The organism is Pseudomonas sp. FEMGT703P (assembly GCF_002786345.1).
GTDB classification, from domain to species: domain Bacteria; phylum Pseudomonadota; class Gammaproteobacteria; order Pseudomonadales; family Pseudomonadaceae; genus Aquipseudomonas; species Aquipseudomonas peli.
In genome coordinates this window covers 56,122-112,027 of sequence record NZ_PGCM01000011.1, presented here as the reverse complement: position 1 = coordinate 112,027, position 55,906 = coordinate 56,122, and the positions used below count along the sequence as shown (strand labels likewise).

The following is a 55,906-nucleotide window of genomic DNA, read 5'->3' as shown; positions in this document are numbered from 1 at the left end:
CGCTAAACCTTTCGTAAAAATGGGGGCGCTATTCCATGAAATCCGTGGCGAACTCGACCGTCATGGCATTATGACTTTCAGCAGCAACTACGCACTCTATGGCGACATGAGCGAGCGAGTGATGAGCATCATAGAAGCGCGCCTGCCGGCCGTTGAGGTTTACAGCATTGATGAGGCCTTTACCGACCTTTCCGGGATCACGGAGTCCCTAGAGCATCTATCCAGAGCACTCCAAAACGAAATCAGACAGAAAACGGGCATCCCTGTCGGTATCGGTATCGCTGAAACCAAAACCCTGGCGAAACTGGCCAACCATGCTGCCAAACGCTGGCAAAAACAGACCGGCGGAGTCGTCGACTTACGAGATCCTATCCGTCGCGAAAAGCTACTCAATATCGTGCACGTAGGAGAAGTCTGGGGAATCGGCGCACACATGCAAACTCATCTAAACGCACTGGGCATCAAAACCGCCTGGGATTTGGCTAGACATGATGCTCGAGAACTGCGCAAGCGCTTCAATGTGGTGATCGAGAAAACCGCACGCGAACTGCGCGGTACTGCCTGTTTAGCGCTCGAAGAAACTGAGCCAGCCAAACAGGAAATCTGCTGCAGTCGCTCGTTCGGCAAACGCCTGAAAACCATCGAACCGATCCAGGAAGCCGTTACTGCATACGCCACCCGAGCGGCTGAAAAACTGCGTCAACAAGGCTCACTGTGTCGGCAGATTCGCATCAGCCTGCGTACCGGTATGTTCAACCCTGCAGAGGCTAAATATGCCAATGGTCTGATTTGCCAGCTACCCTACCCGACCGACGACACACGCCTGATCATTTCAGCAGCGCGTGAGGGAATATGCCGGCTTTATCGTAATGGGTTTAGCTATGCCAAAGCTCAGGTACTGCTGCTAGATCTGTGCCGACGTGACGAATACACAAAAGACCTATTTACACCCGAACAACCCCCGAGGACCGAACACCTGATGAAAACACTGGACGCCATCAACGGACGATGGGGACGCGGGACATTGAAGCCGGCACGAATCACCAAACACACAGAGTGGAGCATGCGCCGGGAGCTGCTATCACCGGCTTACACGACTCGGTGGCAAGACCTATTTAAGGTTAAAGCACAATAGATTTTTAACTCATTAGAGCCCACCACACGCCCCCCCACTCCATGGTCACCAGAAGCCATTATATCTCAGGCTTAAATAACTGCTATCACACCAGTGATTCAAACCAGACTCGCCTTTGAACATTCAACCTCGGGAACTTTGCTAGTCGCCAAAGACGCCTTATAAATAAGCCGCTATCGACCTCAACTCGCAGATGACGGACACCCTGTGGAGCAAGTCGCCACTGACTGATCGTTAAGCCGATGTATCACGCAGCCACCTCCATATAAAACGAATGTCAACCCGATAGCTATATCAGCGACAAGCAGTTCAGAAAGGGGATACGTGGGGCCTCACTTACGCATTGGAAAATAGTCGCCCACAAAAAAGCCTAATCAGCATCAGATGATTAGGCTTTTTTGTAAATATATGGTCGGGACGGAGTGATTCGAACACTCGACCCCTAGCACCCCATGCTAGTGCGCTACCGGACTGCGCTACGCCCCGACTAGGCGTGAATCAGTTTTCTTATACCAGAAAACGTCGGGCACTATACATTAAGCTCCTGAAATGTGGAAACTTTTTTGAATAGGGCGACTATTTTCTAAGCACCAACAACACGTCTTCAAGCTCGGTAATCATTTGCTTGATTAGCTGCTTATACTGGGTGCTGTCATCTTTAGCTTCATCACCCGAAAGACGCTGACGCGCTCCGCCGATGGTAAAACCTTGGTCGTACAAGAGCGCTCGAATCTGCCGAATCATCAACACATCTTGGCGCTGATAATAGCGTCGATTACCACGCCGCTTAACCGGGTTGAGTTGTGGAAACTCCTGCTCCCAGTAACGCAACACGTGCGGTTTTACAGCACAGAGTTCGCTAACTTCACCGATGGTGAAGTAGCGCTTGCCGGGTATGACGGGCAGTTCATCGTTATGACTTGGTTCCAGCATACGCCTCGACCCTGGCTTTAAGTTTTTGGCCTGGACGGAAGGTCACGACACGGCGAGCCGTAATCGGAATTTCCTCTCCTGTTTTTGGATTGCGACCGGGGCGCTGACGCTTATCGCGCAGATCAAAGTTACCGAACCCCGAGAGCTTGACCTGTTCGTTGAGCTCCAGCGCTTGGCGGATCTCCTCAAAGAACAGCTCCACCAACTCCTTGGCTTCCCGTTTATTCAGGCCCAGCTCTTCATACAGACGTTCCGCCATCTCAGCTTTCGTCAGAGCCCCCATACGCTACTTCCTTAACGTGGCGTTGAACCTTTGTTCCAGGGAGGTGAGAATATTTTGCATTGTGGTACTCACCTCATCGTCATTAAGAGTGCGCGATGGATGCTGCCAGGTCAAGCCAACGGCAAGGCTTTTTCTATGAGGATCAATACCTTTACCGTGATACACGTCAAATAGCTTGAGGTCAGTCATCCATTCGCCTGCAGCCTCACGAATTGCACCGAGCAAATCCTGTGCAGGCACGTCACGGTCAACCAGCACAGCCAAGTCACGCCGCACTTCGGGGAACTTAGACAACTCCTGAAACTTTGGCATAACGCCTTGAGTGATCTCAGCCAGCACCAACTCAAACATAAAGACGGTTTGATCTAGGCCGAGTGCTTTCGAAAGCTCGGGATGCATCGCACCCAGAAAACCGACTACTCGCCCTTCACGCTCGATACACGCTGTTTGCCCTGGGTGCAGCGCAGCATGTTCACCTGGCACGAAGGTGAAGCTATCGCCCGCTCCCGCACTGGCCAGCAAGGCTTCGACATCAGCTTTCACATCATAGAAGTCGACATCATCTCGACCATGCGCCCAACCCTCAGCCAGACGACCGCCACAAATTACGCCCGCTAGCATCGGCTCTTGCTTCAAACCTTCGAGCTGTCCAACAAAACGCAAGCCACTTTCGAACAGGCGCACACGCGACTGTTGACGATTCAAGTTGTGTTCAAGTGCCTTGATCAGACCAGGCCACAAGGAAGAGCGCATTGCCGCCATATCGGCAGAAATCGGGTTCGCCAACATCAGCGGCGCAACACTTGGATTGAACAGCTCGAACAACTTGGGATCAATGAAGCTGTAGGTAATGGCTTCCTGATAACCACGAGCAACCAACAAACGACGCAGCGCAGGCAGGTCGACAGCAGCCTCGGCTTTAGCTTGCGGAGCCAGACGCGCCTGCGGATAGCGAACCGGCAAACGGTTATATCCATACAAACGACCCAACTCTTCAATCAAATCGACTTCAAGACTGATGTCGAAGCGATGACTCGGCACATCGACTAGCCACTCACCAGCGCCTTGGGCGGTCACACCGAGCCCCAACGCTGTGAGCAGACGCTCAACTTCAGCGCCCTCCATGTCCATACCCAACATTTGGCTGATGCGTTCGGCTCGCAAGGTAATTGGCGCAATATTGGGCAAGTCGGTGGCACTCGCCACTTCAATGACAGGACCAGCTTCACCACCGACGATATCCAACAGCAGTGCGGTTGCACGCTCCATGGCATGGCGCGCCAGCTGCGAGTCAACACCGCGCTCGAACCGATGCGATGAATCAGTGTGCAGTCCATAGGAACGGGCTTTGCCAGCTACCGCAATGGTGTCGAAGAAAGCACTTTCCAAGAACAGATCACGCGTTTTAGCGCTTACACCGCTATGTTCACCGCCCATCACACCGGCAATAGCCAAAGCGCGATTATGGTCAGCAATCACCAGAGTGTCTGCTCGCAGGCTGACTTCTTGCCCATCCAGCAGAACTAGCTTTTCACCCTCTTCTGCCATACGCACGCGGATACCACCGTTGATCTCAGCAAGATCAAAAGCATGCATAGGCTGGCCGAGCTCAAGCATTACGTAGTTGGTGATGTCAACGGCAGCATCAATGCTACGGATGTCGGAGCGACGCAGACGCTCGACCATCCACAGCGGCGTAGGCTGGGACAAGTCGACGTTGCGCACAACCCGCCCCAAGTAGCGCGGGCATGCTTGAGGGACCAAGACATCAACCGAGCGTACTTCGTCATGGGAAGCCGCAACCGGAGCGACAGACACAGGTGCCACAGTCGCGCCGTAGATCGCGCCCACTTCACGAGCCAAGCCAGCCAGCGACAGACAATCACCACGATTTGGGGTCAACCCGATTTCGATGCTGGCATCGTCCAAGCCCAGATAAATGCGTATGTCCTGACCAACAGGTGCATCCGCCGCCAGCTCCATGAGCCCACTGTTGTCATCACTGACCTGCAACTCGGAAGCCGAACAGAGCATCCCCTGAGACTCCACGCCACGCAACTTGGCCTGTTTGATCTTGAAATCACCAGGCAACTCAGCACCGATCATGGCGAAGGGAATCTTGATACCGGCGCGAGCATTTGGCGCACCGCAAACGACTTGGAATGTTTCACGGCCGTTACTGACTTGGCAGACACGCAGCTTGTCAGCATCAGGGTGCTGTTCCGCGCTAAGAATCTCGCCCACCACAACGCCACTGAACTGACCTGCCACAGGCGTTACCGCATCGACTTCCAGACCGACCATCGACAGGCGGGCCACCAACTCATCGCGCGCAACATCCGGATTTACCCAGCTACGCAGCCATTGTTCACTGAATTTCATACTGTCTGTTCTCCTGAACCAATTCGATTACGGAATGCGAGGGCGCTAGCGAAATTGCGCCAGGAACCGCAGGTCGTTATCAAAGAACAGCCGTAGATCGTTAACGCCGTAACGCAGCATGGCCAGACGCTCAACCCCCATGCCGAAGGCGAAGCCGGAATATTTCTCTGGATCAATGCCAGACATGCGCAGCACATTCGGGTGCACCATGCCGCAGCCCATGACTTCCAGCCAACCGGTCTGCTTGCAAACGCGGCAGCCTTTACCGCTGCACATCACGCACTGCATATCGACTTCGGCCGATGGCTCGGTGAACGGGAAGAACGAGGGACGGAAACGTACACCCAGCGGCTTCTCGAAGAACACTCGAAGGAACTCTTCGATGGTGCCCTTGAGGTCAGCAAAGCTCACACCCTCATCGACCAGCAGGCCTTCTACCTGATGGAACATCGGCGAGTGGGTGATATCGGAATCGCAGCGATAAACACGGCCGGGGCAAACGATGCGGATCGGCGGCTGCTGCGATTCCATGGTGCGCACCTGGACCGGAGAGGTGTGGGTGCGCAACAACATATTCGCGTTGAAATAAAAGGTGTCATGCATCGCCCGAGCCGGGTGATGGCCTGGAATATTGAGCGCTTCAAAGTTGTGATAGTCGTTTTCCACTTCCGGGCCTTCGGCAATGCCGTAGCCAATACGGGTGAAAAACTGCTCAACGCGTTCCAGCGTCCGGGTGACTGGATGCAGACCACCAGAGGTCTGACCACGACCCGGAAGAGTCACGTCGATTTTTTCGGCGGCGAGCTTGGCGCTCAGCGCGGCCTGTTCCAGAGTTGCCTTACGGCTGTTCAGCGCATCCTGAACCTGATCCTTGGCGGCATTGATCAACGCACCAGCTTGTGGACGTTCTTCTGCCGACAGATTGCCCAGGGTCTTCATCACCTGAGTCAATTCGCCTTTCTTGCCCAGATAGTGAACCCGCAATTGCTCCAGGGCATTCACATCGTCGGTGTGGCTAACGGCCTCAAGCGCTTGCGAGACCAGCACATCCAGATTTTCCATTTACAGACTCCAGATACGAAATAGGGGAAGAGCTTAAAGGCTCTTCCCCTATTGGTGACGTTTAGCACCGGGCGAGCCCGGTGATTGTCGGGGACTTAAGCCAGTACGGCTTTCGCTTTCTCGACAATCGCAGCAAACGCCGCTTTTTCGTTCACTGCCAGATCAGCCAGAACCTTACGGTCGATCTCGATGGACGCTTTTTTCAGACCAGCAATGAAACGGCTGTAGGACAGGCCGTTAACACGAGCACCAGCGTTGATACGAGCGATCCACAGAGCGCGGAACTGACGTTTTTTCTGGCGACGGTCACGGTAGGCGTACTGGCCTGCCTTGATCACCGCTTGCTTGGCAACGCGGAATACGCGTGAGCGTGCGCCGTAGTAGCCTTTAGCGAGTTTCAGAATTTTTTTGTGACGCTTGCGAGCGATAACGCCGCGCTTAACACGAGCCATGAGTAATTTCCTCTATCTTGACCGATTAACGAACGCGCAGCATGCGCGCCACTTTTGCTACGTCAGACGGATGCACCATGGTGCTACCGCGCAGTTGACGCTTACGCTTAGTGGACATCTTGGTCAGGATGTGGCTCTTGAAAGCGTGCTTGTGCTTGAAGCCGTTAGCGGTTTTGAGAAAACGCTTGGCTGCACCACTCTTAGTTTTCATCTTTGGCATGTTCGGATACTCCGCATTCAGTTGATAAACATAACCGCAAGGCCTGCCGTGCCCTGGTGGTTATTTCTTCTTTTTGGGGGCGATGACCATTATCAGCTGGCGTCCTTCCATCTTTGGATGCTGTTCAACGGTGCCGTATTCAGCAAGGTCACCTTCAACCCGCTTCAACAACTCCATGCCCAGCTCCTGATGCGCCATCTCACGACCGCGGAATCGAAGCGATACCTTGGCCCTGTCCCCATCACTAAGGAAACGTACCAGGTTGCGTAGTTTTACCTGGTAATCCCCTTCCTCCGTCCCTGGACGAAACTTGATTTCTTTAACCTGAATCTGCTTCTGGTTTTTCTTTGCAGCAGCAATCTGCTTCTTCTTTTCGAAGATCGATTTGCCGTAGTCCATCAGCTTGCAAACAGGTGGCACTGCATCGGCAGAAATCTCTACCAGATCCAGCTTGGCCTCTTCGGCCTTAAGAAGCGCGTCTTCAATTGACACAATCCCAAGCTGCTCACCTTCAGCGCCAATTAACCGAACCTCGCGTGCCGAGATATTCTCGTTGATCGGGGCCTTCGGTGCAGCTCGTTTATCTTGTCTCATTTCACGCTTAATAATGATTACTCCAAATCTTGGCGACCACGCCGGGAAACCGCCTGCGCAAGAAATTCAGCGAATTGAGTGACGGGCATTGAGCCCAGATCAGCACCTTCACGGGTACGCACGGCGACAGTTTTCGTCTCAACCTCCCGATCTCCGATAACCAAGAGATAAGGAACCTTGAGCAAAGTATGCTCGCGGATTTTAAAGCCTATCTTCTCGTTCCTCAAGTCAGACTTGGCACGAAATCCGCTTTGATTGAGCGTTTTTTCTACTTCGAGGGCAAAATCGGCCTGTTTATCCGTGATATTCATCACCACGGCCTGAGTCGGCGCCAACCACGCCGGGAACGCCCCTTCGTAGTGCTCGATCAAAATCCCGATGAATCGCTCGAACGAACCGAGAATCGCCCGGTGCAACATAACCGGCACTTTACGGCTGTTGTCTTCGGAAACGTAGCTCGCTTCCAGGCGCTGCGGCATGTTCGGATCGTACTGCAGCGTACCGCACTGCCAGGCGCGACCCAGGCAATCAAGCAGTGTGAACTCGATCTTCGGACCGTAGAAGGCACCCTCGCCCGGCAGGTACTCCCAAGGCAGGCCGGCTTCATTCAGCGCATTGGCCAGCGCCTCTTCGGCGCGATCCCAGAACGCATCATCACCCACACGCTTGGCTGGGCGAGTGGAGAGCTTCATCTTGACGTCGCTGAAACCGAAGTCAGCGTAAACCTGCAAGGTCAGCTTGATGAAATCCGCCGCCTCTTTCTTGACCTGCTCTTCTGTACAGAAGATATGCGCGTCATCCTGCGTGAAGCCACGCACGCGCATGATGCCATGCAGGGCGCCAGAGGCTTCATTACGGTGACAGGAGCCAAACTCAGCCAGACGCAGCGGCAGCTCACGGTAGCTCTTGAGCCCCTGATTGAATATCTGTACGTGACACGGGCAGTTCATCGGCTTAATTGCGTAATCGCGACTTTCCGACTGAGTGGTGAACATGTTGTCAGCGTAATTGCCCCAGTGCCCGGATTTCTCCCACAGCACACGATCAACCACCTGCGGCGTACGCACTTCCTGGTAACCGTTGTCGCGCTGAACGCCACGCATGTACTGCTCAAGCACCTGATAGATGGTCCAGCCATTGGGGTGCCAGAACACCATACCCGGCGCTTCTTCCTGGGTATGGAACAGATCGAGGCGCTTACCGATCTTGCGATGGTCGCGCTTCTCGGCCTCTTCGATACGCTGGATATAAGCCGCCAACTGCTTCTTATCAGCCCAAGCAGTGCCATACACGCGCTGTAACTGCTCGTTCTTGGCATCGCCGCGCCAGTAGGCACCGGACAATTTGGTCAGCTTGAACGCTTTGAGGAAGCGCGTATTCGGCACGTGCGGACCGCGGCACATGTCGACGTATTCTTCGTGGTAGTACAGACCCATAGCCTGTTCATCCGGCATGTCTTCAACCAGACGCAGCTTGTACTCTTCACCACGAGCGGTGAAGACATCAATAACTTCAGCACGTGGCGTCACTTTCTTAATGACGTCGTAGTCCTTCTCGATCAGCTGCTGCATGCGCTGCTCGATTGCTGCCACATCATCTAGAGTAAAAGGACGCTCAGAGGCGATGTCGTAGTAGAAACCTTCGTCAATGACCGGACCGATCACCATCTTGGCAGCAGGAAACAGCTGCTTGACCGCATGACCAATCAAATGCGCACAGGAGTGGCGAATGATTTCCAGGCCTTCCTGATCTTTTGGCGTAATGATTTGCAGAGTTGCGTCGCTATCAATCAGATCACAGGCATCAACCAACTTGCCATTGACCTTGCCAGCTACCGTGGCCTTAGCCAGGCCAGCACCAATAGATTGCGCCACCTCGAGTACGGATACCGGGTGATCGAACGAACGCTGACTGCCGTCGGGAAGAGTAATGATGGGCATGGCGCCTCCTCTCCTAGTGGTGACCTCTACCAAAGGCCACATGGGTTGGGATGAGCCAGTAAGCGATGCGGCGGTAAACCTGCCTTACAATGGCAGGAGCTTTTCAGCCAACCAAAACCGAACCGGGGTCACTGGAGGTTTGAAACAACGATTAACCGCACGGATGCTTGCAGAAAGCCGGGCTTGCTGGCAAGAACCCAATAAAAAAGGGCCGCCTAAGCGACCCTTATTCTACCAAATTTGGTAGGCACGATTGGACTCGAACCAACGACCCCCACCATGTCAAGGTGGTGCTCTAACCAACTGAGCTACGTGCCTACGATGGGTGCGCATTCTACGGCCGCGCAAAAAACTGTCAACCTATTTTTTACGCTAACTGTCTGAATAACTGAATTTTTTACTGTTCTACAGCGCGTTTAATATTTCGCACAGGCCACTAGCCGGGCATTTTCAACTCAGGTAGCATCTGCCCATTCGTAAAAAATAAAGAACAGAGGTGGCAAAATGGCGCACACAGCTTATCCACAATCCTATTACGCGGCCTCCGCCAATCCGGTACCGGAGCGCCCAGAATTGAATGGTGAAGTCGAGACTGACGTGTGCATCGTCGGCGCGGGCTACACCGGTCTATCCACCGCCATCGCCCTGCTTGAGAGTGGCTTCAAGGTCAGCATCGTCGAGGCGGCCAAAGTTGGTTTTGGCGCATCGGGTCGTAATGGCGGACAGATCGTTAACAGCTACAGCCGCGATATCGACGTGATCGAACGCAGTGTCGGCCCCAAGCAGGCGAAACTGCTGGGCGATATGGCGTTCGAAGGCGGCCGCATCATTCGCGAACGCATCGCCAAGTACAACATCCAGTGCGACCTCAAGGACGGTGGCGTCTTCGCTGCTAACACCCCAAAGCACATGAAACACCTCGAATCGCAGAAAAAGCTTTGGGAACGCTACGGCCATACTCAGTTGGAACTGATGGACGCCAAGCGCATTCGTGAAGTGGTGGACAGCGACGCCTATGTCGGCGGCATGCTCGACATGAGTGGCGGCCACATACACCCGCTCAATCTGGCCCTGGGCGAAGCGGCTGCCGTTGAGTCGCTGGGCGGCGTGATCTATGAACAATCCCCCGCTATCCGCATTGACCGCGGAGCCAACCCTGTTGTGCACACGCCCAACGGCCGGATCAAAGCCAAATTCGTGGTCGTCGCCGGTAACGCCTATCTGGGCAACCTGATTCCGGAGCTGTCGGCCAAGTCGATGCCGTGCGGCACCCAGGTGATCACCACCGAACCCCTGTCCGCTGAGCTGGCGAAAAGCTTGCTACCGCAGGATTACTGCGTCGAAGATTGCAACTACCTGCTCGACTACTACCGCCTGACCAGCGACAAGCGCCTGATCTTCGGCGGCGGCGTGGTCTACGGCGCACGCGATCCGGCGAACATCGAGGCGATTATTCGCCCGAAAATGCTTAAAGCCTTCCCACAGCTGAAGGATGTGAAGATCGACTACGCCTGGACCGGCAACTTCCTGCTGACCTTGTCGCGCCTGCCGCAGGTCGGCCGCCTGGGCGACAACATCTACTACTCGCAGGGCTGCAGCGGCCACGGCGTGACCTACACCCACTTAGCCGGCAAAGTGCTGGCTGAAGCCATGCGCGGCCAAGCAGAACGCTTCGACGCCTTCGCCGATCTGCCGCATTACCCCTTCCCCGGCGGCCGCCTGTTCCAAGTGCCATTCAGCGCTCTGGGTGCCTGGTACTACACCCTGCGTGACAAGCTGGGCGTCTAAAGCACGACCCGCAAACAGAAACGGCACCTTAAGAGGTGCCGTTTTGCATTCTATTTTTCGACGATTTTACAGCTGCGCATCCGGCCAAACCTGACGCGCCGTGCGCAACGCCCGCTGCGCTGCAGTCGCACGACCTTGCTTTTGCAATTCCTGCGCAGCCGCCACCCACGTCTGTTTGTGTGGTTGCGCAGGCAACTGATCGGTAGGCATGACCAATACAGCCCAGCGCCCCGCCTCACCCCACGCATCGTCGAAGCTGGCAAAGCTGGTGTACCAACGCCGGGTGTTGCCAGAGCGCAGCACCAGTGTGCGCTCACGCTGGTCATAGCCAACCAGCAGCGCAAACTGCGCGCCCGGCCCGCCAAATAAACGATCCTGCATCACCAGCACTGGATGCCCTGACGACACTTGCTGCATCAGCGCATCCAGGTTACCCGGCAAGGGGTAGACCAGCAGATCATAAGAGCGAGCCGCCGCTTCAAGGCCGACTTGCGCGCTTTGTCCCTTGGCCAATTGCTGAATGCGCTCATCTACCAGGCCGGGGCTACTGATCACACCATGATGATTGAGTAACGCCGCCAACGCCGAAGGCCCGCCCTGCGCATCACTGAGTTGAAAAAACGGCACATCGGCCAACTCGACCCGCTCGGGCAAGCGCTTGGTCTCAGGCTGCAGCTGCGGCCCGCCAGCGCAGGCAGCGAGCAGAAATAACAGGGCTACTGGCAGAAGCTTTACTACGCGCACAGACTGAAACATCACTCACCCACTGGCTTGTTTGTGGCGCAGAGCATAACGATGAAGTGCCGATGCCCCAAACTATCCACACAAAATGCCGAGTTTCCGGCAGACATTGCCCACGTCATACGCACAAACGAAAACCATCTCCAGGCCGATAAACAGCCCGGCATTGCACCCAACGCTGCCTTTACCCGGCACACCACCGAATTACGACCGCCGCCCTTGCGCTCGCCGTCAAACAAACAGCCCCCAATGCCCAATAACTTTGCACCTGTCAGCACGGCTCTAACCGCGCTTTCTCGGCGCTTCTCCGTTATTGAGGTTCAAAGGCGTCCTCGAAACCAGGAACGACTCACATTGATTTATCGCAGGAGGAAAAACCTGCAGGCAGTTCAACTGCTTGGCCATACGAAGCTGGAAAACACCGTTCATTACCTGGGATCGAGGTCGATGATGCCCTGGAGCGGCGGAGCAGACAGAAATTTGAACATGCACAGCAACAGTCGATGCCAGGCCGTCGCAATGCGGCCAGATGCGGTTATCAACTTTTTAAAAGTTAGGTGGAACGCCAATTTATAGGATTACTGCACTCCGTTTGCTGGCGCACAGACGCCACCGCGCATTGAGTCCAGCTTAGGGGTTCACAGCGTCAGTCGGACTCGCCTGCGAGCCACTGCGCACTCGTCGCCTTGCGACAGCTGGATCGGTAACAGGAGTCACCATGGACAATCCAACTCATAAAGGAAATTCCGGGGTTAACAGCCTCGGCGGCGGCGTTGGTCCTGTCGTCGCGGGGCCCGCTGCACGCGGCGAGACAAGCCCGCCAGAAGCAGATATTGCGCAGCAGTTCCATATGTTTATCGCCGACATCGAGAACCTGGTCAAAGATGCCACTTCGCTGACGGGTGACGAGTTGGCCCAGGCCAAGTTCAAGCTGAGTGCGCGCATCGCCACGGCCAAAGCCGCCACGGAGACTGGCGCGAGCAACATCATGCAGCGTGCCCGGAATACTGCCGCGGCGACCAACAGTTATGTCCACAAGCAGCCCTGGAAAGCCGTAGGCGCCGGTGCGGCGCTGGCTTTCCTGCTGGCTCGTGCACTGAACAAACGCGGCTGAAACCTCATCAACCGGTCGCAATGCGCGACCGGTTGATCCCGCCACAGGACTGATCAGGCCACGATTACCGCCATATCCGGACGCTCTGTCACTCGATGCTTGGCAATAGCCGCGAGAAAGCTTTCGACAAAATCGCCATTGACCATCTTCCCAGATGCCGTAATCACCCCAGGCCCTTGGAAGGCGGCTCCCTGATTACCGTTGGAGCATGCGGCCTTGTCGATCAACATGGCGCCGTCGTCGGTGGCGGCAATGGGTTTGCCGTGTTTATAGGCCTCTTTGACGAACAGCAGGGCGTGGGCATTGTTGCATAGCGCATCAACACTCTTGGCGCCCCCCCGGCACATAGACGGCATCGAACTGCACGGAGCCAACGGTTGGCAGGCTGTGATCCACCTTCAGGGGTTTCCCCGTGCTGCTGCGGATCTCGCCCAGCTGCGGCGCAATCACTTTCAGCGTGGCGCCAGCTGCTGTAAGAGCGACGCGCAGACTTTCGAGGGGCGTGCCATCAACATCGTTGGCCACCAGTACCGCTACCTTACGCCCGATGAGGGAGCCTTTGCGGGTCGTGACCATGCTTAGCGCGGCGTCCATAGCGGGTTTATCAGTGTGCGGCAGATTTTCTGCGCCAGCCGGCGGCGGTGGTACGGGCATGCCCAGGCCATCGGCGACCCGCTGAGCAAGCGCAGCGTCGACCTGAGTCAGGTTGGCCAGCATGCGTTCACGAATGGCAGGCACCGTGACCTTACCCAATTCGAAACAGAAGGCATCGACGATATGCGCCTGCTCCCAGCCTGCCTGGCTGCGCCAGAACAACCCGGGCTGGGAGAAGTGATCGGCAAAGCTGGGGCTGCGCGCACGGACTTTTTCACCTTGCATGGGCTCGGCATGGCTGACGAAACCGCCCTGCTCCCACGGCCGCTGCATCGGGCAACCGCCGCCCAGCGTATTGGGCTCGTAACTGACGCGCCCGCGTACGATCGCCTGACGCATATGGCCGTCGCGCTGGTTGTTGGCCACTGCCGCGATGGGCCGATTGATCGGCAGCTCATGAAAGTTCGGGCTACCAAGGCGCGACAACTGGGTATCCGAATAGGAAAACAGCCGACCCTGCAGCAGCGGATCGTTGCTGAAGTCGATACCGGGCACCAGATGGCCTGGGTGAAAGGCCACCTGCTCGGTTTCCGCGAAGTAGTTGTCGGGGTTGCGATTGAGGATCAGCTTTCCGATCAGCTGCACCGGCACCAGGGATTCGGGGATCAGCTTGGTGGCATCGAGCAGGTCGAAATCGAACATATGCTCGTCCTCTTCGGCGACGATCTGCACGCCCAGCAGCCACTCGGGATAACGCCCCTCGTCAATGGATTCCCACAGGTCGCGGCGGTGAAAGTCGGCGTCTTTACCCGCCAGTTTGACCGCCTCATCCCACACCAGCGAGTGCACGCCGAGCACAGGCTTCCAGTGGAATTTGACGAAACTGGCGCTGCCGGCGGCGTCGATAAACCGGAAAGTGTGTACGCCGAAGCCTTCCATCATCGCGAAGCTGCGCGGAATGGCGCGGTCCGACATCAGCCACATCACCGTGTGGCTGGATTCCGGCACCATGGAGATAAAGTCCCAAAAGGTATCGTGGGCAGATGAGGCCTGGGGTATCTCGTTGTGCGGCTCAGGTTTGACGGCATGAATGAGGTCGGGAAACTTGATCGCATCCTGAATAAAGAACACCGGCATGTTGTTGCCGACCAGGTCGAAATTACCCTCCTCGGTGTAGAACCTCACCGAGAAGCCGCGCACGTCACGCGCCGTATCCATAGAGCCCCGCGAGCCCGCGACAGTGGAGAAGCGCACAAACACCGGGGTTTTCAGGCTGGGGTCCTGCAGAAACCCGGCTTTGGTCAGACCGCTCATCGACTCATACACCTCAAACACGCCATGGGCGCCGGCACCGCGCGCATGCACCACGCGCTCGGGGATACGTTCATGGTCAAAGTGCATGATCTTTTCGCGCAGAATGTGATCTTCCAGCAGCGTCGGGCCGCGCACACCGGCGCGTAGCGAGTTCTGGTTGTCACTGATCAGCAACCCTTGGTTGGTGGTCAGCGATTCACCCGGCAACTCGGCAATTACGGCGGCCGCCTGCTCGGAGCGATTGGCATCGGCTGGGGATGGTGCGAGGCCGGTCAGGCTCTCGGTAGCGGGGTCGTCGTTAGTGCGCTTGCTCATGGGAACGCTCCTGAAGAATTGAGCGTGGCGAACGCTCGCCTCAAACAGCAGGGTCACGGGCTCCACGCGGTATGTGCGGTGGTCTGGGGGAGCAGGCTTAGGGCAATCGGCGACAAGGCTGATCGCGCACATCAAGCGACTACAGAAAAGCCAGGGGCATGCGGCGGCGGGTCAATTGCTGACGCCTTTCACCACGCGCTCTTTGATGCTCAGGCGAAAGCGGGTTTCTTGCGGTTGCAATACATGGGTACGCAAATGCCGGTTGCAGATAAACCAGATTTCGTTGCGGTCATTGGAAAGCACAAAATACGCATCGCTGGTTTCCGAGGGGTTGTAGAGCCCCATCGCCCGGTAGGCATTGTCTGTTGAGAAACCACTGTCCAACGGCAAGGGCTTGGGGCCGTCGGGTAGTTCCTCGATACGCAGATAAAGGCCCTGCTCAAAGAACATCATGCCGCTGACTCCGGGGCATCAAGCTTCCAGGCAGGAGGTAGCTCGACGCAGAGCATTCGTGGTTTACCGAAGGCACTTTTGCGCCAAATACCGATGTCAGCATCGCCAACAAGCGGGCCATCAGGCTCTGCGGAGCCTGCCAGTAAACTGCCGATTGCGGGGTGAACTTGAGCAGTGCCGGGTTATCCAGGGCTGTTGGCACATTGAAACGTGGCGAATTGAGCTGCCCCAGCCAGATCGAGCCCAGTAGGTATTCGGAACATAAATCTTCCGCGTACAGCTCCCCTCGGCCGGACAAAGACACGCGCTGGCTGCCCGCTGCATCGGCAAATGTCAGATTGAGGCTCAGCATATGCGCTGCAGGAAGGCTGAGTGGATCAGTGGAAAACCACAAGGCGCCGCAGTCGTCCATTTCCCAGCGCGACATGCGGCTGCTGAGCAAAACGCCCTGCTCGTCCACAGTGCTGAGCGTGGCAACCGACATACGTTCCATCATGCTGCGCAGCTGCGCGCCGGGTTGGCTCTGAGTATTCACGGACGACTCCTGTATTGGGATAGGCGCGAACCTGGACGTTGAGCAACTAGGTGGAGTGCTCGCTGCACGATGTAGCTGGCAAATACTGAGCAGACTGCCTCACGAGAAGCGGTCAGGCCGCAGGTGTCCTAGAACACAAAGATGGCCAACAGGATGATGATGAGGATCGGAATCCCGAGAAATAACAGCAGTAGTGAGCGCATGGCAGTCTCCGGTCATTGAGTAAAAGGGCTGATCAAGCGTCGCGCTGACGGCCGCCATAAGGCGCGGCGAAGCTGGCAACGAAGGCACCGATCAGCAGCGAGATAAACAACCAGATCGCGGCATAAGCCGATGCTTTGCGGGCGCTATCGGCGGCCTCGCGGGCGCGGGCTTCTGCTTCGTTGAGGGCTGTTTGCAAGCGGGTAAAGGTATCGCTGACCCGCTGCTCGGCTTCGGGCTGAGTCAGGCCGGTGCGCTGGGCGACAACCTGGCCGACATAGCTGACATCCTCTGCCGGCATCGCGCCGGTGCGCAGCGAATTCATAAAGATGCGCGTGACTTCGCCCATGGCGACCGCCGTTTCTTGCTGCGAGGTCAATGCGCCTTGCTCACTGCCCATTGGACCGGACATAGCGTTAACTTCGCGACGAAACAGGGTGTCGAGGAAGTAGCCCACCGAGCCACTGTTAGTCTCGTCAGTGGCCATTTGCGAGCCTGCCGATACACTGCCGGCAGTCGCCACGATGGCGGTCGTGGCAACACCACCGGCCACCGAGGCACCGGCTTGCACGCCACCGTTGACGATGGCGCCAATCACCGAGGTGAGCAAGGTAGCGGTTGCCAGCGAGGCTATAGCCCAGGCCAGGAAGCCATGGGCGGTATCGCGAAAGAACACCTCGTCGGTGTGCAGCTCAATCCATTTGGTGCGCAGACGACCCGCCAGGTAGCCCCCCATGCCGGCGGCCAGCAGTTGGGTCAGGGTAATCCAGATAATCGTGGTCATACCGAACGTCGTGGCACTGACCCCGTCATGAGCCCATGGCGATATCGAAGACAGGCCCAAGCCGGTACCCAGAATCAGCAGGATCAGCGACAACGCAGCTGCAGCCGCTGCACCAGCAAATATCGCGCCCCATGAAACAGCACTGGCTGAAAGCTGCTGCGTGTCGACAGCCGTTCTCAAAGTGCCGTATGTCGCGTTCTGTTCGCTTGCTGTGTTCATGGCGATCTCGATTGAACCCAACGTCGCGCGAGATTGCAGCGAGCTGGAGACGAGACAATTGCATCGGATAGACGCCACGTCGGTGCGCTATCGCGCAAAGGCAAATTGATATTAACGAGGGCTTTTTCAATATCAGGGGGATATCAATACAGCCCTAAGTCACTTTTCTTCAGCGAAAGATCGAACTGCAAACCGCTCGATGCCGTTGAATGGTGCAACGTACGCGCTTGGGGTGGAGCAAGGAAAATCCACAGGTGATGGTTCCCCTAGGCGGACTGAATGGCCACAAATTGTGTAGACACCAGATGAGCGCTTTTGGCCGACAGCTGCCTATCGTGCAGTTAGCTAGCAACCCGCCCAGCAACTGTCGCGGTCCTGCGGAAAACCCAGACAAAGGGGGTTGTCACGCGCAACTACACAGGCTTGAAAATGGCACCACTGTTCGACCGTTCCCCACAACTCTGCCGCAACACAACGATAAGAAGTTGGCGTGCGAAGCGAAGCGTGTAGAATCCCGCGCCCCAAAAATGCAGGAGACAACACGTTGGCTATTCACTACACCGCGTCCGCGGAAAATGTCGCATGTGGACGCACCGGCTCGAACCTGAGCAGCACCCAGGATGTCACTCAGGTTTCATGCAAGCTGTGCCTGCGCAGCGTTGAAAAAGGCACTGCCGAACCTGTCCGTAAAACCCCAAGTCTTGCTGAACTCAGAGCCGCCGCAAAAGCGGCGAAGGCTGCTGCCGCAGCGGCTGAAATGGTAAAGCCAACCGCTACCCTGAAACCCCGAGCCGAGTGGCAGCAACGCCTGGAGCAACTGCCGGGTAGAAACCGCATCCCGCGCGGGATGGCTCGGCAGGTATTTGTTTAAGCGCGGCGGGCTAATTTCTATCTGTCGCCAACTACTCGCAAACCCCGTGGTGGCGTAAGCACTCGCTGCGCCACCCTCAAGACATCTGTGCCAGCGTCTTGCGAAAGCGCAGCAGCGTGCCGGTAAAAAACAGCGCGCCGATGCCAATGATCCCCAGGAAATGCGGCCTTACGGTCGCAAACCCAGCGCCGCGATAGAGAATCGCCTGGGCCAGATCGACGAAGTGAGGGGTCGGCGCAACCAACATGATTTGCTGCACCAGCTCGGGCATGCTCTCGCGGTGTGGTGCCGAAGAAAAAACCCATTGAAAAGAATGTGATCGCATTAATGGCGGAACAGGCCGAGGGTTAACCATGCAATTCATAGCGACGGTCGAAGCATGGCCGTCGCTCAGGGCCAGAAGCGGGAGCGGAGGTAACCAATTTCCGGGGCGATCCGGCGCTGTTGCTCTACTTCGTCACTCGCAATGCTTCGAGCACCAGAGCGAAGGCCAGTGAGGGTTGTCTACGACTGGGATAGTAGAGGTGATAGCCGGAAAATGGCTCGCACCAGTCCTCCAGCACACGAATCAGCCGGCCCTCTTCAAGGTGCGGAGCGAACTCATCTTCGGGTAGATAGGCAATTCCCAAACCACCGACCGCGGCGTCCGCGATATGGGTCGTCGTGTTGAATACCAACTGCCCTTCGACCCTGACCTTCAGTTTTTTGCCTTTGCGCTCAAACTCCCAGGCATCCACCCCGCCGTAGGTAGGAAAGCGGATATCGATGCACCGATGCGCCGCTAGATCGTGCGGATGCCTGGGCATGGGGTGCTCGGCAAAGTAGCTGGGTGCAGCCACTGCTGCCATGCGCAGGTCGCCGCCGATAGGCAGCGCAATCATGTCCTGCGCCACCGTGGCGCCGAAGCGCACGCCAGCATCGAAACGCTCAGCCACGATGTCACAGAAGCCATAGTTGATATTGAATTCGAGCTTGATATCCGGATAGGCCGCCAGGACGGGGATCAGCTTGGGCAGCAAGGTCGTCTTGATGATGTTGTCGCCACAGGTGATACGCACCGTGCCTGCCGGCTTGTCGCGCAGCTCGGTCAGGGCATCCAGCTCGGCTTCGATCTCGTCGAAACGATGGCCGATGGCCTCCATCAGCCTTTCACCAGCCACCGTCAGTGAAACGCTGCGGGTGGTACGTGTGAGCAGGCGGATCTGCAGCCTTGCCTCCAGTCCGGACACCACCTGACTGACTGCCGACTGGGTAACCCCTAAGTGAGCTGCTGCGCGCGTAAAGCTGCCTTCGCGAGCCACTGTCACAAAGGCCTGTAGATCGTTGAAGTTATGTCGAGGCATGCGCCCATCCTCTTATTGAGTAGCAGAGGTTATAGCGGCTTTAAGCATTCATTAGCTAATCAGAGCCTAATTTTTTCACGACAATGCCTTCCACCCATTTGCGTCTCTCCCGCGAGTGGGGCCAAACAAGCGCCAGAGCCAACTCCGCGATTGATCTTCAACCCATGAAGAGGACCATCCCCATGAACAGACTTTTTGTAGCGCTAGGCCTTCTACTCAGCTCGATCACAGCTCTAGGAGCCGATATGTCCAACGGTGCTGACAATTTCTTCAAGAGCGACAAGGTGACCATGGAAAAGGTCAGCTTCAACAACCAGTACCAGATGAAGGTGGTGGGTAATCTGTTCATCCCCAAGCGTGCAGATAAATCTGCACGCAGCCCGGCAATCATCGTTGGCCATCCCATGGGCGCGGTTAAGGAGCAGAGTTCCAACCTGTATGCCCAGAAACTGGCGGAGCAAGGCTTCGTGACCCTGGCATTGGACTTGACGTTCTGGGGTGAGAGCGAGGGCTCCCCGCGCAACGCCGTTCTCCCCGATATGTACGCGGAAGATTTCAGTGCGGCTGTCGACTATTTAGGCACCCAGGCGTTTGTGGATCGCCAGCGCATCGGTGTGCTGGGTATCTGTGGCAGCGGCAGCTTCGTAATCAGTGCAGCCAAGATCGACCCGCGTATGAAGGCGATTGCAACGGTCAGCATGTATGACATGGGGGCCGCCAACCGCAACGGTCTCAAACATTCGCAAACCCTGGAGCAGCGCAAGCAGGCAATTGCCGCCGCAGCCGAGCAGCGCTACGTGGAGTTCACGGGCGGAAAGACGCAATACACCAGCGGCACGGTGCATGAGCTGACAGATGACACCCACCCGATTCAGCGTGAGTTCTTCGATTTCTATCGCACCGCGCGAGGCGAGTTCACTCCGGCGGGCTCTAGCCCGGAGCTGACCACCCACCCGACGCTGACCAGCAATATCAAGTTCATGAACTTCTATCCATTTTCGGACATCGAGACCATCTCCCCACGCCCGATGCTCTTTATCGCTGGCGAGAACGCACACTCGCGTGAGTTCAGTGAAGAGGCGTTCCGCTTGGCGGGTGAACCCAAGGAGCTATTCATCGTCCCTAACGCCGGGCACGTCGACCTGTATGACCGGGTGAATCTGATTCCTTTCGACAAACTTACCCAGTTCTTCAAGAACAGCCTGAAGTGATCCGCAGGCAGACATCATGACGACCCAACTTGCCGCCCAGCCAAGCGCCATAGCAACTGACCAGCCACTGCCCCGCCCCTGTCATTGGGGTGGGGTCTTCGCGATGACGCTCTGCGTCTTTGCCCTGATCGCCTCGGAGTTCATGCCCGTCAGTCTGCTCACGCCCCTGGCAACGGACCTTCAGGTCAGCGAAGGCATTGCAGGACAGGGTATCGCCATATCTGGGGCGTTCGCCGTGTTGACCAGCCTGTCGATAACCAGGCTGGTCGGGAGCATGGATCGCAAGACACTCCTGCTTATCCTGACCGTCCTGATGGCGATCTCCGGTGCTGTTGTGGCGCTTGCGCCGAGCTTCACCCTCTACATGGTAGGGCGAGCGTTGTTAGGCGTGGTTATCGGCGGTTTCTGGTCAATGTCGGCGGCCACGGCCATGCGCCTGGTGCCCGATGATCAGGTGCCCAAGGCGCTGGCTATCTTCAACGGTGGCAATGCCCTGGCCACGGTGATCGCGGCGCCGCTGGGCAGCTACCTGGGCTCGGTAATCGGTTGGCGGGGGGCGTTCCTCTGCCTGGTTCCGGTAGCAGTCGTCGCACTGGTCTGGCAGTGGTTAAGTCTGCCTAGCATGAGGCCCTCGATGCGAAAGAGTCCTGCACTCAGTGTTTTCAAGCTGCTCGGGACTCGTTCGGTGGCGTTCGGCATGGTGGCTTGCGGATCCTTCTTCATGGGGCAGTTTGCGCTGTTCACCTACCTGCGGCCCTTCCTCGAAACGGTGACACTAGTCGATACCACCACCCTGTCATTGATCCTGCTGGTTATTGGCGTAGCCGGTTTGGGGGGATCGCTGTTGATCGGCTCATGGCTGAAAAAGGGCCTATATCGCACGTTGACTGCTATTCCAGTGCTCATGGCGGTCATTGCTCTCGCGTTGATCCCCACCGGCGGCTGGGTCGTTCCAGTGACGATATTGCTGGGCCTGTGGGGGCTGATGGCCGCGGCTGCGCCTGTTGGTTGGTGGAGTTGGATTGCACAAGCTATGCCCGATGATGCCGAGGCAGGTGGAGGACTGATGGTAGGTGTGGTGCAGTTTGCTATTGCTTCGGGCTCAACACTGGGCGGCTGGTTGTTCGACCACAGCGGCTACCAGAGCACCTTTACTGCAAGTGCAGCCATTCTGCTGCTTGGCGCTGCTCTTACCGCTCTGGCCATGCGTGCGCAGGCGGTTCAGCCAGCTGGAGAACGGCGTCTTCAAGATGATTAACATCAGCCAACACTTCTGCCTCTCGGGCGTTCGGTTATGCCTGCTGTTAATCCTCAGTGAATGCACATTCGCGGAGACAAATTTGAAGGAGGATCGTATGTGGATGACCATTGGGGAACAGCGCATCGCAATCACCCTCGACGATAGCGAGACCTCACGGGCACTTGCACAACTATTACCCCTTACCCTGAACATGAGCGAACTCAACGCCAACGAGAAATATGCAAGCCTGCCGCAACGGCTGCCAACCCGCGCAGTAAGGCCCGGCACGATCCGCAATGGTGATCTGATGCTGTACGGCACAGATACGCTGGTGATTTTCTACCAGACGTTCGAGTCAACCTACTCCTACACCCGGATTGGTCGTGTCGATAGCCCCGATGAGCTAGCTGAAGCGTTAGGCCGGGGCGATGTGACTATTCACTTTTCTGTGAACTAAGAGCGGCGCAAAGCAAGCACAGTGAAGGTCTACTTTTGGCCGACACCTGCCCGTTGCGACCGACGACTCCCGGCCAAAAGCTGCCTATCGCGAATAGTAGCTAATTTCTTTAACGTGCAGTAACAGCCAGTTAAAACATGTTTCAAAAATAGGATTCTGTATAGCCTCAACTGTGCCGTCAGCAGCACTTCTGCCTGGGCAATCAATTCTCTACCCGTACGTTGCGGTACATCTGCAAGCGCGAGGCTTCGTGCAGGCCTCGACTCAGTGCATTTAAGCGCTGAAATTCTTGCGGGTGGGCATCGGCCACATTGTCACGCGGGGTGGGCGAATGCAGGTCGTGCAGGGTCGGCGAGCTGCCGTCATGGCGCATTTGCAGCAAAAAGTCCTGGGTGACGGCGCCGATGATCGGAAAGCTGCCTTCCTGCAGCACCAGCGGCACCACGCGTTCGCCCTCGGGTGCCGGCATTTGAATATCACGTCCCAACGCACCGCTGGTAAAGGGAATGCCGAGTAAACCGGCCATGGTCGGCAATAAGTCCGCCAGCCCGACAGCTTCGTCAAACTCACGCGGAGCCAGCCACTTGGGGGCGTGGATAAGCAACGGCACGTTGTTGCTTTCCAGCCCCAGTTGCTCAAAGGCCGGGGCCATGTGCGGGATCTGGCTGATGCGGGTGTTGTGGTCGCCGAAGAGCACGAAAATCGTGTTGTCGTAGAAGCCCTGCTCCTTGGCCAATTCCATCAGGCGGCCAATGTTGAAGTCGAGCAGGCGCACGGCGTTGAACTGTTCCACGCTGCGTGAACCCGCTTCTTGCACCTGCTCCAAGGGCAGGTCGATGGCTTGAAAGCCGTCATTGTCCTTGGGGATGGTGAATGGCCGATGGTTACCCGAGGTTTGCAGGTAGGCGAAGAAGGGTTTGTCCTTGGGCAAGGCACCGAGGATGCGCGTGCTTTCCTTGAAAAAGTCGAGGTCGGAGATACCCCACACATCCACTTGCGGCGACTGCCAATGGCGCTCTTCGTAGAGTTGCACGCCGTCGATGCTCTGCCGAATCAGGCCATTGATATTGGCCCAGCCGGCATTGCCGCCGATCATGTAGAACTTCTCGTACCCCTCTAGGTTGTTGATCAGGGTGTGCTGGCGGGCAATGAACGGGTTGCGCGTGGCGGTTTCTTCACGCGACACATCGGGAATGCCGGTGATGCTCGCCCACACGGTTTTTGCGGTGCCGGTCACCGGCACATAGAAATGGCGGAAGAACCAGCTGTCCTGAGCCAGGCGATCCAGATTCGGCGTGGGGTTGAGCGGGTTGCCATACGCGCCCACGGCACTGGTGCCCAGCGATTCAAGCATGACAAAAACAATATTGGGCGGCCGCTCGCTGCTCAGGCGGTGTGGCTGCACGCCTTGCTCACGGACGAAATTCAGCGCCTTGCGATCGCGCGCGGTCACGCCCAGGTAATCGGCCACCACCTCATAGTGCTCACGGGTGGCCGCCTCATCAAACGCGACGGGTTCCAGCTTGAGGGTGTCGTAGAAAAACAGCGCCGGATTCAGGCCCACGGCCGCTACCTGGCTGTTACCGCTGTAGAAGGCATCACTCCAGCGAAGTGGCACCGGGTTCTCCAGGTTCAGCGCAGCGGCACGGCCGAGCAAACCAAAGAACACCAGCACACCAACCAGCGCCGCGCCACCCAGCGCCGGTAATACGCCGACGTGACGCATTTGCGGGCGATCCAACGTGGCGCGTTCCAGACGCAACAGGGCATACAGCCACAGCGCCACACCGGCAAACCAGGCCAGCGTGATCCAGATCACCGGGTAGGTTTGCCAGAGCATGCCCGCCGATGTTTGCGCATCACCGGCAAAGCGCAGCACGGTGGCGTTCAGGCGTACGCCCAGGTAGGCGTAGTGACCAAAGTCGATGATGTACAGCAGACCCAGCGCCGCAATGGCCAGGCCCAGATAGCCGCGTACTAACCAACGAAATGCGCGAAAGCGCGCCAGACGCAGCTTGGGCAGGGCCAACAGCACACCCACCGGCAGCATCAACAGCAGCGCCAGGCGCAGGTCAAAGCGCAGGCCGATGCCCAGGGTGCGCAGCACCTCCGGGTCGGTCACCTCGGGTAACCCGGAGAAGCCCAGCAGGAAGATTGCGCGCAGGCTGGCAAACAAGCCAAACAACAATACCGTAAGGCCGACCAAAAAATGCAGTCGACGCGATCCTAACCAACTCATGCGGCAGTCCTTGTGTCAGAGACGAGCGCAGCACGGCCGCGACTCAGTAGCGTGCGCAGGCCCAGGGCCAGTAATGCGCCGAGGCTGTAGAGCGCCAGGTAAGGGTCAATCAGGTAGTCCCAATAGTTTTCCGAGGCATTGAAGCGCAAGACAAAGGCCAGGGTCGCCAGCAACAGCGCCAGCGCACCCAACCAGCTGCGCAAGACGATGAGGATCAGGCACAGCGCCCCCAGCACCAGCAGCAAGGGGCGCGGCTCAAAGCCGGCTTGATACGGGTCGCTGTAGCTCAGCCCCAACGAAGCCGGGTACAGCAGCAAAGCCAACGCGGCAAACAAGCCCAGCATCATCAGGCGGTCACGCGCGGCCGGCGCAGGCAGGCCAAAACGGCCCAGTCCGGCGCAACCCAGCAGGACCAGGCTGCTGATGGACAGATCGCCCATGTAGGTGCGCAATTGCAGGGCCAGGGTCAGGCCTTGCAGGGGGACCAGGCTCAGGCCAACAGCGGCGACTAACGTGCCCAACAGCCACGGCCGACCAGGGCGCAGGCGCGACAGCAGGAGAAACACCAGCAGGGTAAAGGCCAGATGCGGCAGCCAGAAATCAGTCATGGACGACGCTCCGCCAGCCAGGCTTCGTTAAAGGTCAGGTATTTGATGAACATGTCGTTCCAGGAATAAACCAAGTGGTAATTCCCCTCTTCATCACGGGTGAAGTAGGGGTACTCGTAGTCAAAGTCACACCCCTTGCTGCCGCACATGCGTGCCGTCACGCGTTCGAGAAAGACCGCTTCACGGTCGGCAAACCGCGTACCGCCGCTTTCACGGAACTTCTGCAGGATGACCGACGGGAACTCCGCCTGCGGAATCGGCTCACCCCAAGGGTTGGGGCTTTCGTCCAACTCACCGAGGGTGCGCCAGTTGTCCAGGTTGCTGTCGGTGGCGTAGAGCGTCAGGCGGAATCGGCCGTCTTCCAGATCGTTCATCGCCACCAGCAAGCTCCCATCAGGACGCCCCACTGCGGCTACCGACGAATTGGGGTTGCTCGGCTCCAACGCATGGGGCTTGCTCCAGGTGCGCCCGCTGTCTTCGGTGCGACTGGCGAGCAGACGATGGTTTTGTTCGCCTGAATAGCGGAGCAGCGCCACAGCACGGTGCTCATCGAGCGGCACTACGCTGGGCTGTAAGGAATAACGTGCCTTGCCAATGCGGTACTTGCCTTGCACATGGCCAGCGGCGGTCAGGTGCAGGTACTCGGGGAATTTACCGAGAAACTCGTGGTAGACCGGCAGACCGATGCTGCCGTCGGTGTGAAACACCGGCGCACCGCGCACCAGGGTGCTGATATTGAGGAAAGGCGTGGTGACCAACTGCCGCGGCGTGGACCAGGTTTCACCCAGGTCGTCCGAGACCATGGCATTAACCGCACTGCCGGCCCAACCGCCAATTGAAACGGAGACATAGAACAGCCAAAGGCGGTTGTCCGGGGCCAGACTGATGACCGGGTTACCCAGTTTGCGGATGCGCTTGCCAACGGCCTGCTCGGTGCCTTTACGGGTTGCCAGCACGCGCTCAGGGCTCCACTGCCCGGTTTCGGCGTCAAAGCGCGCGGAGCGGATCTGGACATCTGCCGACCCTTCACGGGTACCGGCGAACCAGACCGCCATCAAATTACCGCCACCCAGAGCGGATATAGACGCCGAATGAACGAAGTCCTCCATGTTGCTGGACGCAAGGTGCGCCACGAATTCAGGAGTGGAGGAAGTTAACGCGGTGCTAGTGCTAAGAACAAAACCCGCCATGGGTTGCGACGGCTCAGCTCTCCAAGCAAAGAAAAAGACCGCCACGGCTGCGCCAAGCAATACCGGGACTGCAAAAGTTCTGATCATGATTTAAGCATCGCTTTCGGGATTGATTTCAGCTACTGGTGTTCCATCGACGGGGTTGGAGTAAACTTCAATTTTCCTTCCCGATTTATCAAATCCGTAAATTTCATAACAATTACCGGGCGTGATCAAAAACTTGGTGATCTGCACGCCCCGATCCTTCATGTACTCACGAAAATCTGACTCATTCATCCAAGTCGAGCGATCTGTATTTGAGCATTGCACGTCTGCCAATGCCGGCCCCGCAAGCATGAACAATGTTGGTAACAGAAGCCGACGCAGCACTTTGTGATCGATTTCGAACATATTCTGCATCCTTTTTTACTCTAGAAGACCAAGGCGTGAACGGCGCGTATGTTGACATCGAGTAAGGTCACAGCGAACTGGTTGATCATTATTTGTTACAGATCACTCGTACCCTCAGTCACACTAAATAACAGGGAGCAGACCACGACATTGCTGCTGTCGAAATTCAGCTCCAGATTGACTTTGCCAGTCGTGACCGTCCGCTCCTGGCCGTTTTCAGCCATTCACGAAATGCTGAAAACCAATAGAAATTGCCCGTCGTTAATTACCGAAGAACTGACAGCCACAAGCGGACGTGGCATAGCGTAGGCTGATAAAATCACCTGATACTTCTTTACCGGCATCTTCAATGCAGCAAACTATTCCCCTTTCCCGCCGTTTTTCCTGTGCACCCATGATGGATTGGACGGACCGTCACTGCCGCTTTTTCCTACGCCAGTTGTCCAAGCACGCCTTGCTGTATACCGAGATGGTCACCACAGGGGCGATCCTGCACGGAGATACCGCACGCTTTCTGCGCCACAGTGTGGCTGAGTACCCGCTGGCTCTACAGTTGGGCGGCAGCGTAGCGGCAGATCTGGCAGCCTGCGCCAAGCTGGGCGAGGCTGTCGGCTACAGCGAAATCAATCTGAACGTCGGCTGCCCCAGTGACCGCGTGCAGAACAACATGATCGGCGCCTGCCTGATGGGCCATCCACAACTGGTCGCCGACTGCGTGAAAGCCATGCAGGATGCGGTGGATATCCCGGTAACGGTGAAGCACCGCATTGGTATCAACGGCCGCGACAGCTATGCCGAGCTGTGCGATTTCGTCGGCACCGTGCGTGATGCCGGCTGTCGCAGTTTTACCGTGCATGCGCGGATAGCCATATTGGAGGGCCTCTCGCCCAAGGAGAACCGTGAAGTGCCGCCGTTGCGCTACGATGTAGCGGCGCAGCTCAAGCAGGACTTCCCCGAGCTGGAAATCATCCTCAATGGCGGCATCAAGACCCTTGAGGACTGCCAGCAGCACCTGCAAACCTTCGATGGCGTGATGCTGGGCCGCGAGGCGTACCACAACCCTTACCTGCTGGCCCAAGTGGACCAGCAGCTGTTTGGCTCAACGAGCGCAGTGCTGAGCCGTTTCGAGGCCATGCAGAGCATGCGTGGCTATATCGCCGCGCACCTGGCCGAAGGTGGCAGCATGCACCACATCACCCGCCATATGCTCGGCCTGGGCCAGGGCTTTAATGGCGCGCGGCGCTTTCGCCAACTGCTCTCTGTGGACATTCACAAGACCAACGAACCACTGGCGCTGTTCGATCAAGCGGCGCAATTGCTGCAAGGCCGCTGACTCGGGTAAGGTCGGTGCATCTGCAACGACAAGGCTGTGTCATGACCTCCAAGCTGGATCAACTCAAGCAGTTCACCACCGTGGTCGCCGATACCGGCGACATCGACGCCATCGCCCGCCTGAAGCCGGTTGATGCCACCACCAACCCTTCCCTGCTGCTTAAAGCCGCTGCCATGCCTGGTTACAGCGCACTACTGAAAAGCGCAGTGACTGCCGGCAAAGGCGACCTAGGCCTGGCCTGTGACCATTTTGGCGTCGCTGTGGGCGCTGAAATCCTCAAGATCATCCCGGGCCGCATCTCTACCGAGGTGGATGCCCGGCTGTCCTTCGACACCCAGGCCACACTGCAGCGTGCCGAGCGCTTGATTGGTCTGTACGGAGAGGCCGGTATTGGACGTGAACGCGTACTGATCAAGATCGCCTCGACCTGGGAAGGCATCCGCGCCGCCGAGCAGCTGGAAAAGGCTGGTATTCAGTGCAACCTGACGCTGCTGTTCTCTTTCGCCCAAGCTCAGGCCTGTGCAGATGCCGGTGTGTACCTGATTTCGCCCTTCGTCGGGCGTATCTACGACTGGTACAAGAAGGCCGAAGGCCGTGATTTTGTCTGCGCAGAAGACCCCGGCGTGCAGTCGGTTACGCGCATCTACAACTACTACAAAGCCAACGCCTACCAGACCGTGGTGATGGGCGCGAGCTTCCGCAATATCGGCCAGATCGAACAACTGGCTGGCTGTGATCGCCTGACCATCAGCCCCGAGCTGCTGCAGCAACTGGCCGATGATCAGCAACCACTGGCGCGCCTGCTCAGCCCTGGCAAAGCTGCCGAAGCCAAGCAGAGCCTGAGCGAAAGCCAATTCCGCTGGGCGATGAATGAAGACGCCATGGCCACCGAAAAGCTGGCCGAAGGCATTCGTCTGTTTGCCCGCGATCAGGAAAAGCTGGAAAAACTGCTCACCGCTCAAGCCTGAATGGCCTGAAAGCAAACGGGGCGCTCAATGAGCGCCCCGTTTTTTTAGCCACTCGAATCAATGATGCTCGAGGGCATTGACCAGGTCATGGAAGGCTTCGCGATTGGACTCATTCAACCCCATGAGAATCCGATGGGCTTCCAGCACCTTGGCACGCACAAGCTCTTCTGACTGATCCTGAGACGGCAGGTCGTCCAGACAATCCGGGCACGGCACCGGCGTATCGACAATATTGAAAACCTGATCAAACCCCATCGACTGCAGCAGGCGTGTGATATCGGCGTGTGTCGTTACCACTGTTGGCAACAGGCCAATTTTCTGCCGCGAGAGTATCGACAACTTGGCCAACAGCCCGAGGGTCGTGCTGTCGATACTGCGAGTTTCGGTGAGATCAATCACGATGGCTGAGAAATTCAGCGCCGTGAAAATTTTCTCAATGGTTGCATCCAGTGCCGAACACAGCGTCAGGCGCACTTCACCGACAAACTTCAAGATGAAGGTACCGTTTTGTTCGGCAAACTGGATTCGACCGGGGCTTATCCCAGGGTTCATGCAAGGTTCCTGCTTAACACCAGCAAGGCGATATCATCCGGCATATCCCCCAGATTGGCCAGCCCAAAAGCCTTGCGCAAGCCATCCAGGGTGCCGCCCGCAGAACTGATCAGCTGCGGCAACAGGGTTTCCTTGTCTTTCAAGGTATCGCCCGGGAGTAGATCGAGGATGCCGTCAGAGAGCAGCGTCAAGCTGAAGGCCTCCGGCAGTTCCAGTTCCAGATCGTTATATTCAGCCTCGACAAACAGCCCAACCGGGAGGCCGCGGCCTTCCAGGTAACGCGCCTGGCCGGCGCTGTAGAGTACCGGCAGCGGTAGATGACCGCCAATGCTATAGGTCAGACGGTTGTTGACCTGGTCGATCACACCGCCAAGCATGGTCACGTGCTTGCCCAGCTTGCAGTTGAGCAGACCACGGTTGATATGACCGAGCACTTCAGAGGGCTTGAAATCCGGCAGGTTGCCGCTGCGCCGCGACTCATAGAGCAAGCGTGTGGTCATAAACTTCAACAGCACGGTGATAAATGCCGAAGAAGCGCCATGCCCGGAAACATCGGCCAGATAAAAAGCGATACGGCTGTCATCGACGCGGAAATAGTCGACAAAGTCGCCCGACAGGTACAGCGACGGAATGATCTGATGCGCGAAGTTCAAGCCATCGGCCTGCCACGGCGTCACCGGCAGCATGTTCATCTGCACCTGGCGACCGGCGTTCTGATCCTCCTGCAACAGGTGCAGGCTGGCTTGGAGTTCGCGATTGGCGGTTTCCAGCTCGTCGCGGTAGCGCTGGTTTTCCAGACGCAAGTTGGCGCGGTCCAGCGCACGACGCACGGAGTGTTCAAGCACGGCGAGATCCGCCAGCGGCTTAATCAGGTAATCCGCGGCGCCTAGACGCAGGGCCTCTACGGCATCGCTCATCACGCCTGCACCGGACACCACGATCACCGGGGTTTCAACCTGCAGGGCGTTGATGCGGCGGATCAGTTCAAGACCGTCGACTTGCGGCATGCGCAGATCGCAGATCACCAGATCCGGCGACTCGGCATGAAAGACTTCCAGCCCCTGCAAGCCATTGGCGGCCTGCAGCACATGAAAACCACTGTCTTCCAAGTAGGCTGCGAGGCTCGCACGCACTACGTCGTCGTCATCGATAATCAGCAGCGTGGCACTGGTTTTGTGCATGAGGTATCCAGGCAAACTGCGCCGGGTATGGGTTGGGTTTAGTGCGTGAGGGCCGGAGCTTACACGCGCGAACTCGGCTTGCTTTAAGGCGCAGACGGTACTCCCATCCGTTATGCGATTCAAGCGTACGCCGGTCGTCGCAACACGACTTTACACCTCAAATCGGCCAAGGTTATAAGAGCTGCAGGACAACCCCCATAACAAGAGGAAAAAGCCCCATGAGCCAGAATGATCGTGCCTACAGTGAGAAACGCGATTACATCCGCATGCGGCTAGAAGCACCTGTGACCCTGCACCACGATGGCAAGGAGATTCCTGCCCTGTGCCTCGACCTTTCCAGCACCGGCATGCAGCTGGAGGCCGAAAGCGCAGTGAAGACGGGCGACAAAGTGCGTGTACACATCGCGTCGGAGCATAACGAACTGCGCGGCCTGGACGCGCAAGCCGAAGTGATGCGCGTCAGCACCTTGGAAGACGGCCGCCAGGCATTAGGCTTGGCGATTATTTCCATGAACTGACACGTTCCAACAACAAAAAGGCGGCCCTCAGTGGCCGCCTTTTTGTTGTTTGCCATTCATGCTTGGACGTTGCAGAGAGCGCTGAGCAATAAGGAACGGCTTCAGGCCGTTTGCATGGACATCAGCGACTCAGAAGTCGTCCTCGACCTCACCATCGCGCACTTTGAATTCGCGATTCTGCAGATAGGCATTACGAATAAAGATGTACTTGTCGCCGCTGACCATACGCTCGGCTTTTAGCAAGTTGGCCCGCAGGCTCACAGCTTCAACCCCGGTCACCACATTGCGGGTCGGGACGTGGTCGATGTGCATCGGCGCAGTCAACATCGAATCAGGAACACGGCCAAACGTATCACGCACGGTGCTTGGCCCAAGTAGCGGCAGCACCACGTAAGGGCCACTGCCCAGCCCCCAAGCGCCTAGCGTTTGACCGAAGTCCTCATCACTACGCTGCAGCCCCATCGGGGTCGCCACGTCGAAGAAACCCAGCAAGCCGAAGGTGGTATTGAAGATCAAGCGACCGCTGTCCACGCCGGCGTTATGCAACTTTCCCTGCAACAGATTGTTAGCCAGATTGCGTAGATCGCCGATATTGCGGAAGACATTACTGACACCGTCTTCAACAAGTTGCGGCGCCACAGCCTGATATCCCTGGGCCAGCGGTTTGAGGGTATAGGCATCAACGTTGTCGTTGACCTTGAACATAAAGCGGTTGTAACCCTGCCAAGGGTCTTCTTCGTTGGCTTGCGCCAGTGCAGGCAGCAAGAGCACGCCGGTACAGGCAATCAACAGGCTCAGTCGTTCAATCCAACTCGCACCGGTTACACGCATCACAGTCGCTCCTTGAAAATGCTTAGACGGCCGCAGGCCGTCAAATCAGGCCGAGCAGTATAAGGCGGCAGCCCACTAAATAGGCAGCATAGCGGACGATCAAATAGCTGAAAATCTTACTGGCTGTTGCCATACCACTCAGCATTCAGCGACAACACGCAAAGAAATAAAAGCCTTCATCTGCTTGTAACCTGGGACCGTTAACTTGGACTAGACCATTTTCAAGGACGGCCCATGCAAACGCCCACCACCTCGCCCGCCTTCAATGCCATTCTGTTTAGCCTGTCCGGCTGCCTGGTGGACTTTGGCGCTCGCACGGCCCCTCTCACCCTGCAACGCCTGTACCCGACCGCGGTAAACCTATCGAATCTGCCAAACGCTCTGGGTCGCGAACCGGAGCCAGCAGAGTGGCTGACATACCAGCAAGCACTGTGCGAGACCGCACGCGCACAGGCTGAAGCCACAGCATCTGCCCTGCCCTTGCTTGAACAGCTGCGCCAGCAAGCGGTGCCCTGTGCCTGGTTAGATGAACTGCCGCGCGATGCCAGCATCAGCCTGGCGGGTGCACTCCCAGAATGGCTTCCTGGTTTCCCGCCCCACCGCCATCGCCCATGGCCAGCTCCAGATGCCATCTGGCTCAGCCTGATGGCCATGCACGTTGATAAGGTTGAAGGCTGCGTACTGGTCAGTGGTGAACCGCGCCTGCTGCAAGCCGCGCTAAACGCCGGCATCTGGACCATAGGTTTGGCCATCAGTGGCCCATTATGCGGCCTGGCACTGGCTGACTGGCAAAGCCTGCCAATGGGCGAGCGTGATCGCCTGCGCAGCCAAGCCACCCTGAGTCTTTACCGCCTTGGCGTACACTCGGTCATTGATCAACTCAGTGACCTACCCACCTGCCTGGCGGACCTCAGCCTACGTCGGCACAAAGGTGAAAAACCTTGAAACAGCGCGCTAGGCCTGTATTGCCCGACACTTGATCCAAAGCAAGCAAAGCCCTCCGGCTTGGATTAACCTGAAGACTTGCCGAACCTTTCGCCCCCGCGCAAGGTCAGTCAATCAGTTGATCATCAAAGGGAGAACCTCATGCCTGCAAGCCGCCTGCAGCAACAACTGCAAGACCTGCGCGACCAACTGGCCGAGCAACCACCACTGACTGAAGAAGAACGTGCTGAACTGTTTGTACTGACTCAGGAAATTGAACTGCAGTTGGCCCGCCAGGCTGCAGCTGCCCCTGACGCAACCCTGATCGACGGGGTCAACCTCGCAGTGGAGCGTTTCGAAGCCAGCCACCCGACCCTCGCAGGCACCCTGCGTAATATCGTGCAGAGCCTGGCCAATATGGGTATTTAAACGCATGTAGCACTAACGAAAACCCCAGCACTTAGCTGGGGTTTTGCATTACTGGCGCACCAAACGCTGATTATCTGGGCTGATGGGCCCGCTGCTGCGATAGGGATTGATATCCAACCCGCCACGGCGCACATAACGCGCATACACCATCAGGTGCTCAGGCTTGAGCAGGCGCTGCAAGTCGAGAAAGATTCGCTCCACGCACTGCTCGTGAAAATCCGCATGCTGGCGAAAGCTCACCAGGTAGGCCAACAGGCTGGCGTGATCCAACGCCAAGCCACGGTACTCCACTACCAGCGTGCCCCAATCCGGCTGGCCGGTGACCGGACAGTTGGATTTGAGCAGGTGACTGTGCAGACTTTCCTCGACCACTCGCACGACATCACAGCGCAGCAGTTCCGGCTGCGGCTGCGCATAGTTGCTGATGGCTACATCCAGCTCGTCAATGCAGGTCCCAGGCGCAGCCAGCAAACCTTCGGCCGTCACCTCGGCCAGACTGCGCACACGCACGCCAACCGGTTTGCCGGCAGCTGCCGAGAGGTCCTGTACCAGCACCGTCACCAGTTCGTCAGCGCTACTGAACACTGACTGGTTCAGCGAGTTGAGGTACAGCTTGAAGGATTTCGACTCGATGATATTGGGCGAGTCGGCGGGAATGGCGAACTCGCCCATGGCCACCACCGGCTTGCCCGACGGCAACAGCCAGGACAACTCGAAACAGTTCCAGAAATCCACGCCCTGATACGGCAGCGTCTCGGCGCTCAGGCCCAGCTCGGCCCATTTCGCGGCACGCGGAATCGGGAACAACAAAGACGGGGTGTAGGTAGCGATGTATTCGCTGGATTTGCCCAGTGGCGAATCTTCGGCGGCGGGATGCATGGAGAAAACCTGGCTAGTCGAGACGCGGCGATTGTATACAATTTTCAAAGCAGATTCAGTGTGGCAAGACCGATGTCGGCCTTGCCACAGCAGCATCAGGCCAGCTCAGCCACTACCGCTGCCAGCGCCTGGGCGGGATTGGCAGCCTGGCTAATCGGGCGGCCGATCACCAGATAATCCGAGCCTACATCCAACGCCTGACGCGGAGTCAGAATACGGCGCTGGTCATCCTGGGCGCTGCCGGCCGGACGAATCCCCGGCGTCACCAGTTGCAACGCCGGGTAAGCGAGCTTCAACGCTTGCGCTTCCTGAGCCGAACACACCAGGCCATCCAGACCGGCCTGCGCCGCCAGCCCAGCGAGACGCAGCACCTGCGTCTGTGGCTCTAGATCCAAGCCAATACCGGCCAAGTCCTCGCGCTCCATGCTGGTCAGCACGGTGACGCCGATCAACAACGGCTTGACCCCGGCGAGCTTGTCCAAAGTCTCGCGGCAAGCCGCCATCATGCGCAGGCCGCCCGAGCAGTGCACATTGACCATCCACACGCCCATCTCGGCCGCTGCCTTAACAGCCATGGCAGTGGTGTTGGGAATATCGTGGAATTTCAGGTCGAGAAACACCTCGAAGCCCTTGCCGGCCAGCACGTTGACGATCTCCGGCCCGCAACGGGTAAACAGCTCCTTGCCCACTTTTACCCTGCACAACTTGGGATCAAGCTGATCAGCCAATGCCAGCGCGGCATCACGGGTCGGGAAATCCAGGGCAACGATAATTGGGGTCTGGCAAGCGGACATGGGCGGGCTCTCGGGCAAGACAAATTCGGCGCGCATTGTAGCGGATGCGCCGCAGGCTTGCCGCTCCGGTGATCCGCCCGCGTCGATACGCTAAGACAACGCCTAAACCACAAACGGCTAGCAGCGACTTGGCAGGCGCCACTGCCTCTCATCGAGCGTAATTAGCGCCTGCCCGTTGACCCAAGCGTGTTTGCACTCGAACAGCACGCTGTGGACGATTTTTAGCCACCGGAACTCAAGCCCAGACGTTCACAGCCTCGGCATGTAGCCGTCCGCCAATCAGCGCGCCAGCGGATCATCCCAGAATGAACGTTCGCTTTCCTGGATAACATCCGCACGGCTTAAACCCAGATCCTTCAACGCTGCATCATCAAGCATCGCAAGGCGCCGCCGCTGCTCGGCCAACTGCCACCAGCGGGCAAACTGGCGACCAAGCGCACGCAGTATTTCAATCGGCCGACGGCTCTTTAAGCGCCCAGCACTGGCTATTGCATAACCTTTTTGACCTTTCATCTCGTCGCCCTCCTTGTGGGGTTGGCGACAGTCTCGCGCTCGACTTATGATCAATCCAACGAATGTTACTTATGCAATGCATCTCGGAGATTGATGTATGGCCAGTTACCCGAGCATCGACAGCGAACTGCTGCGTACCTTTGTCGCGATTGCAGATCACGGTGGCTTTACACGCGCAGCGGAAATGGTCAACCGCACCCAATCAGCGGTCAGCATGCAGATGAAGCGCCTGGAAGAAGACGTGATGCAGCGTCCACTGTTCATTCGCGACGGACGCCAGTTCAGCCTCACAGCCGAGGGCCAGCTGTTGCTGAGCTATGCACGGCGTATTCTCAAGTTGCACGCCGAGGTGATGAACAGCATGCGCGAGCCGCATATGGTCGGCACCGTGCGCATCGGCACCCCGGACGACTATGTGATGCGCTTTATGCAGGGCATTTTGGTGCGGTTCGCCCAGTCCTATCCGCTGGTGCAGGTCGAGCTGCACTGCGAACCGTCCTTCCAACTGCTGCAGCGCCAAGACCTCGACTTGACCATCGTCACCCGCGAGCCAGGTACCGAAATCGGCCAGCTGTTGCGCCAGGAACACCTGGCCTGGGCGCAAGCGCGCAACGCCAACCTGCATGAGCTAGAAACCCTGCCGCTGGCGATGTTCAACTCGCAGTGTTTCTGCCGTTCCTGGGCCTGCAACGGCCTGGAAGCGCTGGGGCGTAACTTCCGCATTGCCTACACCAGCCCCAGTCTGTCGGCGATCATGGCAGCGGTCAGCGCCGGCCTGGCGATTACCGCCCAGCTGCAAAGCCTGATCACCCCAGACTTGCAGATTATTGGCGAGGCCGAAGACATGCCGGCCCTGCCCTCTGCCAGCATCGTGCTGCTGCGCAACAGCAATACGCAAACCCAGGTCACCGAGACTCTGGCCGAACAAATCGTCGAAGGTTTCAGACTTTAAGCGCGAGCAATACCGCGCAAAGCAGCAGAAAACCGGCAAATAGGCCGCGCAATACCCGCTCCGGCAACGCATGCGCGAACTTCACCCCCCAGCTGATGCTCAACAACCCGCCCAGCGCCAAAGGGGCGCCCAGCAACCAGTCGACGTGATCATGCGCGGCATAAGTGGCCAGGGTGACCGCAGTGCTCGGCGCCGCCAGCGCCAGAGAGAGCCCTTGCGCGACCACCTGACTGGTGCCGAATACGGTGGTCAACACAGGCGTTGCTAAGACAGCTCCGCCCACACCGAACAACCCACCAAGCAAACCGGCGCCGCTGCCCAATAGCGTCAACCAAGGCCAGGGATAACGCATGCCCACAAACAGCATGGCAGGCTTGCTGTACAGCCGAGAGAGGTTGTAGACCGCCAGCAACACCAGGAAGACCACGAACCCATGGCGCATGCGCTCGGCGTCCACAGTGACTGCCCAGCCAGCTCCCAGCACGGCAAATATCAGGCTGGGCACCGCCAGGGCCAACGCATGCCGCCAGTCGATACGGTTGCGCTGGTGATAACGCCACAGCGCCAAAAGTACATTCGGCACCACCATCACCAGCGCCGTACCCTGAGCCAGCTGTTGATCCAGGCCAAACAACACGCCGAGCGCCGGAATGGCGATCAGCCCACCGCCAATCCCAAACAGACCGCCAAGAGTGCCGAGGGCCAGTCCGAGCAGAAGGTTCAAGGCAAAATCGAGCAAGGTCATCGGTAGGCTCCAGAATGAAGCTGTACAGCCTAATTATTCGCCACTAGCCGCGAAACGCACAGCAACGCAAAATGGCTATGCATATAACGCACAGCAGACCTTGACCATGAACCCCGATAGCCTGACCGACCAACTCAGCCTGTTTCTCGATGTGCTGGAAACCGGCAGCTTTTCCGCCGCAGCCCGGCGACACCCGCTAACGCCCTCGGCTGTGGCACGGCGCATCGATGCCTTGGAACGTTCGCTGGGCAGCAACCTGTTCAGCCGCAGCACCCATGCCGTCCGCGCCACCTCCGCCGGCCTGGCGTTTGCCGAACGGGCCAGACGCATTCTTGCCGAGTTACATCTGGCCCGTGCCGAAGCCGTATCGCTGAGCAGCGCGCCGGAAGGGCTGATCCGCATCGACGCCCCAGCGCCGTTCGGCCGGCGCCATCTGGCCCCAGCGATTGCAGAGTTTCTGGTCGCCTATCCAGGGCTGGATGTGCAACTGCGCCTGATCGACAGCTTCGTCGATCTACATGGGACACACCTGGGTGAGGTCGACCTGGTGCTGCGCATCGGCCCCCTTGCCGACACTCGTCTGGTCGCAACGGCGCTATCGCCGATGGTCCGGGTCGTCTGCGCCAGCCCCGACTACCTAGCGCGGCGCGGCGTACCGCGCAGCCCTGATGAATTGCTGGAGCATGATGGTCTCGACTGGGACAGCCTGGCACCGCCTTATGCCTGGCGCTTTGAACAGGATGGCAAGCTGCAACTGTGCCGCCCCAAGCGCCTGCGCATGACTGCCAACAATGCCGAAGCTCTGTTGTTCAGCACCCTCGTCGGCTTGGGCATTGCGCATCTACCAACCTGGTTGATAAGCGACTATTTATTGCGTGGTGAATTACGGCCGCTGTTCTGTGAAAACGGCCTGCCGGCGCCCGAACCCAGCGGTATCTACGCCCTGCGTCTGGAGCGTGAAACCGACTCGCGCAGCCGCTTGTTGCTGGAGTTTCTCAAGGCCCGCTTCGGTCCAGTAGCGCCATGGGACCTGGCACTGCAAAGCGACCTGCAACGTGGCTAAAGGCTGATACAGCAAGCATAAAAATAGTCGGAAGCCTTGATCAGCATCGCGCAGCGACGACCCAAAGACTGGCCGCCCTGGATGGCTGGCCATAAAAAAGCCCGACACTAGGTCGGGCTCTTTCTTCTCGCCGTTAAAGCCGATCTTAGACCGGGGCTTTAGCGCGGGATTTGTACTCACCGGTACGGGTATCGATTTCGATCCAGTCGTCGATGTTGCAGAAGTCAGCAACTTTGATCTCGGTGCCGTTGCTCAGCTTAGCTGGTTTCATCACTTTGCCAGAAGTGTCGCCACGGGCGGAACCTTCGGTGTAGGTGATCTGGCGAACGATGGTGGTCGGCAGGTCAACCGAAACCACTTTACCTTCAAAGAATACGGCTTCGCAGACGTCAGTCATGCCATCGACGATGTACGGCATTACGCTTTCCAGATCGTCTTTGTTCAGCTCGTACTGGTTGAACTCTTGGTCCATAAAGACGTAGTTCGGCTCGCTGTAGTACGAGTAAGTCACGTCTACGCGATCAAGGATCACCGGCTCCATTTTGTCGTCGGCTTTGTAAACAGTTTCAGTCGAAGAGCCGCTCAGCAGGTTCTTCAGCTTCATTTTAACGATGGCGCTGTTACGACCGGACTTGGTGAATTCGGCCTTCTGGATCAGCCAAGGTTGGCCGTCAATCAGGGCCACACTGTTGGGCTTCATTTCTTGTGCGGTTTTCATACGAATATCCGGGTTTGGATGGAATTACAAAATTCTTGGCCGCATATCATAGCCAATTTAGGTAAAACTTCACCAGCGCCTCGGCAAGATCGGCCTGAGAAGCCCGTTGCAGACACCACTGCTCGGCGTGTGTCTGCTGCTCTGGCCAGCTTTGTAGCAGCTCATTCCAGCTTTCTTTGACCGACTGACCGGTATTCCAGGCATGCCACAGCTCGACCAAGGCAGGCTGTCCATCCGCTGACAAACCCGCTTTATAGTGCACAAGAAACGCATCAAGCTTTTCCAGGTGGATGTCATCAGCCTGCTGGTAGATGTGCCAGAGCAGCGGCCGGCCAGCCCATTGCGCACGCACAAAGGAGTCCTCGCCGCGCACCGCATTGAAATCGCAACTCCACAGCAACCGGTCGTACTGGTCCTGCTGGATAAACGGCAGCACCTGGATATGCAGCTGACCGCGCTGTTGCATATCGCCAGTGCGCAAGGCTGAGCAACCGAGCCACGTTTGCAGGTGCTGCAGAATGCGCCCTTCCGGCACAAGCAGCTGGTTGATCTGGATATCGGCAGCCAGAACGTCCAGCCAACTGGCCAACGCGGCGTTCTCATAGGCAAACAGCGAAATCAGCCGCGCGCCGGGCAATGGCATTACGCCGATACTGCGCAAAAATACCTCGCGAGCACCGCTGTCCGCCTGAAACGCACGTCGCTGCTCAAGCAAATCACGTTCGCGCAACAAACCGCCGCTGCCGGCTGTAAACCCAGGAAAGAAGAAGAACTTCGACAAGCCGTTGGACTGCAGGGATGGCAAACCGTGGCAGCCCTCAACCCACTCCTCAGCGCTCAGGTATTCAAGGTTGAGCCAAAGCGGTTTCTGCGCACGCCTTGCCATCGCAGCTATATAAGAAGCGGGCAACTCACACGCAAAAGCCTCGATCACCACATCAGCGGGTTCTACTGCCTGCCAATCATCGCCCCACCAGCAGACTTCGGCGCCTTGCTGGTGTTGTCGTAGCGCGGCCACATCGGCCTGCGGGCACAACCGCGCAAACGCACTCAAATCATCCACCCACAGCCGCACAGCCAAGCCATGCTCGGCCACTAACTGTCGAGCCAAGCGCCAGGTCACCCCAATATCGCCGTAGTTATCGACAACGCTGCAGAAAATATCCCACGTGGGGCGCATGGGTGGCTCCGTTATGTAGTGCACTCACCTTAAAGACAGCCAAGCCTTCAGCAAATGCCAGAAACGAAAAAGCCCGACACAAGGTCGGGCTTTTCGTCAATCAATCTGGCGGTGAAGGTGGGATTCGAACCCACGATACGATTTCTCGTATACACACTTTCCAGGCGTGCTCCTTCAACCGCTCGGACACTTCACCGGGTCTCGACACGCATTGCTGTCTGTCGAGGCGCGCAAATGTAGCCGAACAGCCCGCCAAAGGCAAAATCTTTTTTCAAAAGATTCATGTGCTTATGCCAAATGCTGGTCCTCGGGGGAGGACTTAGCGGGATTGGGTTCAAATCGGTGTTGGCCGAACAGAATAAAGCCAAGCGAGATAAACAGGCTGAAAGCAAACAAGCCAAGCACGCCTACAGGGTTTTGGCTGCGCGGCTCAGTGGCCAGCCAGAGCAGCCCGAACAATAGCAGCAAGGCCAATGCAACGCGCCAGCACCTGAAACAGAGGGTTAAACCACGCATAGCGTCATCGCTCATGAATAAAGCGTCGACGTTAGCGGTGCATCCGCACAGCCGACCAATTGTCGATCTTGATCAAGGTCATAGCTGAAGCAGCCGCGCTCACTGACCAGCCAGTCAGCCATCGTGCTTTACCTGGCCAGTGCGGATGAGTAACGTCTGCTGCACTTCAGCACAAGGAACCCGACCATGAGCGACCTGATCAGCTACCAACTCGACGATGGCATTGCCACCCTGACCCTGTGTAATGGCAAGGTGAATGCCATCTCCCCGGATGTGATCACCGCTTTCAATGCGGCTCTGGATCGCGCCGTGCAGGACAAGGCCATCGTTATCATCACTGGCCAGCCGGGCATTCTGTCGGGCGGCTACGACCTCAAAGTGATGACTTCCGGCCCGCAAAATGCCATCAACCTGGTGGCTTCCGGCTCCACCCTGGCGCGCCGCATGCTTGCTCACCCCTTCCCGATCATCGTCGCTTGCCCAGGTCATGCGGTCGCCAAGGGTGCCTTTATTTTGCTCTCGTCCGACTACCGTATCGGCGTTGAAGGCGCGTTCAGCATCGGTCTCAACGAAGTGCAGATCGGCATGACCATGCACCACGCTGGCATCGAGCTGGCCCGTGACCGCCTGCGCAAATCAGCCTTCCACCGCTCGGTGATCAATGGCGAGATGTTTGACCCGCAAAGCGCTGTGGATGCTGGTTTCCTCGACAAAGTAGTACCAGCCGAACAGCTGCACGCCACGGCCCTGGCAGTTGCCCAGCAGATGAAGAAAATCAACATGACGGCGCACAAGAACACCAAGCTGAAAGTGCGCAAGGCGCTGCTCGAAGCCCTCGACCAAGCTGTCGAGCTGGACAAACAGCACATGGTGTAAACGCATCGCGCAGCACCAGGAGCCCGGCCTTTGCGCCGGGCTTTTTGCATTTAATGGCTAAACAGTGGCAAACCGGCAAGCAATCTGCCCAGGCTGTATTACTTTTAATGAGTATGGCCAAGGAGCAGAGGCACTCACCAATCGATTCGAAATTGCCGCCGGGAGCGTGTTATGAAGATTGCCCACAAGGTTGGTCTGGCCGCGGCCATCGTGTTGTTCCTCACCACCAGCCTGCTGTCGCTGGCGCAAGTCACCCAGGTTCGCGCCACCCTCCAGAGCCAGGTGGCTGCCAGCATTGCAGAATCAAGTAACGCACTCGCCAGGCAGATCGAGAACTGGCTCAACGCCAAGCTCAAGTTGATGGACCTGATGGCGCAAAGCATCGACAGCAACTACAGCCCCGAAGAAACCCAGCGCATCGTCAACACACCAATGTTGAAGAACGAATTCATCCTGGTCTTTGGTGCCCTGCAAAGCGATGGCAAGCCGATCAAGAACAGCGATGAATGGAAGCCCGCCCCTGAATGGGATGGTCGTCAACGGCCCTGGTACGCGACGGGTAAAGACGGCACACAAGCCGTACTGACCGAACCCTATGTGGATTCCACTACGGGTGAAATCCTGATTTCTGCCGTTACGCGCATCACCAATGCCGGCGAATTTCTAGGGGTAATGGGCGGTGATATCCGCTTGAAAACTGTGGCGGATGCCGTCAACACCCTGGATTTCAACGGCGCCGGCTACGCCTTTCTGCTCACGCGCAACGGCAACATCATTTCCCACCCCAACACCGAGCTGAACGGTAAAAGCTACAGCGAACTATTCGACGGTCAGAGTCCTGCGCTGAACAAGGAGCTGCAGGAAACCAGTGGCGGCGATAAGGACCTGCTGGTGTCTTTCACCCCGCTGCCTAACCTCAAGGGCATGGACTGGTACATCGGCGTGGTGCTGGATAAAGGCATCGTTATGGCCGAAGCCAATGCCCTGAGTTGGCGCGCGGTGATCGGCACCATACTGGGGGTGATCATCAGCCTGATCGTGCTGGGTGTGCTGATGAACAACCTGCTCAAGCCCCTCGACCATCTGCACAACTCTCTGCATGAGGTAAACAGCGGTGAAGGCGACCTGACTCGTCGCCTGCCCGCCACCGGCAACGATGAAATTGCCCTGGTCTCCAAGGAGTTCAACAGCTTCCTGCAAAGCCTGCAGAGCTTGATCAGCGAGGTGATGGGCAGTTCCAGGCAGGTGCGTGAAAGCACCACACTGACCTCCAGCGAAGCCAACCAAGCGGCCAATCGCTTGCAGCAACAGCTGCAGGAGCTTGATCAGCTGGCCACCGCCATGCAGGAAATGGCCTCCACCGCCGAAGAAGTGGCGCGTAATGCACAGGCTGCGGCACAAGCCGCGCTGGCGGCCAACGAGGAGACTGAAAATGGCGTACGCGTGGTGTCGCGCTCTACCGAGGCGATCAAACACCTGGCCGATGAAATGGACGAGACCAGCCACGCGATTAACGAATTGGCCAAGCTTAGCCACAACATCGAATCGATCCTGTCGGTGATTACCAGCATTGCCGACCAGACCAACCTGCTTGCCCTTAACGCCGCTATTGAAGCGGCACGCGCCGGTGAATCCGGCCGTGGCTTTGCCGTGGTGGCTGATGAAGTACGCTCGCTGGCCTCACGTACCCAGCAGTCGACCCAGGAAATCCGCCAGATGATCGACCAGCTGCAATCCGGGGTGAAACAGGCCGAATCGCGCATGCAGCAGAGCCGCGACACTGCCAGCAAAACCGCCGAAGAGGCCGGCGCGGCCAACGACATGCTTGGGCGCATCAGCGATGCCATCACCCGTATCAACGACATGAACCTGCAAATCGCCACCGCTGCCGAACAGCAGAGCGCTACTACCGAGGAGATCAACCGCAACACCACCAATATCCGCGACATCAGCCATGAAGTGGCCGCCGGCGCCGAAGAACAGGTGCGTCAGTGCGCCGTGATGGTCGAGCAGGTCGGCCAGCAAGATCATCTGCTCGGGCGTTTCAAGGTCTGAGTTTCCCGACATCGGGCGGCACCTTCGCGTGCTGCCAGCGCTAATCGATAAAGCGATTGGGCATACTCGTCGCGTGGCTCCTTTGCCTGGCCTTGCTTAGCAAGCCCAAGGCACAAGCGCACTGATGTGTATATCAATGATCGCCTGTCGATTCTCTGGAAGCTGCAGCAGATGCGCAGCGAAGACATCTTTGTCAGCAGTGGGCTGAACTGGTTGGTTGAAAGCCCTACTCTGTCCAGTGAACACGGGTCACATGGGCTATACACGTATCAATGAGCAGGCCTAACCCTATAGACAGGACTTTATGCAGCAGCTGGATCAAGCCTTGGTAGCTCTTGAGCACGATGGCGGCATCATCCGCATGGCACATGCGTTACGGCTCGGTTGACCTGCTACCTTCCACGGGCAGCGGCTCTAACAATGGCGCAACAAGCGGTAACGACCTCTGATCAGCATCAATTGCCGAAAGCAGTGCACGCCCGTACACTGCGCGCCTTTTTCCTATGACGGGCGTACCAAATGCTTTTTCTTCTGCGCATGCTGGCGATGGGCGTGCACTTTATCCTCGCCGGCATCCTGGGTCTGCTGCTTGGCATCTGCCGCCCGTTCAATCCGGATAACAGCCGCTTGTGCGCACGCCTGTACAGCATTCCGGCGCAGTGGCTATTGCGCTGGAAGTTGAAGACCGATGTACAGCCACTGCTCGACCATCAGCGTTCCTGCGTGATCGTCGCCAACCACCAGTCCAACTATGACCTGTACGTGCTCGGCCGCGTGGTGCCCAAACGCACCGTAAGCATCGGCAAAAAGAGCCTGAAATGGGTGCCATTCTTCGGTCAACTCTACTGGCTGGCAGGCAATGTCTTGCTCGATCGCGGTAATGCCGTGCGCGCCAAGCAGGCCATGCTCACCACCACTGAGACGCTCAAGCACAAAGACACCTCGATCTGGGTGTTCGCCGAAGGCACCCGCAACCTGGGCAAAGGGCTACTGCCATTCAAGAAAGGTGCCTTTCAAATGGCCATTGCCGCTGGTGTACCGATTATTCCGGTGTGCGTCAGCACCTACGTTAACCACCTGCACCTCAACCGCTGGAACAGCGGCGAAATCATGATCCGCTCACTGCCTGCCATTCCTACGGCAGGCCTGACGCAGGATGATCTGCCACAGCTGATCGACACTTGCCGCACGCAGATGCAACAGTGCATCGACGCCATGGATCAGCAACTCAGCCAACGCGCCTGAGACTGCTCGCTGCACCTACATAGCCCAGCCAAGTGCTGGGCTTTTTCTTGCTGGCAGTACTTCACATCGTCCACTGGCAGCGACTAAGCCGCTAAGCTGCGTGCTGAGTTCACCACCAATAAGAGAGATTTTATGGGTCGCGTTGTGGCTGCCGCCGTGTACAGCAAGGGCAAAAAAGTCACCACTATCAGCCTCGACGAAGGTAAACCATGGTCGAAAAAACCGGGGCACTTCGTCTGGATTGGCCTGCATGACCCCTGCTCCGAAGAGCTGACCAGCCTGCAGCAGCAATTCGACCTGCATGAACTGGCGCTGGAAGACGCCCTGCAGCGGCACACCCGGCCCAAGCTGGAAACCTTCGGCGATGCGCTGTTTCTGGTGCTCTACTCGCCCATCCGGGTCAACGACGAACTGACTTTTGTCGAAACCCAGCTGTTTGCCGGCAGCGGTTACATCATCAGCGCCCGTTACGGCGAGTCCGCGCCCTACTCGCAGGTGCGCCAACGCTGCGAGGCGCGCCCGCTGCTGCTCGAACACGGCGAAGACTTCGTGCTCTACGCCCTGCTCAGCTTCGTGATCGAGAACTACCGCCCGCTGATGGACAGCTACCACAGCGAGCTTGAGGAGGTGGAGCAGCACGTGCTGAAAAACCCGCTGAGCCAGGCCGATGTCGAGCGCATTCAGGGTTTGCGCCGAGATCTGCTCCGCCTGCGTCGCTACATCGGGCCGCTGGCGGAAATCTGCCAGGAGTTGCAGCGCCTAGAGTTTCCGTTTATCGACAAGAACATGCGGCCCTACTTTCGCGACGTGGCGATTCACGTCAACCGCCTGCTGGAAGACCTAACCGCCCTGCGCGAAATGGCTGATCACGCCATCGAAATTGGCTTGCTGCTGGAGTCCTCACGGCAAAGCGTTACCCAGCGCAAGTTCGCCGCCTGGGCCGCGATTCTGGCCTTCCCCACGGCGGTAGCCGGAATCTACGGAATGAACTTCCAAAACATGCCGGAACTGACCTGGCACTACGGCTACTTCGGGGTACTCGGACTGATCACCACCGGTTGTGCTGGACTCTTCATCAGCTTCAAACGCTCCGGCTGGCTGTAATCATCGTCTGGAAGGATTTTTAACGCTGCGCAACGGCGGCCCGCACGGTGGCGCTCATGGATGACACGCCATAAAAAAGCCCGGTCACTGACCGGGCTTTTTTACACAAACGTCGCTTATTCGGCCAAACCGGCACGGCCCTGGGCGACAAAGCGCATCATCCATTCAGCCACGGTGTGGCCCTGATGATCGCGCTGCAGGCTGTCGACGCCCTTGGAGTAGGTCGGCTCACCAATGTGCTGCTGGCGCAGATCGAGCAGCGCGCGCGAATAGTCATGCACGAACTCGGGGTGGCCCTGGAAGCACAGCACCTGATCACCGATGCAGTAGGAAGCAATCGGGCAGAACTCGCTGCTGGCCAGCAACGTGGCTTTTTCCGGTAGTTGGGTCACTTGGTCTTGATGACTGATCAGCAGAGTCAGGTCTTCCAGATCAGGGCTCATCCAGGTTGGCTTGTTCGCCATACGGTACTGATGAATGCCTACACCCCAGCCCTGCACCGCCCGCTCAGCCTTGCCGCCCAGCAACAGCGCCAGCAGCTGATGGCCGAAACACACGCCGAGCAGCTTGTCGCCCCGGTTGTAGCGCTCCAGCAGATAGGTTTTAAGCGTCTGGATCCAGGCATCGCTGCCGAAGGAGTCTGCCTTGCTGCCCGTCACCAGATAGGCATCGTAGCGCTCGCTGTCCGGCGGGTAATGCCCCTCCATCACGTTGTACACCTTGAACTCGGCAGCAATCGGCTGACGGGCGAACAATTGCTCGAACATACGGCCATAACTGTCGTATTGGTCGACCAATTCAGGGCGAAGAACATCGGTTTCCAGGATGCAGATCTGCAGCGGCATATGGGCGGTTACCTAGGGCGCAGGAGGGTTGTTTTTCCAGCGCGCAAGCGTGCCTGCTGACAGGCTGCAAGGCAATAGCCACGGGGCAAACCCGACCAATTACCCGAGCCCCATCAGCGCCCTCGATAGTCACCATAAGCACCATTCACTTCTGTCGATAGCGGCACGCGCAGATGATCTGGCCATCGGGCACTGCGCCCACCCCACCAGAGGACACCAGCATGACCAGTTTTTCCGCCATCGCCAGCCTGCTTGCCGCATCAGCCTTTACCAGCAACCACAGCGCGAGCAACCAACGCCAAGCCGAGAAAGTGCAAGCCGCACAACTCAAGGCCGACCAGAACGCCGCTAGATAACTGCGCCCCGCAATCAGGAGAACGTCATGAGCATCGCCCAATCGCTGAGCAACCAGAACGTCTATGGCGTGACCTACGCCACTGTCGACGGCAGCGGCATCCACTTCGAGTCCGAGCTAGCCATCCAGCTTAGCGACGGCACCTTAACCACCCTGCGCATGCCCACTCACCTGAGCGAGCGTCAGGCTATCCAGCAGCTCGTTTGCGGCCGCCAGGCCTGCTGACAGTTATTGCGCTGGCATCGGGCAGCTGAGGTCGCCTTCTTCACAGACGGCCAGCTGCTCCAGTTCCTTGACCCGCGCGGCAGTCTTTTGCGTCAGGCAACCATTTAGCACCATCGGATAGGCCGAGCCGCCCTCCACCGACGCTGACTCAAACGCGCAGGCCAGGTCGCGGAATTTAATCCAAGCCAGCTGCACGTCTTTGAGTTGCTGCTTCTGCCCATCATCCAGACGCTTGCGATAATCGCCGTAGAGCTGATTCAGGCGTTTGTCCTGTGCGGCGTAGTCCGCCGCCGCGCACTGGTTAAGAGTGAGTTGATCCATGGCATTAGCGCAGTCATCCGCCCATACCGGCACTGCCAGCAACCCCAGGCTGATTGCCAGCGCACTGCTTATCCCGATTTTCATAACACCTCCTTGCGCCACACCTGCGTGGCTGTTGCAGCAGTCTAGTGTCATGCCCATAAAAAAACCGGCTCACAGGGAGCCGGTTTTCAGTACATCTGCTTTAACACGACGGATTTAGAAGCTCTGGTTCTTCGCCGCCTTCTCCAGCAGCAACGCCGGCGGTAGGAAGCGCTCGCCATACTGCTCAGCCAGGTACTGGGCACGGGCGACGAAGTCCTTCACCCCGTACTGGTTAATGAACTGCAACGCCCCACCGGTCCAGGCCGCAAAACCGATGCCGAAGATCGAACCAATGTTGGCATCGGCTACCGACTTGAGCACACCCTCTTCAACGCAGCGCACGGTTTCGATGGCCTGGATAAACAGGATGCGATCACGCACGTCGATCTGCGAGATCTGCGCATCGCGCTTCTCAAAACGCGCCTTGAGCTCCGGCCATAGGTGCTTCTTGCCGCCCGCCGGATAATCGTAGAAACCCGCACCCGCTGCCTTGCCCGGCCGCTTGTACTCGTTGAGCATCATGTCGATCACTGCAAACGCCGGGTGCGCGGGGATCTGCTTGCCCTCGGCTGCGAGGTCCTTGATGGTCTGCTGACGGATATGGTTCATCAGGCTCATCGATACTTCGTCGCTGATCGCCAGCGGGCCAACCGGCATGCCGGCCTTGCGCGCTTCGTTCTCGATCATCGCCGCGCTCACGCCCTCGCCCAACATGGCCAGGCCTTCGTTGGTGAAGGTGCCAAACACGCGCGAGGTGAAGAAGCCACGGCTGTCGTTGACCACGATCGGGGTCTTCTTGATCTGCATGACGTAGTCGAAGCCGCGCGCCAGGGTTTCGTCGCTGGTGTGCTCGCCCTTGATGATTTCCACCAGCGGCATCTTGTCCACCGGGCTGAAGAAATGCAGGCCGATAAACTTATCCTGCTTCTGCACCGCCGTGGCCAAGCCGGTAATCGGCAGGGTTGAGGTGTTGGAGGCGATTACCGCGTCAGCCAGCGCCGCGCGCTCAGCAGCTGCGGTGACGTTGGCCTTGAGGTCACGATCCTCAAACACGGCTTCGATGATCAGGTCGCAGCCTTCAAAGTCAGCGTCACTGACGGTGGGTTTGATCCGCGCCAGAATGCCATCGCGCTTCTCAGCGCTCATCTGACCACGGCCAACTTTCTTCTCCAGCAGCTTGGCCGAGTAGTCCTTGCCCTTCTCAGCGGCCTCGATGGAGATGTCCTTGAGCACCACATCGATACCGGCAACCGCCGATACATAGGCAATACCGGCGCCCATCATGCCTGCTCCGAGCACACCGACCTTCTTGGTCACATAGGGCTCGAAGCCTTGCGGACGTGAGCCGCCGGCGTTGATTTCATTGAGCTGGAACCAGAAGGTGCCGATCATGTTCTTCGCCACCTGGCCGGTGGTCAGCTCGGTGAAGTAGCGTGCTTCGATGATCTGCGCGGTGTCGAAATCAACCTGCGCGCCCTCAACGGCGGCGCACATGATCTTCTCCGGCGCAGGGAAGCAGCCCTTGGTCTTGTCACGCAGCACGCTCGGCGCGATTGCCAGCATTTGCGCCACATTCGGGCTGGACGGCGTGCCGCCGGGAATCTTGTAGCCTTTCACGTCCCACGGCTGCACAGCGGTCGGGTTAGCGGCAATAAAGGCGCGTGCCTTGGCTAGCAAGTCATCGCTATCGCTGGCCAGTTCATGGATCAGGCCGGCCTTTAGCGCCGCATCGGGACGCACTTTCTTGCCTTCGGCCAGGTACGGCAGGGCTTTTTCCAGGCCGAGGATGCGCACCATGCGCACCACCCCGCCGCCGCCCGGCAGCAGCCCGAGGGTCACTTCCGGCAAACCGAGCTGGATGCTGGAGTTGTTCAGGGCGATACGGTGATGGCAGGCCAGGGCAATTTCCCAGCCGCCGCCCAGGGCCGCGCCATTGATCGCAGCAACCACCGGCTTGCCGAGGCACTCCAGGCGGCGCAGTTGGCCCTTGATATTGAGGATCATCTGGTAGAAGGCAGGCGCATCGGCCTTGGTGACCTTGATCAGCTCATTGAGGTCGCCGCCGGCGAAGAAGGTTTTCTTCGCTGAGGTGAGGATGACCCCGGCAATGGAGTCCTTCTCGGCCTCCAGGCGGTCAACAATCTTGCCCATGGCTTCGCGGTACACCGCGTTCATGGTATTGGCGCTCTGGCCGGGCATGTCCATGGTCAGAACGACGATATTGTCCTGGCCTTTTTCGTAACGGATGGCGTCAGTCATTTTTCTTATCTCCGCCTCAAACTCGTTCAATGATGGTGGCGATGCCCATGCCACCACCTACGCACAGGGTGGCCAGGCCGTAGCGCAGCTTGCGCTTCTCCAGCTCGTCGATCAGGGTGCCGAGAATGGCGCAGCCGGTTGCACCCAGCGGGTGCCCCATGGCAATGGAGCCGCCGTTGACATTGACCTTGTCCTCGCTGACGCCCATTTCCTTCATAAATTTCATCACCACCGAGGCAAACGCCTCGTTGACCTCAAACAGGTCGATGTCGTTGACGTTCAACCCGGCCTTGGCCAGCGCCTTGCGCGTGGCCGGCGCCGGGCCGGTGAGCATGATGGTCGGGTCGGTGCTGGTCACGGCAGTGGCGACGATGCGCGCACGCGGCTTCAAGCCCAGTTCTTTGCCTTTGGCCTCGGAGCCGATCAACATCAGGGCAGAGCCATCGACGATGCCGGAGCTGTTGCCCGGGGTGTGTACGTGGTTGATCTGCTCAACATGGCTGTAGACGCGCAGCGCGGTGCTGTCGAAGCCCATTTGGCCCATCATCTCGAAGCTTGGCTTGAGCTTGCCCAGGCCTTCGAGGGTGGATTCGCCACGGATAAATTCGTCGTGATCGAGCAGCACGATGCCGTTTTGATCGGCCACCGGAACCAGAGATTTGCTGAACGAACCGTCCTTGCTGGCGCGGGCGGCCTTCTGCTGCGAGCGCAGGGCAAAGCTGTCGACGTCCGTGCGGCTGAAACCTTCCAGGGTGGCTATCAGATCGGCGCCGATACCCTGCGGAGTGAAGTGGGTGTGCATATTGGTCGCCGGGTCCATCACCCAAGCGCCGCCATCGGAGCCCATGGGAATGCGCGACATCGACTCGACGCCGCCAACCACCACCAGGTCCTCAAAACCAGAACGCACCTTCATCGCGCCGAGGTTCACCGCTTCCAGGCCCGAGGCGCAGAAACGGTTGAGTTGCACGCCCGACACGCTGACATCCCAATCGGCGACCATTGCCGCAGTCTTGGCGATGTCAGCGCCCTGATCACCCACCGGCGTTACGCAGCCGAGCACGATGTCATCGACCTGGCTGGTGTCCAGGTTATTGCGCGCTTGCAGCGCCTTGAGCAGGCCGGCGATCAGGTCGACAGGCTTGACGCTGTAAAGCGCGCCGTCCTTCTTGCCCTTGCCGCGGGGCGTGCGCACGGCATCGAAAATATATGCTTCGGTCATGGCGTCCTCAGACCTCCAATGGAGGGTGGCTGATGGCGCAGGTGAGGCCCGCGCCTGTTTTTGTTGAGTGGGCCTACCATACGCCGAGCCGAAGTAGTCTCAATGACCGAAGTGCTCAGGCCTATTGACCGCTCAGCTCAGACAAACGGTCAATCACTGGACGAAGGCCCACAAGCGCGTCTAGCTCAAGGTCCGCTTGCCTGTTGCAGGCCCCGCGTCATAACCGCTGGCAACTAGCCCACGCACCTTAGTAATCAAGGCATCTATAGCCAGGTGCTGCACGCCCCTACAGTTGAATCAAGCCACCAGCAAATAACGCGCAGGTCGGCTGCTGTAGGCGTCGTCGCCGGGTTTTGCCGGGACGGCTTGAATGATCAACACGAGGCGTGGCGTCGCATCCGCACATTACGCAGGACAGCGACGACCACCCGCAAAAAACAACAAGGCCAACCGCCATGTTCAATCCAGTGAAAATGCGTCAGGCAGGCATGATCGTGTTTGCCACCACCGTCATTCTGATTCTTCCCAACCTGACCCGTTTGGTCAGTTAACCCCCTGACTTCCTGCCCTGCCTGCCACCGTGGAGTGAGCCGGCAGCGGCAGCGTAACCTCTACAAATGTGTGCAAAGCAGCGCCTGTGCTAGGGTGATTTCAATCACCCCAAGGAGCACACAATGCGCACACTATTTGCCACCCTCGGCCTGCTGGTCAGCCTGCCTCTGCTGGCCGGCGAAGCCGAACTAAGCGCCGCCGTTGTCGCCCTGCAATCACCGGAAAGCGTGCTGATCGATGTCCGCACCGCCGAAGAATTCGCCGCTGGCGCACTGCCCGGTGCAGAGCAGATCGAACACGAACAGATCGCCAGCCGCATCAGCGCTCTTGCCCCGGACAAGGACACCCCCATCGTGCTGTATTGCCGCAGCGGCCGCCGCTCCAGCATCGCCGAAGAAAGCCTGCGCGCCATGGGCTACAGCAACCTGATCAACGCGGGCGGCTATGACGAACTGAAACTCGCCCTGGAGTCGCAGGATTGAACAAACGCACTCTTGGTATCGCCCTGCTCGCCCTCCTACCCTTCACCCACCTGCACGCCGCCGAACTGACCCTGGAACTGGGCAACGGCAGCCAGCGCCTGAGCAGCGCGCAACTACTCGCCCACCCGCAAGCGCAAAACGTCGAGATCAGTGACGACGTCAGCTACAAACGCAGCATGCGCTACCGCGCCGTACCGTTGGCCGCGCTGCTGGACGGCGTAAAGCCGGGCGATCACCTGCAACTGGTGGCTAGCGACGGCTTTGCCGCCGAACTCTCCGCCGCCCCCGCGCTCAGCCAAACTGGTAGCAAAGCCTGGCTAGCCATCGAAGACCCAGCGCAACCCTGGCCCGACCTAGGCAACGGCAAACCCAGCGCCGGGCCGTTCTACCTGGTCTGGCAAAACCCGGCCGCCAGCCAGATCGGCCCGGAGCAATGGCCCTTCCAACTGGCCACCATCCGCAAACTGGCCCCGGTAGCGCAGCGCTTCCCGCAGCTACTGCCCGCCGCCGAAGCCAGCCCGGCGGTGCAGGCCGGTTTTGCCCAATACCAGAAGAACTGCATGGCCTGTCATCGCCTGAATGGCGCAGGCGACTCACAATTCGGCCCCGATCTGAATATTCCGCATAACCCTACCGAGTATTTCAGCGGCGACTTTCTAACCCGCTATATCCGCGACCCACAGAGCTTAAGGCGCTGGCCACAAGGCAAGATGCCGGGGTTTGCAGTTGAGGTGTTGAGTGATAAGGAATTGGGGGAGTTGGTTGAGTATTTGAGGCATATGGTGGGGCGCAAAGTGCAGCCTTTGTAGGAGCGGGCTTGCCCGCGAATCGAGGTGAATACAAGAACATCGCGGCCAATAACTAGGCGTTCCCGCCGCTGCTACAGGTTTCGCAGAGCCCGCCAGTTCGTAGGATGGGGCGGGCCGCGCAGGTTGAACAACGCGATACCCGTCAAATTTCCGTAATAACAGGCCTTTTCCTTTAGTTAAACGGCGAGAAACGCGCAGACGACGCCAAACGCCCCTTCAGGAGGGTGAACAGAATCGTTGTGGAAGGGGTTGAGCGACATGGATGTCGCAAGAGCCGCGATGGGCCAGGGATGGCCCTTCGCGGCGGGCCCCTGGAGCAACGATGACGTGAACGAACCCTGCCGCAGGCAGGGCCGGATGTCGGGGCAAGCGTTTTTGGTTACTTTTCCCGCGACTGGAAAAAGTGACTCGCCCGTAAGGGGCGAAACCAAAATCAGAAATCACCACGCTAATGAACCTGTCGCAGAACCTGAACAGAAAGCATCAAAAGCTCGCGGCTAAAGCCCCTCCTACAAAACTGGCGCTATGTATCAAAACGTGGATGGACCGAATCGCGCAGCGATGACAGTCATCATATCGGCAGCATGGGTATCGCTGTGTGTGCTCAACCCATCCTACGGACTCATTAAAGGCCGGCCTCGTACGCCATTAAAACCCTCTCCCCAACCCCTCTCCCGCAAGCGGGAAGAGGGGCTTTAAAAGCTACTGCTGTTGCACCCGCACCAGCGGTGCAACCTCCACCTGCGCATGCATCTGCTCAATACCGCCACCCCGGCGCATGCCACGCACCGGACAGGCGTCGAGATAATCCAGGCCCACGGCCAACTTCAAATGCCGCTCCGGTTTGGCCAGACAGTTGGTTACGTCAAAGCTGTACCAGGCGTCGTCCAGCCAGGCTTCGGCCCAGGCGTGGCTGGCCAGGTGGTCTTCGCTGTCGGTAAACAGATAGCCCGATACATAGCGCGCCGGAACGCCCAGGCTGCGCGCGCAAGCCAAGAAGGCATGCGCATGGTCCTGACAAACGCCCTTGCCGCCTGCAAAAGCCTCACTGGCGCTGGTTTCCACCGCGGTGCTGCCCGGCTGATAGCGAATATGCGCATTGAGGGCGTGCATCAAATCAATCAGGCCGCTGCGGTCAGGCCGGCTGCGGCTCTGCAGTTTGGCGAATTCGCGCAGGGCTTCGTCGGCCTCGGTCAGGCGGGTAAAGCGCAGAAACGGCAAGGCTGACTGGCTTTCATGCTCGGCCTCGCGTGCTTCGTCGATTTCCACCTGGCCACGAGCGCCGATAACGATGGATTCGTGCGGCTCATCCATGGTCAGCACATGCAGGATATTGCCGTAGGGGTCGAGCTGCGCGCGCACCGGGCGCGGCAGGGTCAATTCCCAGCTGAGTACCTGCTGGCGCTCGCTGTCGTGCGGGGTCATGCGCAGGTACTGGATGCTGGTGCGCACCTGATCTTCATAGTGGTAGGTAGTGTCGTGGCTGATTGACAGTCTCATGCGACCTCCAGGTAGGAACTTTGGATGGCTTGGCCCAGCTGGCGAACCAGCAGGATGAAATCGGTGAGCCAGGCGTGCAGGCCCTCGTCGAGTACTTCTTCGATGCTGGTATAGCGCAGTCGCGCTTCCAGTTCGGCGGCCAGGCGCTGGGCCGGGCGGCCGTTGTCGCCAGGCAGGCTGGCGAGCATCAGGCTCAATTCGTCCATGCAGGCGCGCAGCGAGCGCGGTACATCGGCGCGTAGCAGCAGCAGTTCGGAGACTTTGCGCGTACCCGGTGAGCCGCGGTAGATCTCGGCAAACGCCTCGAACGAGGACAGCGCACGCAGCAACGCGGTCCACTGGTAGTAACTGCGTGCGGGGCGGCCGTCGACTTCGTCGATGTCCTCGCCGAGCATTTCATAGCGCGCATCGAGCAGACGCAGGGTGTTGTCGGCGCGCTCGATAAAGGTGCCCAGGCGGATAAAGCGGTACGGATCACCGCGCATGATGGTGCCGAAGGTGGCGCCACGGAACAGGTGCGAGCGCTCCTTGACCCATTCGCAGAAACGGCTGATGCCGTAGCGACTAAGGCCTTGCTGCGCGATGCCATGGATTTCCAGCCAAGTGGCGTTGATGTTTTCCCACATGTCAGCGGTGATCCGCCCGCGCACGGCGTGGGCGTTGCTGCGCGCGGCCTGCAGGCAGCAGTAGATGCTCGCGGGGTTCGTTGCATCAAGGGCGAAGAAGTGCAGCATGCGCTCGGCGTGCAGCGGGCCATGGCGCTCCAGGTAATCGTCGAGGGTGCCGGTAATCAGCAGCGGCAAAGCCAGTTCTTCCAGGCCATCGCCGCGGCCGTCTTGCGGCATCAGCGACAGCGAGTAGCTGACTTCAAGCATGCGCGCGAGGTTTTCCGCGCGCTCCAGGTAGCGCGACATCCAGTACAGATCAGAGGCAGTTCTTGAAAGCATGGTTAGTCCTCCACCACCCAGGTGTCTTTGGTGCCGCCACCCTGGGACGAGTTGACCACCAGCGAGCCTTCGCGCAGCGCGACGCGGGTCAGGCCGCCGGGGACGATGCGGGTTTCCTTACCGGATAGAACGAACGGCCGCAGGTCGATATGCCGAGGCGCGATGCCGCGCTCAACAAAGGTCGGGCAGGTCGACAGGCACAGGGTCGGTTGGGCGATATAGGCCTCGGGGCGGGCAATCAGGCGGGCGCGGAAGTCTTCGATTTCGGCCTTGGTGGCTGCCGGGCCAACCAGCATGCCGTAGCCGCCGGAACCTTGGGTT

The 55,906-nt window shown here is 58.2% G+C and carries 56 protein-coding genes, 3 tRNA genes and 3 pseudogenes (2 of these 62 running past the window's edge); 23 read left to right on the top strand and 39 right to left on the bottom strand.

Annotated features, from left to right (window positions below; genetic code table 11):
* Positions 1-1,135 carry the 3' portion of a translesion error-prone DNA polymerase V subunit UmuC gene (umuC, locus tag CUR33_RS17640; protein WP_289240448.1) on the top strand. It extends 140 nt beyond the left edge of the window, so 1,135 of the gene's 1,275 nt are visible here — the last part of the coding sequence; its start codon lies off the left edge, out of view; its stop codon occupies positions 1,133-1,135.
* A gap of 409 nt (positions 1,136-1,544) precedes the next feature.
* Here the strand turns inward: umuC and CUR33_RS17635 are convergent.
* From CUR33_RS17635 to CUR33_RS17590, 10 genes are all read right to left on the bottom strand, one after another.
* Positions 1,545-1,621 (bottom strand) — tRNA-Pro (locus tag CUR33_RS17635).
* A 90-nt stretch (positions 1,622-1,711) separates the two neighbouring features.
* Complete coding sequence (locus tag CUR33_RS17630; protein WP_090256190.1) at positions 1,712-2,068, bottom strand: MerR family transcriptional regulator; 357 nt, start codon at positions 2,066-2,068, stop codon at positions 1,712-1,714.
* On the bottom strand, positions 2,049-2,351 hold the full coding sequence (gene ihfA, locus CUR33_RS17625) for an integration host factor subunit alpha (protein WP_003243414.1): 303 nt from the start codon (positions 2,349-2,351) through the stop codon (positions 2,049-2,051). The genes CUR33_RS17630 and ihfA overlap by 20 nt, the downstream gene beginning before the upstream one ends.
* A 3-nt stretch (positions 2,352-2,354) precedes the next feature.
* A complete protein-coding gene (gene pheT, locus CUR33_RS17620; RefSeq protein WP_289240447.1) occupies positions 2,355-4,733 on the bottom strand; it encodes a phenylalanine--tRNA ligase subunit beta in 2,379 nt (792 codons plus the stop codon).
* A 45-nt stretch (positions 4,734-4,778) separates the two neighbouring features.
* On the bottom strand, positions 4,779-5,795 hold the full coding sequence (gene pheS, locus CUR33_RS17615) for a phenylalanine--tRNA ligase subunit alpha (protein ID WP_090256188.1): 1,017 nt from the start codon (positions 5,793-5,795) through the stop codon (positions 4,779-4,781).
* Positions 5,796-5,890: 95 nt separating this feature from the next.
* Entirely contained in the window at positions 5,891-6,247 is a 357-nt protein-coding gene (rplT, locus tag CUR33_RS17610) for a 50S ribosomal protein L20 (RefSeq protein WP_040069108.1), read from the bottom strand.
* 25 nt (positions 6,248-6,272) lie between these two features.
* Complete coding sequence (gene rpmI / locus CUR33_RS17605) at positions 6,273-6,467, bottom strand: 50S ribosomal protein L35 (protein ID WP_079202156.1); 195 nt, start codon at positions 6,465-6,467, stop codon at positions 6,273-6,275.
* A 60-nt stretch (positions 6,468-6,527) separates the two neighbouring features.
* Positions 6,528-7,079 (bottom strand): translation initiation factor IF-3, encoded by a 552-nt coding sequence (gene infC / locus CUR33_RS17600; RefSeq protein ID WP_169852835.1) that lies wholly within the window; start codon positions 7,077-7,079, stop codon positions 6,528-6,530.
* A complete protein-coding gene (gene thrS / locus CUR33_RS17595) occupies positions 7,079-9,001 on the bottom strand; it encodes a threonine--tRNA ligase (protein ID WP_282875637.1) in 1,923 nt (640 codons plus the stop codon). Before thrS ends, infC begins: the two co-directional genes overlap by 1 nt.
* A 241-nt stretch (positions 9,002-9,242) precedes the next feature.
* A tRNA-Val gene (locus tag CUR33_RS17590) sits at positions 9,243-9,319 on the bottom strand.
* Between the two features lie 186 nt (positions 9,320-9,505).
* On the opposite strand from CUR33_RS17590, the gene CUR33_RS17585 reads away from it, so the two are divergent.
* A complete protein-coding gene (locus CUR33_RS17585; protein WP_289240446.1) occupies positions 9,506-10,789 on the top strand; it encodes an NAD(P)/FAD-dependent oxidoreductase in 1,284 nt (427 codons plus the stop codon).
* 66 nt (positions 10,790-10,855) lie between these two features.
* On the opposite strand, the gene CUR33_RS17580 is transcribed toward CUR33_RS17585, so the two are convergent.
* On the bottom strand, positions 10,856-11,545 hold the full coding sequence (locus tag CUR33_RS17580) for a PA2778 family cysteine peptidase (RefSeq protein ID WP_289240445.1): 690 nt from the start codon (positions 11,543-11,545) through the stop codon (positions 10,856-10,858).
* Between the two features lie 703 nt (positions 11,546-12,248).
* Between CUR33_RS17580 and CUR33_RS17570 the strand changes: the two genes are divergently transcribed.
* Positions 12,249-12,644, top strand: coding sequence for a DUF883 family protein (locus CUR33_RS17570; protein WP_289240444.1), 396 nt, complete (start codon positions 12,249-12,251; stop codon positions 12,642-12,644).
* 53 nt (positions 12,645-12,697) lie between these two features.
* On the opposite strand, the pseudogene CUR33_RS17565 reads toward CUR33_RS17570, so the two are convergent.
* From CUR33_RS17565 to CUR33_RS17550, 4 genes and pseudogenes are all read right to left on the bottom strand, one after another.
* A pseudogene (locus CUR33_RS17565) lies at positions 12,698-14,867 on the bottom strand (catalase).
* 171 nt (positions 14,868-15,038) lie between these two features.
* Entirely contained in the window at positions 15,039-15,320 is a 282-nt protein-coding gene (locus CUR33_RS17560; protein ID WP_289240443.1) for a hypothetical protein, read from the bottom strand.
* The gene (locus CUR33_RS17555; protein ID WP_289240442.1) at positions 15,307-15,855 is read right to left on the bottom strand and encodes a pyridoxamine 5'-phosphate oxidase family protein; all 549 of its coding nucleotides are present in this window, start codon (positions 15,853-15,855) and stop codon (positions 15,307-15,309) included. The genes CUR33_RS17560 and CUR33_RS17555 overlap by 14 nt, the downstream gene beginning before the upstream one ends.
* Before the next feature lie 235 nt (positions 15,856-16,090).
* Complete coding sequence (locus tag CUR33_RS17550; RefSeq protein ID WP_289240441.1) at positions 16,091-17,059, bottom strand: hypothetical protein; 969 nt, start codon at positions 17,057-17,059, stop codon at positions 16,091-16,093.
* 544 nt (positions 17,060-17,603) lie between these two features.
* On the opposite strand from CUR33_RS17550, the gene CUR33_RS17545 reads away from it, so the two are divergent.
* Positions 17,604-17,930 (top strand): hypothetical protein, encoded by a 327-nt coding sequence (locus CUR33_RS17545; RefSeq protein ID WP_090256179.1) that lies wholly within the window; start codon positions 17,604-17,606, stop codon positions 17,928-17,930.
* A gap of 76 nt (positions 17,931-18,006) precedes the next feature.
* Here the strand turns inward: CUR33_RS17545 and CUR33_RS17540 are convergent.
* Both CUR33_RS17540 and CUR33_RS17535 read right to left on the bottom strand, forming a co-directional pair.
* Positions 18,007-18,210 (bottom strand): annotated as a pseudogene (locus tag CUR33_RS17540) (hypothetical protein); the annotation flags it as partial.
* Positions 18,211-18,379: 169 nt separating this feature from the next.
* Positions 18,380-19,273 (bottom strand): LysR family transcriptional regulator, encoded by an 894-nt coding sequence (locus tag CUR33_RS17535; protein WP_289240440.1) that lies wholly within the window; start codon positions 19,271-19,273, stop codon positions 18,380-18,382.
* 182 nt (positions 19,274-19,455) lie between these two features.
* Here CUR33_RS17535 and CUR33_RS17530 point away from each other — a divergent pair, with 182 nt between their 5' ends.
* From CUR33_RS17530 to CUR33_RS17520, 3 genes are all read left to right on the top strand, one after another.
* Complete coding sequence (locus CUR33_RS17530; protein ID WP_289240439.1) at positions 19,456-20,484, top strand: alpha/beta hydrolase; 1,029 nt, start codon at positions 19,456-19,458, stop codon at positions 20,482-20,484.
* A gap of 16 nt (positions 20,485-20,500) precedes the next feature.
* Positions 20,501-21,742 (top strand): MFS transporter, encoded by a 1,242-nt coding sequence (locus CUR33_RS17525; RefSeq protein ID WP_289240438.1) that lies wholly within the window; start codon positions 20,501-20,503, stop codon positions 21,740-21,742.
* A gap of 97 nt (positions 21,743-21,839) precedes the next feature.
* Complete coding sequence (locus CUR33_RS17520; RefSeq protein ID WP_289240437.1) at positions 21,840-22,181, top strand: cyclophilin-like fold protein; 342 nt, start codon at positions 21,840-21,842, stop codon at positions 22,179-22,181.
* A gap of 202 nt (positions 22,182-22,383) precedes the next feature.
* Here CUR33_RS17520 and CUR33_RS17515 read toward each other — a convergent pair whose 3' ends face one another.
* The 4 genes from CUR33_RS17515 to CUR33_RS17500 are packed head-to-tail and all read right to left on the bottom strand — an operon-like array spanning position 22,384 to position 26,608.
* A complete protein-coding gene (locus CUR33_RS17515) occupies positions 22,384-24,420 on the bottom strand; it encodes an LTA synthase family protein (RefSeq protein WP_289240436.1) in 2,037 nt (678 codons plus the stop codon).
* A complete protein-coding gene (locus CUR33_RS17510; protein WP_289240435.1) occupies positions 24,417-25,028 on the bottom strand; it encodes a hypothetical protein in 612 nt (203 codons plus the stop codon). The genes CUR33_RS17515 and CUR33_RS17510 overlap by 4 nt, the downstream gene beginning before the upstream one ends.
* Positions 25,025-26,305: a sialidase family protein gene (locus CUR33_RS17505; protein WP_376752196.1), complete on the bottom strand. Its 1,281-nt coding sequence runs from the start codon at positions 26,303-26,305 to the stop codon at positions 25,025-25,027. Before CUR33_RS17505 ends, CUR33_RS17510 begins: the two co-directional genes overlap by 4 nt.
* A gap of 3 nt (positions 26,306-26,308) precedes the next feature.
* The gene (locus CUR33_RS17500) at positions 26,309-26,608 is read right to left on the bottom strand and encodes a PepSY domain-containing protein (protein ID WP_289240434.1); all 300 of its coding nucleotides are present in this window, start codon (positions 26,606-26,608) and stop codon (positions 26,309-26,311) included.
* Between the two features lie 349 nt (positions 26,609-26,957).
* Between CUR33_RS17500 and dusA the strand changes: the two genes are divergently transcribed.
* Complete coding sequence (gene dusA / locus CUR33_RS17495; RefSeq protein ID WP_289240433.1) at positions 26,958-27,941, top strand: tRNA dihydrouridine(20/20a) synthase DusA; 984 nt, start codon at positions 26,958-26,960, stop codon at positions 27,939-27,941.
* Between the two features lie 41 nt (positions 27,942-27,982).
* Positions 27,983-28,909: a transaldolase gene (gene tal, locus CUR33_RS17490; RefSeq protein WP_289240432.1), complete on the top strand. Its 927-nt coding sequence runs from the start codon at positions 27,983-27,985 to the stop codon at positions 28,907-28,909.
* A gap of 57 nt (positions 28,910-28,966) precedes the next feature.
* On the opposite strand, the gene rssC is transcribed toward tal, so the two are convergent.
* Complete coding sequence (gene rssC, locus CUR33_RS17485; RefSeq protein ID WP_090251069.1) at positions 28,967-29,449, bottom strand: anti-sigma factor antagonist RssC; 483 nt, start codon at positions 29,447-29,449, stop codon at positions 28,967-28,969.
* An 8-nt stretch (positions 29,450-29,457) separates the two neighbouring features.
* Complete coding sequence (rssB, locus tag CUR33_RS17480; RefSeq protein WP_289240431.1) at positions 29,458-30,642, bottom strand: two-component system response regulator RssB; 1,185 nt, start codon at positions 30,640-30,642, stop codon at positions 29,458-29,460.
* 218 nt (positions 30,643-30,860) lie between these two features.
* Here rssB and CUR33_RS17475 point away from each other — a divergent pair, with 218 nt between their 5' ends.
* A complete protein-coding gene (locus CUR33_RS17475) occupies positions 30,861-31,160 on the top strand; it encodes a PilZ domain-containing protein (RefSeq protein ID WP_090247735.1) in 300 nt (99 codons plus the stop codon).
* A 129-nt stretch (positions 31,161-31,289) separates the two neighbouring features.
* Here CUR33_RS17475 and CUR33_RS17470 read toward each other — a convergent pair whose 3' ends face one another.
* Positions 31,290-31,991 carry an MlaA family lipoprotein gene (locus CUR33_RS17470; protein WP_090247737.1) on the bottom strand — a complete coding sequence of 234 codons (702 nt, stop codon included), beginning with the start codon at positions 31,989-31,991 and terminating at the stop codon, positions 31,290-31,292.
* A gap of 234 nt (positions 31,992-32,225) precedes the next feature.
* On the opposite strand from CUR33_RS17470, the gene CUR33_RS17465 reads away from it, so the two are divergent.
* A complete protein-coding gene (locus CUR33_RS17465) occupies positions 32,226-32,936 on the top strand; it encodes an HAD family phosphatase (RefSeq protein WP_289240430.1) in 711 nt (236 codons plus the stop codon).
* A 141-nt stretch (positions 32,937-33,077) separates the two neighbouring features.
* The gene (locus CUR33_RS17460) at positions 33,078-33,344 is read left to right on the top strand and encodes a DUF4404 family protein (RefSeq protein WP_090247740.1); all 267 of its coding nucleotides are present in this window, start codon (positions 33,078-33,080) and stop codon (positions 33,342-33,344) included.
* A 48-nt stretch (positions 33,345-33,392) separates the two neighbouring features.
* Here the strand turns inward: CUR33_RS17460 and queF are convergent, their stop codons facing one another.
* The 3 genes from queF to CUR33_RS17445 form a co-directional block, all read right to left on the bottom strand.
* Positions 33,393-34,223: an NADPH-dependent 7-cyano-7-deazaguanine reductase QueF gene (gene queF / locus CUR33_RS17455; protein WP_289240429.1), complete on the bottom strand. Its 831-nt coding sequence runs from the start codon at positions 34,221-34,223 to the stop codon at positions 33,393-33,395.
* Between the two features lie 95 nt (positions 34,224-34,318).
* The gene (pyrF, locus tag CUR33_RS17450) at positions 34,319-35,017 is read right to left on the bottom strand and encodes an orotidine-5'-phosphate decarboxylase (protein WP_289240428.1); all 699 of its coding nucleotides are present in this window, start codon (positions 35,015-35,017) and stop codon (positions 34,319-34,321) included.
* Between the two features lie 279 nt (positions 35,018-35,296).
* Positions 35,297-35,530 carry a DUF1127 domain-containing protein gene (locus tag CUR33_RS17445; protein ID WP_167140941.1) on the bottom strand — a complete coding sequence of 78 codons (234 nt, stop codon included), beginning with the start codon at positions 35,528-35,530 and terminating at the stop codon, positions 35,297-35,299.
* Positions 35,531-35,627: 97 nt separating this feature from the next.
* Here CUR33_RS17445 and CUR33_RS17440 point away from each other — a divergent pair, with 97 nt between their 5' ends.
* Positions 35,628-36,482: a LysR substrate-binding domain-containing protein gene (locus tag CUR33_RS17440; protein ID WP_289240427.1), complete on the top strand. Its 855-nt coding sequence runs from the start codon at positions 35,628-35,630 to the stop codon at positions 36,480-36,482.
* On the opposite strand, the gene CUR33_RS17435 is transcribed toward CUR33_RS17440, so the two are convergent.
* Positions 36,472-37,227, bottom strand: coding sequence for a sulfite exporter TauE/SafE family protein (locus CUR33_RS17435; protein WP_090247748.1), 756 nt, complete (start codon positions 37,225-37,227; stop codon positions 36,472-36,474). The two genes, CUR33_RS17440 and CUR33_RS17435, sit on opposite strands and share 11 nt — an antisense overlap.
* Before the next feature lie 106 nt (positions 37,228-37,333).
* Here CUR33_RS17435 and CUR33_RS17430 point away from each other — a divergent pair, with 106 nt between their 5' ends.
* Complete coding sequence (locus CUR33_RS17430) at positions 37,334-38,290, top strand: LysR family transcriptional regulator (RefSeq protein WP_289240426.1); 957 nt, start codon at positions 37,334-37,336, stop codon at positions 38,288-38,290.
* 145 nt (positions 38,291-38,435) lie between these two features.
* On the opposite strand, the gene efp is transcribed toward CUR33_RS17430, so the two are convergent.
* The 4 genes from efp to CUR33_RS17410 form a co-directional block, all read right to left on the bottom strand.
* Positions 38,436-39,008: an elongation factor P gene (efp, locus tag CUR33_RS17425; RefSeq protein WP_090247751.1), complete on the bottom strand. Its 573-nt coding sequence runs from the start codon at positions 39,006-39,008 to the stop codon at positions 38,436-38,438.
* Between the two features lie 46 nt (positions 39,009-39,054).
* Positions 39,055-40,188, bottom strand: a complete 1,134-nt coding sequence (gene earP / locus CUR33_RS17420) for an elongation factor P maturation arginine rhamnosyltransferase EarP (protein ID WP_289240425.1) — start codon at positions 40,186-40,188, stop codon at positions 39,055-39,057.
* 106 nt (positions 40,189-40,294) lie between these two features.
* Positions 40,295-40,384, bottom strand: a tRNA-Ser gene (locus CUR33_RS17415).
* Positions 40,385-40,476: 92 nt separating this feature from the next.
* Entirely contained in the window at positions 40,477-40,719 is a 243-nt protein-coding gene (locus CUR33_RS17410) for a hypothetical protein (protein ID WP_289240424.1), read from the bottom strand.
* Positions 40,720-40,890: 171 nt separating this feature from the next.
* Here CUR33_RS17410 and CUR33_RS17405 point away from each other — a divergent pair, with 171 nt between their 5' ends.
* The 5 genes and pseudogenes from CUR33_RS17405 (at position 40,891) to CUR33_RS17390 (ending at position 45,984) form a co-directional block, all read left to right on the top strand.
* Positions 40,891-41,580, top strand: a complete 690-nt coding sequence (locus tag CUR33_RS17405) for a crotonase/enoyl-CoA hydratase family protein (protein WP_160084797.1) — start codon at positions 40,891-40,893, stop codon at positions 41,578-41,580.
* Positions 41,581-41,751: 171 nt separating this feature from the next.
* Positions 41,752-42,777 (top strand): annotated as a pseudogene (locus tag CUR33_RS20845) (cache domain-containing protein); the annotation flags it as partial.
* Between the two features lie 30 nt (positions 42,778-42,807).
* On the top strand, positions 42,808-43,635 hold the full coding sequence (locus tag CUR33_RS20840; RefSeq protein WP_372239939.1) for a methyl-accepting chemotaxis protein: 828 nt from the start codon (positions 42,808-42,810) through the stop codon (positions 43,633-43,635).
* Positions 43,636-44,154: 519 nt separating this feature from the next.
* Positions 44,155-44,880 carry a 1-acylglycerol-3-phosphate O-acyltransferase gene (locus CUR33_RS17395; protein ID WP_090247790.1) on the top strand — a complete coding sequence of 242 codons (726 nt, stop codon included), beginning with the start codon at positions 44,155-44,157 and terminating at the stop codon, positions 44,878-44,880.
* Positions 44,881-45,012: 132 nt separating this feature from the next.
* Complete coding sequence (locus CUR33_RS17390; protein WP_090247792.1) at positions 45,013-45,984, top strand: magnesium and cobalt transport protein CorA; 972 nt, start codon at positions 45,013-45,015, stop codon at positions 45,982-45,984.
* A 116-nt stretch (positions 45,985-46,100) separates the two neighbouring features.
* On the opposite strand, the gene CUR33_RS17385 is transcribed toward CUR33_RS17390, so the two are convergent.
* A complete protein-coding gene (locus CUR33_RS17385; RefSeq protein ID WP_090247794.1) occupies positions 46,101-46,829 on the bottom strand; it encodes an amidotransferase in 729 nt (242 codons plus the stop codon).
* Between the two features lie 221 nt (positions 46,830-47,050).
* On the opposite strand from CUR33_RS17385, the gene CUR33_RS17380 reads away from it, so the two are divergent.
* Both CUR33_RS17380 and ptrC read left to right on the top strand, forming a co-directional pair.
* Positions 47,051-47,185 carry a hypothetical protein gene (locus tag CUR33_RS17380; protein ID WP_289240422.1) on the top strand — a complete coding sequence of 45 codons (135 nt, stop codon included), beginning with the start codon at positions 47,051-47,053 and terminating at the stop codon, positions 47,183-47,185.
* Positions 47,186-47,211: 26 nt separating this feature from the next.
* Complete coding sequence (gene ptrC, locus CUR33_RS17375; protein ID WP_090385536.1) at positions 47,212-47,409, top strand: type III secretion system co-regulatory protein PtrC; 198 nt, start codon at positions 47,212-47,214, stop codon at positions 47,407-47,409.
* Positions 47,410-47,412: 3 nt separating this feature from the next.
* Here ptrC and CUR33_RS17370 read toward each other — a convergent pair whose 3' ends face one another.
* From CUR33_RS17370 to CUR33_RS17360, 3 genes are all read right to left on the bottom strand, one after another.
* Positions 47,413-47,814, bottom strand: coding sequence for a lysozyme inhibitor LprI family protein (locus tag CUR33_RS17370; protein WP_289240421.1), 402 nt, complete (start codon positions 47,812-47,814; stop codon positions 47,413-47,415).
* Between the two features lie 114 nt (positions 47,815-47,928).
* The gene (locus tag CUR33_RS17365) at positions 47,929-50,073 is read right to left on the bottom strand and encodes a 3-hydroxyacyl-CoA dehydrogenase NAD-binding domain-containing protein (RefSeq protein ID WP_289240420.1); all 2,145 of its coding nucleotides are present in this window, start codon (positions 50,071-50,073) and stop codon (positions 47,929-47,931) included.
* A 16-nt stretch (positions 50,074-50,089) separates the two neighbouring features.
* Complete coding sequence (locus CUR33_RS17360; protein ID WP_289240419.1) at positions 50,090-51,295, bottom strand: acetyl-CoA C-acetyltransferase; 1,206 nt, start codon at positions 51,293-51,295, stop codon at positions 50,090-50,092.
* Positions 51,296-51,969: 674 nt separating this feature from the next.
* Between CUR33_RS17360 and CUR33_RS17355 the strand changes: the two genes are divergently transcribed.
* Complete coding sequence (locus CUR33_RS17355) at positions 51,970-52,329, top strand: rhodanese-like domain-containing protein (RefSeq protein WP_170048918.1); 360 nt, start codon at positions 51,970-51,972, stop codon at positions 52,327-52,329.
* Positions 52,326-53,138: a c-type cytochrome gene (locus CUR33_RS17350; RefSeq protein ID WP_289240418.1), complete on the top strand. Its 813-nt coding sequence runs from the start codon at positions 52,326-52,328 to the stop codon at positions 53,136-53,138. The genes CUR33_RS17355 and CUR33_RS17350 overlap by 4 nt, the downstream gene beginning before the upstream one ends.
* A gap of 702 nt (positions 53,139-53,840) precedes the next feature.
* Here CUR33_RS17350 and CUR33_RS17345 read toward each other — a convergent pair.
* The 3 genes in view from CUR33_RS17345 to CUR33_RS17335 are tightly spaced (at most 2 nt apart) and all read right to left on the bottom strand, a layout consistent with a single transcriptional unit that may run on beyond the window.
* Positions 53,841-54,638, bottom strand: a complete 798-nt coding sequence (locus tag CUR33_RS17345) for a transglutaminase family protein (protein WP_167140970.1) — start codon at positions 54,636-54,638, stop codon at positions 53,841-53,843.
* On the bottom strand, positions 54,635-55,585 hold the full coding sequence (locus CUR33_RS17340; RefSeq protein WP_160084806.1) for an alpha-E domain-containing protein: 951 nt from the start codon (positions 55,583-55,585) through the stop codon (positions 54,635-54,637). The genes CUR33_RS17345 and CUR33_RS17340 overlap by 4 nt, the downstream gene beginning before the upstream one ends.
* A gap of 2 nt (positions 55,586-55,587) precedes the next feature.
* Positions 55,588-55,906: the 3' portion of a circularly permuted type 2 ATP-grasp protein gene (locus tag CUR33_RS17335; protein ID WP_160084807.1), read on the bottom strand. The gene runs 1,091 nt beyond the window's last position; 319 of the gene's 1,410 nt are visible here — the last part of the coding sequence; its start codon lies beyond the right edge, outside the window — the gene reads right to left on this strand; it ends in the stop codon at positions 55,588-55,590.

Coding starts and splice junctions, on each gene's coding strand:
- CUR33_RS17630 (WP_090256190.1), bottom strand. CDS start 2,068: ATGCTGGAACCAAGTCATAACGATGAACTGCCCGTCATACCCGGCAAG.
- ihfA (WP_003243414.1), bottom strand. CDS start 2,351: ATGGGGGCTCTGACGAAAGCTGAGATGGCGGAACGTCTGTATGAAGAG.
- pheT (WP_289240447.1), bottom strand. CDS start 4,733: ATGAAATTCAGTGAACAATGGCTGCGTAGCTGGGTAAATCCGGATGTT.
- pheS (WP_090256188.1), bottom strand. CDS start 5,795: ATGGAAAATCTGGATGTGCTGGTCTCGCAAGCGCTTGAGGCCGTTAGC.
- rplT (WP_040069108.1), bottom strand. CDS start 6,247: ATGGCTCGTGTTAAGCGCGGCGTTATCGCTCGCAAGCGTCACAAAAAA.
- rpmI (WP_079202156.1), bottom strand. CDS start 6,467: ATGCCAAAGATGAAAACTAAGAGTGGTGCAGCCAAGCGTTTTCTCAAA.
- thrS (WP_282875637.1), bottom strand. CDS start 9,001: ATGCCCATCATTACTCTTCCCGACGGCAGTCAGCGTTCGTTCGATCAC.
- CUR33_RS17585 (WP_289240446.1), top strand. CDS start 9,506: ATGGCGCACACAGCTTATCCACAATCCTATTACGCGGCCTCCGCCAAT.
- CUR33_RS17580 (WP_289240445.1), bottom strand. CDS start 11,545: ATGTTTCAGTCTGTGCGCGTAGTAAAGCTTCTGCCAGTAGCCCTGTTA.
- CUR33_RS17570 (WP_289240444.1), top strand. CDS start 12,249: ATGGACAATCCAACTCATAAAGGAAATTCCGGGGTTAACAGCCTCGGC.
- CUR33_RS17560 (WP_289240443.1), bottom strand. CDS start 15,320: ATGATGTTCTTTGAGCAGGGCCTTTATCTGCGTATCGAGGAACTACCC.
- CUR33_RS17550 (WP_289240441.1), bottom strand. CDS start 17,059: ATGAACACAGCAAGCGAACAGAACGCGACATACGGCACTTTGAGAACG.
- CUR33_RS17535 (WP_289240440.1), bottom strand. CDS start 19,273: ATGCCTCGACATAACTTCAACGATCTACAGGCCTTTGTGACAGTGGCT.
- CUR33_RS17530 (WP_289240439.1), top strand. CDS start 19,456: ATGAACAGACTTTTTGTAGCGCTAGGCCTTCTACTCAGCTCGATCACA.
- CUR33_RS17525 (WP_289240438.1), top strand. CDS start 20,501: ATGACGACCCAACTTGCCGCCCAGCCAAGCGCCATAGCAACTGACCAG.
- CUR33_RS17520 (WP_289240437.1), top strand. CDS start 21,840: ATGTGGATGACCATTGGGGAACAGCGCATCGCAATCACCCTCGACGAT.
- CUR33_RS17515 (WP_289240436.1), bottom strand. CDS start 24,420: ATGAGTTGGTTAGGATCGCGTCGACTGCATTTTTTGGTCGGCCTTACG.
- CUR33_RS17510 (WP_289240435.1), bottom strand. CDS start 25,028: ATGACTGATTTCTGGCTGCCGCATCTGGCCTTTACCCTGCTGGTGTTT.
- CUR33_RS17505 (WP_376752196.1), bottom strand. CDS start 26,305: ATGATCAGAACTTTTGCAGTCCCGGTATTGCTTGGCGCAGCCGTGGCG.
- CUR33_RS17500 (WP_289240434.1), bottom strand. CDS start 26,608: ATGTTCGAAATCGATCACAAAGTGCTGCGTCGGCTTCTGTTACCAACA.
- dusA (WP_289240433.1), top strand. CDS start 26,958: ATGCAGCAAACTATTCCCCTTTCCCGCCGTTTTTCCTGTGCACCCATG.
- tal (WP_289240432.1), top strand. CDS start 27,983: ATGACCTCCAAGCTGGATCAACTCAAGCAGTTCACCACCGTGGTCGCC.
- rssB (WP_289240431.1), bottom strand. CDS start 30,642: ATGCACAAAACCAGTGCCACGCTGCTGATTATCGATGACGACGACGTA.
- CUR33_RS17475 (WP_090247735.1), top strand. CDS start 30,861: ATGAGCCAGAATGATCGTGCCTACAGTGAGAAACGCGATTACATCCGC.
- CUR33_RS17470 (WP_090247737.1), bottom strand. CDS start 31,991: ATGCGTGTAACCGGTGCGAGTTGGATTGAACGACTGAGCCTGTTGATT.
- CUR33_RS17465 (WP_289240430.1), top strand. CDS start 32,226: ATGCAAACGCCCACCACCTCGCCCGCCTTCAATGCCATTCTGTTTAGC.
- CUR33_RS17460 (WP_090247740.1), top strand. CDS start 33,078: ATGCCTGCAAGCCGCCTGCAGCAACAACTGCAAGACCTGCGCGACCAA.
- queF (WP_289240429.1), bottom strand. CDS start 34,223: ATGCATCCCGCCGCCGAAGATTCGCCACTGGGCAAATCCAGCGAATAC.
- pyrF (WP_289240428.1), bottom strand. CDS start 35,017: ATGTCCGCTTGCCAGACCCCAATTATCGTTGCCCTGGATTTCCCGACC.
- CUR33_RS17445 (WP_167140941.1), bottom strand. CDS start 35,530: ATGAAAGGTCAAAAAGGTTATGCAATAGCCAGTGCTGGGCGCTTAAAG.
- CUR33_RS17440 (WP_289240427.1), top strand. CDS start 35,628: ATGGCCAGTTACCCGAGCATCGACAGCGAACTGCTGCGTACCTTTGTC.
- CUR33_RS17435 (WP_090247748.1), bottom strand. CDS start 37,227: ATGACCTTGCTCGATTTTGCCTTGAACCTTCTGCTCGGACTGGCCCTC.
- CUR33_RS17430 (WP_289240426.1), top strand. CDS start 37,334: ATGAACCCCGATAGCCTGACCGACCAACTCAGCCTGTTTCTCGATGTG.
- efp (WP_090247751.1), bottom strand. CDS start 39,008: ATGAAAACCGCACAAGAAATGAAGCCCAACAGTGTGGCCCTGATTGAC.
- earP (WP_289240425.1), bottom strand. CDS start 40,188: ATGCGCCCCACGTGGGATATTTTCTGCAGCGTTGTCGATAACTACGGC.
- CUR33_RS17410 (WP_289240424.1), bottom strand. CDS start 40,719: ATGAGCGATGACGCTATGCGTGGTTTAACCCTCTGTTTCAGGTGCTGG.
- CUR33_RS17405 (WP_160084797.1), top strand. CDS start 40,891: ATGAGCGACCTGATCAGCTACCAACTCGACGATGGCATTGCCACCCTG.
- CUR33_RS20840 (WP_372239939.1), top strand. CDS start 42,808: ATGGGCAGTTCCAGGCAGGTGCGTGAAAGCACCACACTGACCTCCAGC.
- CUR33_RS17395 (WP_090247790.1), top strand. CDS start 44,155: ATGCTTTTTCTTCTGCGCATGCTGGCGATGGGCGTGCACTTTATCCTC.
- CUR33_RS17390 (WP_090247792.1), top strand. CDS start 45,013: ATGGGTCGCGTTGTGGCTGCCGCCGTGTACAGCAAGGGCAAAAAAGTC.
- CUR33_RS17385 (WP_090247794.1), bottom strand. CDS start 46,829: ATGCCGCTGCAGATCTGCATCCTGGAAACCGATGTTCTTCGCCCTGAA.
- CUR33_RS17380 (WP_289240422.1), top strand. CDS start 47,051: ATGACCAGTTTTTCCGCCATCGCCAGCCTGCTTGCCGCATCAGCCTTT.
- ptrC (WP_090385536.1), top strand. CDS start 47,212: ATGAGCATCGCCCAATCGCTGAGCAACCAGAACGTCTATGGCGTGACC.
- CUR33_RS17370 (WP_289240421.1), bottom strand. CDS start 47,814: ATGAAAATCGGGATAAGCAGTGCGCTGGCAATCAGCCTGGGGTTGCTG.
- CUR33_RS17365 (WP_289240420.1), bottom strand. CDS start 50,073: ATGACTGACGCCATCCGTTACGAAAAAGGCCAGGACAATATCGTCGTT.
- CUR33_RS17360 (WP_289240419.1), bottom strand. CDS start 51,295: ATGACCGAAGCATATATTTTCGATGCCGTGCGCACGCCCCGCGGCAAG.
- CUR33_RS17355 (WP_170048918.1), top strand. CDS start 51,970: ATGCGCACACTATTTGCCACCCTCGGCCTGCTGGTCAGCCTGCCTCTG.
- CUR33_RS17345 (WP_167140970.1), bottom strand. CDS start 54,638: ATGAGACTGTCAATCAGCCACGACACTACCTACCACTATGAAGATCAG.
- CUR33_RS17340 (WP_160084806.1), bottom strand. CDS start 55,585: ATGCTTTCAAGAACTGCCTCTGATCTGTACTGGATGTCGCGCTACCTG.